This window comes from Limnobaculum eriocheiris, assembly GCF_021010575.1.
In the GTDB taxonomy this organism is placed as follows: Bacteria; Pseudomonadota; Gammaproteobacteria; order Enterobacterales; family Enterobacteriaceae; genus Limnobaculum; species Limnobaculum eriocheiris.
Genome location: NZ_JAJNAG010000007.1, coordinates 57,672 through 115,342 on the forward strand (window position 1 = coordinate 57,672; position 57,671 = coordinate 115,342).

At 46.6% G+C, this 57,671-nt stretch carries 34 protein-coding genes and 4 pseudogenes (1 of these 38 only partly in view); 24 read left to right on the forward strand and 14 right to left on the reverse strand.

The annotated features are described in order from the left end of the window. On the forward strand, nucleotides 1-2,135 hold the 3' portion of the coding sequence (locus tag LPW36_RS05395) for a S8 family serine peptidase (protein WP_230608409.1). 1,162 nt of this gene lie to the left of the window's left edge; the window shows 2,135 of its 3,297 coding nt (coding positions 1,163-3,297); its start codon lies off the left edge, out of view; the stop codon is at nucleotides 2,133-2,135. A 655-nt stretch (nucleotides 2,136-2,790) separates the two neighbouring features. Further along, entirely contained in the window at nucleotides 2,791-4,053 is a 1,263-nt protein-coding gene (locus LPW36_RS05400; protein ID WP_230608411.1) for a cytochrome P450, read from the forward strand. Nucleotides 4,054-4,168: 115 nt separating this feature from the next. Here the strand turns inward: LPW36_RS05400 and LPW36_RS05405 are convergent. Next, nucleotides 4,169-4,777 (reverse strand): annotated as a pseudogene (locus LPW36_RS05405) (aldo/keto reductase); the annotation flags it as partial. On the opposite strand from LPW36_RS05405, the pseudogene LPW36_RS05410 reads away from it, so the two are divergent. The 3 genes and pseudogenes from LPW36_RS05410 to LPW36_RS05420 form a co-directional block, all read left to right on the forward strand. Beyond that, nucleotides 4,773-4,991 (forward strand): annotated as a pseudogene (locus LPW36_RS05410) (LysR substrate-binding domain-containing protein); the annotation flags it as partial. The pseudogenes LPW36_RS05405 and LPW36_RS05410 sit on opposite strands and share 5 nt — an antisense overlap. Nucleotides 4,992-5,261: 270 nt before the next feature. Beyond that, nucleotides 5,262-5,654 carry a DUF6979 family protein gene (locus LPW36_RS05415; RefSeq protein ID WP_230608413.1) on the forward strand — a complete coding sequence of 131 codons (393 nt, stop codon included), beginning with the start codon at nucleotides 5,262-5,264 and terminating at the stop codon, nucleotides 5,652-5,654. Between the two features lie 90 nt (nucleotides 5,655-5,744). Next, nucleotides 5,745-6,203: a hypothetical protein gene (locus tag LPW36_RS05420; protein WP_230608415.1), complete on the forward strand. Its 459-nt coding sequence runs from the start codon at nucleotides 5,745-5,747 to the stop codon at nucleotides 6,201-6,203. 107 nt (nucleotides 6,204-6,310) lie between these two features. Here the strand turns inward: LPW36_RS05420 and narL are convergent, their stop codons facing one another. Beyond that, entirely contained in the window at nucleotides 6,311-6,958 is a 648-nt protein-coding gene (gene narL, locus LPW36_RS05425) for a two-component system response regulator NarL (RefSeq protein ID WP_230608417.1), read from the reverse strand. Then, nucleotides 6,951-8,753 carry a nitrate/nitrite two-component system sensor histidine kinase NarX gene (narX, locus tag LPW36_RS05430; protein ID WP_230608474.1) on the reverse strand — a complete coding sequence of 601 codons (1,803 nt, stop codon included), beginning with the start codon at nucleotides 8,751-8,753 and terminating at the stop codon, nucleotides 6,951-6,953. Before narX ends, narL begins: the two co-directional genes overlap by 8 nt. A 326-nt stretch (nucleotides 8,754-9,079) precedes the next feature. Here narX and LPW36_RS05435 point away from each other — a divergent pair, with 326 nt between their 5' ends. From LPW36_RS05435 to LPW36_RS05460, 6 genes are all read left to right on the forward strand, one after another. Then, entirely contained in the window at nucleotides 9,080-10,462 is a 1,383-nt protein-coding gene (locus LPW36_RS05435) for a NarK family nitrate/nitrite MFS transporter (protein WP_230608419.1), read from the forward strand. A 477-nt stretch (nucleotides 10,463-10,939) separates the two neighbouring features. Continuing rightward, nucleotides 10,940-14,704 (forward strand): nitrate reductase subunit alpha, encoded by a 3,765-nt coding sequence (locus LPW36_RS05440; protein ID WP_230608421.1) that lies wholly within the window; start codon nucleotides 10,940-10,942, stop codon nucleotides 14,702-14,704. Then, nucleotides 14,701-16,248, forward strand: coding sequence for a nitrate reductase subunit beta (gene narH, locus LPW36_RS05445; RefSeq protein WP_230608423.1), 1,548 nt, complete (start codon nucleotides 14,701-14,703; stop codon nucleotides 16,246-16,248). The genes LPW36_RS05440 and narH overlap by 4 nt, the downstream gene beginning before the upstream one ends. Beyond that, the gene (narJ, locus tag LPW36_RS05450; protein ID WP_230608425.1) at nucleotides 16,248-16,985 is read left to right on the forward strand and encodes a nitrate reductase molybdenum cofactor assembly chaperone; all 738 of its coding nucleotides are present in this window, start codon (nucleotides 16,248-16,250) and stop codon (nucleotides 16,983-16,985) included. The genes narH and narJ overlap by 1 nt, the downstream gene beginning before the upstream one ends. Next, a complete protein-coding gene (narI, locus tag LPW36_RS05455; protein WP_230608427.1) occupies nucleotides 16,982-17,659 on the forward strand; it encodes a respiratory nitrate reductase subunit gamma in 678 nt (225 codons plus the stop codon). Before narJ ends, narI begins: the two co-directional genes overlap by 4 nt. A gap of 113 nt (nucleotides 17,660-17,772) precedes the next feature. After that, on the forward strand, nucleotides 17,773-18,111 hold the full coding sequence (locus LPW36_RS05460; protein WP_230608429.1) for a hypothetical protein: 339 nt from the start codon (nucleotides 17,773-17,775) through the stop codon (nucleotides 18,109-18,111). A 140-nt stretch (nucleotides 18,112-18,251) separates the two neighbouring features. Here the strand turns inward: LPW36_RS05460 and LPW36_RS05465 are convergent, their stop codons facing one another. Beyond that, nucleotides 18,252-19,583, reverse strand: a complete 1,332-nt coding sequence (locus LPW36_RS05465) for a D-serine ammonia-lyase (protein ID WP_230608431.1) — start codon at nucleotides 19,581-19,583, stop codon at nucleotides 18,252-18,254. Between the two features lie 18 nt (nucleotides 19,584-19,601). Continuing rightward, the gene (dsdX, locus tag LPW36_RS05470; protein ID WP_230608433.1) at nucleotides 19,602-20,939 is read right to left on the reverse strand and encodes a D-serine transporter DsdX; all 1,338 of its coding nucleotides are present in this window, start codon (nucleotides 20,937-20,939) and stop codon (nucleotides 19,602-19,604) included. A gap of 231 nt (nucleotides 20,940-21,170) precedes the next feature. Between dsdX and dsdC the strand changes: the two genes are divergently transcribed. Both dsdC and LPW36_RS05480 read left to right on the forward strand, forming a co-directional pair. Next, nucleotides 21,171-22,103, forward strand: coding sequence for a DNA-binding transcriptional regulator DsdC (gene dsdC, locus LPW36_RS05475; protein ID WP_230608435.1), 933 nt, complete (start codon nucleotides 21,171-21,173; stop codon nucleotides 22,101-22,103). Between the two features lie 323 nt (nucleotides 22,104-22,426). Then, nucleotides 22,427-23,017: a hypothetical protein gene (locus LPW36_RS05480; protein WP_230608437.1), complete on the forward strand. Its 591-nt coding sequence runs from the start codon at nucleotides 22,427-22,429 to the stop codon at nucleotides 23,015-23,017. A gap of 112 nt (nucleotides 23,018-23,129) precedes the next feature. Here the strand turns inward: LPW36_RS05480 and LPW36_RS05485 are convergent, their stop codons facing one another. After that, complete coding sequence (locus LPW36_RS05485; RefSeq protein WP_230608439.1) at nucleotides 23,130-23,753, reverse strand: winged helix-turn-helix transcriptional regulator; 624 nt, start codon at nucleotides 23,751-23,753, stop codon at nucleotides 23,130-23,132. Between the two features lie 599 nt (nucleotides 23,754-24,352). After that, nucleotides 24,353-24,967 (reverse strand): TetR family transcriptional regulator, encoded by a 615-nt coding sequence (locus LPW36_RS05490; RefSeq protein WP_230608441.1) that lies wholly within the window; start codon nucleotides 24,965-24,967, stop codon nucleotides 24,353-24,355. Between the two features lie 47 nt (nucleotides 24,968-25,014). Here LPW36_RS05490 and LPW36_RS05495 point away from each other — a divergent pair, with 47 nt between their 5' ends. From LPW36_RS05495 to LPW36_RS05510, 4 genes and pseudogenes are all read left to right on the forward strand, one after another. After that, complete coding sequence (locus LPW36_RS05495) at nucleotides 25,015-26,163, forward strand: efflux RND transporter periplasmic adaptor subunit (protein WP_230608443.1); 1,149 nt, start codon at nucleotides 25,015-25,017, stop codon at nucleotides 26,161-26,163. A 45-nt stretch (nucleotides 26,164-26,208) separates the two neighbouring features. After that, complete coding sequence (locus LPW36_RS05500; protein ID WP_230608445.1) at nucleotides 26,209-29,286, forward strand: efflux RND transporter permease subunit; 3,078 nt, start codon at nucleotides 26,209-26,211, stop codon at nucleotides 29,284-29,286. Between the two features lie 1,252 nt (nucleotides 29,287-30,538). Then, complete coding sequence (locus tag LPW36_RS05505) at nucleotides 30,539-31,141, forward strand: helix-turn-helix transcriptional regulator (RefSeq protein ID WP_230608447.1); 603 nt, start codon at nucleotides 30,539-30,541, stop codon at nucleotides 31,139-31,141. Nucleotides 31,142-32,282: 1,141 nt separating this feature from the next. Continuing rightward, nucleotides 32,283-35,321, forward strand: a pseudogene (locus LPW36_RS05510) (Ig-like domain-containing protein); the annotation flags it as partial. A gap of 76 nt (nucleotides 35,322-35,397) precedes the next feature. Here LPW36_RS05510 and LPW36_RS05515 read toward each other — a convergent pair. Beyond that, nucleotides 35,398-36,225: pseudogene (locus LPW36_RS05515) on the reverse strand (PTS fructose transporter subunit EIIC); the annotation flags it as partial. 312 nt (nucleotides 36,226-36,537) lie between these two features. On the opposite strand from LPW36_RS05515, the gene ptsP reads away from it, so the two are divergent. From ptsP to LPW36_RS05530, 3 genes are all read left to right on the forward strand, one after another. Continuing rightward, complete coding sequence (gene ptsP / locus LPW36_RS05520; protein ID WP_230608476.1) at nucleotides 36,538-39,039, forward strand: phosphoenolpyruvate--protein phosphotransferase; 2,502 nt, start codon at nucleotides 36,538-36,540, stop codon at nucleotides 39,037-39,039. A 21-nt stretch (nucleotides 39,040-39,060) separates the two neighbouring features. Continuing rightward, complete coding sequence (gene fsa, locus LPW36_RS05525; protein WP_230608449.1) at nucleotides 39,061-39,723, forward strand: fructose-6-phosphate aldolase; 663 nt, start codon at nucleotides 39,061-39,063, stop codon at nucleotides 39,721-39,723. Nucleotides 39,724-39,831: 108 nt separating this feature from the next. Continuing rightward, nucleotides 39,832-40,929, forward strand: a complete 1,098-nt coding sequence (locus tag LPW36_RS05530; protein WP_230608451.1) for a glycerol dehydrogenase — start codon at nucleotides 39,832-39,834, stop codon at nucleotides 40,927-40,929. Between the two features lie 106 nt (nucleotides 40,930-41,035). On the opposite strand, the gene LPW36_RS05535 is transcribed toward LPW36_RS05530, so the two are convergent. The 6 genes from LPW36_RS05535 to LPW36_RS05560 all read right to left on the reverse strand — a co-directional run bounded on the left by LPW36_RS05535 (nucleotide 41,036) and on the right by LPW36_RS05560 (nucleotide 45,661). Further along, nucleotides 41,036-41,218: a hypothetical protein gene (locus LPW36_RS05535; RefSeq protein ID WP_230608453.1), complete on the reverse strand. Its 183-nt coding sequence runs from the start codon at nucleotides 41,216-41,218 to the stop codon at nucleotides 41,036-41,038. A 413-nt stretch (nucleotides 41,219-41,631) separates the two neighbouring features. Next, nucleotides 41,632-42,429 (reverse strand): MetQ/NlpA family ABC transporter substrate-binding protein, encoded by a 798-nt coding sequence (locus tag LPW36_RS05540; RefSeq protein WP_230608455.1) that lies wholly within the window; start codon nucleotides 42,427-42,429, stop codon nucleotides 41,632-41,634. A gap of 27 nt (nucleotides 42,430-42,456) precedes the next feature. Continuing rightward, nucleotides 42,457-43,299: a DUF169 domain-containing protein gene (locus LPW36_RS05545; RefSeq protein ID WP_230608457.1), complete on the reverse strand. Its 843-nt coding sequence runs from the start codon at nucleotides 43,297-43,299 to the stop codon at nucleotides 42,457-42,459. A 27-nt stretch (nucleotides 43,300-43,326) separates the two neighbouring features. After that, nucleotides 43,327-44,001, reverse strand: a complete 675-nt coding sequence (locus LPW36_RS05550) for a methionine ABC transporter permease (RefSeq protein ID WP_230608459.1) — start codon at nucleotides 43,999-44,001, stop codon at nucleotides 43,327-43,329. A gap of 29 nt (nucleotides 44,002-44,030) precedes the next feature. Beyond that, complete coding sequence (locus tag LPW36_RS05555) at nucleotides 44,031-45,014, reverse strand: methionine ABC transporter ATP-binding protein (protein WP_230608461.1); 984 nt, start codon at nucleotides 45,012-45,014, stop codon at nucleotides 44,031-44,033. Between the two features lie 176 nt (nucleotides 45,015-45,190). Then, complete coding sequence (locus LPW36_RS05560) at nucleotides 45,191-45,661, reverse strand: hypothetical protein (protein ID WP_230608463.1); 471 nt, start codon at nucleotides 45,659-45,661, stop codon at nucleotides 45,191-45,193. Nucleotides 45,662-45,900: 239 nt separating this feature from the next. Here LPW36_RS05560 and LPW36_RS05565 point away from each other — a divergent pair, with 239 nt between their 5' ends. Genes LPW36_RS05565 through LPW36_RS05580 form a run of 4 tightly spaced genes read left to right on the forward strand, consistent with a single transcriptional unit; the run spans nucleotide 45,901 to nucleotide 56,874 of the window. Continuing rightward, entirely contained in the window at nucleotides 45,901-47,625 is a 1,725-nt protein-coding gene (locus tag LPW36_RS05565) for a ShlB/FhaC/HecB family hemolysin secretion/activation protein (RefSeq protein ID WP_230608464.1), read from the forward strand. 11 nt (nucleotides 47,626-47,636) lie between these two features. After that, nucleotides 47,637-48,185 (forward strand): toxin-activating lysine-acyltransferase, encoded by a 549-nt coding sequence (locus LPW36_RS05570; RefSeq protein WP_230608466.1) that lies wholly within the window; start codon nucleotides 47,637-47,639, stop codon nucleotides 48,183-48,185. Nucleotides 48,186-48,241: 56 nt separating this feature from the next. Then, the gene (locus LPW36_RS05575) at nucleotides 48,242-56,563 is read left to right on the forward strand and encodes a hemagglutinin repeat-containing protein (RefSeq protein WP_230608468.1); all 8,322 of its coding nucleotides are present in this window, start codon (nucleotides 48,242-48,244) and stop codon (nucleotides 56,561-56,563) included. Beyond that, nucleotides 56,560-56,874: a hypothetical protein gene (locus tag LPW36_RS05580; RefSeq protein WP_230608470.1), complete on the forward strand. Its 315-nt coding sequence runs from the start codon at nucleotides 56,560-56,562 to the stop codon at nucleotides 56,872-56,874. Before LPW36_RS05575 ends, LPW36_RS05580 begins: the two co-directional genes overlap by 4 nt. The last annotated feature ends 797 nt before the right edge of the window (nucleotides 56,875-57,671 follow it).

The following is a 57,671-nucleotide window of genomic DNA, read 5'->3' on the forward strand; positions in this document are numbered from 1 at the left end:
ATGTTGCCGGGGCAATGGGGGTTCTGCTTTCCCGCTATCAGGACATGAGTGCGCTTCAGGTACGTGATGTGATGTTTACCACCGCTAATCATCTGAATCCGGACGGCAGTGTATTAAATGGCTGGACCGCAGCAGAGGGTGTACCTGATGTCCGTTACGGCTGGGGTATTCCGGATCTGGATAAGGGTATGTACGGTCCGGGTCAGTTCCTGAGTAAATTTGAGTACAACATGGCGACTACCCCGTTAGATGTCTGGAGTAACGACATTAGCCAAACCGGACTGGATGCTCGCCAGCAAGAGGATCTGGCGTGGCTGCAAGCCTATCAGGCCAACGGAATTGCTGCCGGTGGCGACTATGAGTTGGGGGATGATTTTGTTGTCAGCGACGGTAATAACGATCCAACGGATCACATTATCGATCTGGCGGATGCAGAAAAATGGCGTCAGGAGTACTACGATAAACGCGCCGCCGCGATTCAGGCCAAAATTGATGCGGGTTCCTATATTGCTTCACTGGTGAAACAGGGCTCAGGTACGCTGGTGATGACCGGTGATAATACCTATGCCGGTGGCACTACTGTCGAAGGTGGCTCATTGTATGGCTTCACCGAATCGTTTGGCGATGGCAAAGTGAGGGTAAATGGCGGCCAGTTTGGCGTTATTTCCAGCTATAACGACGCCTTTACGCTAAAAGGCGAGCTGGCGTCAACGGAGAGTCATAAAGCCAATATTGAAGTGAACGCCGGTGGTACCTATGTGGTCAGCGCCGGGGAAGATGTCAACGTAGGTGCACTGACCTTTAACGACGGCTCAATGATTACCGTGGGTTCCACCCGCAGAGACGTATTTAACGATGCATACCTGCATGGCATTACCGCAACGGGGAGCGTTACGGCGGATACCTTAACCGACGCGGATAAAGCGATAGTGACTCCGGACTATGCTTTCTTTAAAACCGATCTGGCGATTGCCGATAACACCATTACCGCCACCTTTGGCCGCAATAATGATGTTTCATTTGCCAGCTATGGTAATCACCGCAACGGTCGGGCCATTGCACGGGCTATTGAAGCCTCGGGCACTACGCCAGTGCTGGCGCGTTCGGTGAGTGCCGCAGCGCTGAGTTCCGGCGGCCTCTACGATAAACTGTTAACCGCCACCAAAGATGAAGTACGCAATACCTTTAACTCTCTTGGCAGCGATATGTACCTGAACACACGCAACGCCAGCATTGTTAACTCGATGACCACCACTCAGGTAGTTAAGGATCAGGCAGCAGGCTCAGGCAATGGCCGTAAGGTGGAGATGGCCGATGGTTCAGCTCGTCTGTGGATGGCCGGTATTGGCAGTTGGTCTGAAGTGGATTATGGCCAGTCCAATATGGATGTGGATTTTTATGCGGCTCTGGTTGGTGTGGAAGCAGATATTGCGGCCAGCACTAAGATGGGAATGTTCTTCGGCGCCGGTTCCACTAAGTTTAAGGGCGGTGTGCATGACAAAGTGGACAGTAACGATATGCACCTGGGCCTTTACGGTATAACCAATTTCGCCGAGGTAGCTTCACTGAGTTATGGTTTGATGTATACCCATCAGGATGCTGATGCCAAACGTAATCTGGTAGTGGTGAATGATATTGGCAGTAATTCAGTTTCTGCGGATGCCGATATTGCCCAGATCTTCACGGAAGCCGCTTATCTGGGGCTGAATACCAATAGTTACTCCATTGAGCCGCATCTGGGCTTTAGCTGGATGCATATTAAATCGGATGATTACACTGAAACCGTTAGCGATATGGCATTCAAAACCAAAGTTGACGATCAGAACCTGCTGGTAACGACCTTTGGTGTTCGCGGTGGCTTGCCGTTTACCGTTGGTGAACTGCCGATGACCGTGAAGGCAGATCTTTATGGAATGCACTTCGCCGGAGATAATACCGCCGAAGCAACCATGTATCTCGCGGATTCAGGTGTGGCTAACATCAAGGGCGGTAAGCTTTCCACTATGGCAGGAGCCGCTCTGGGTATTGAAGCGCAAGTGACCAAATCTGCATCATTTGGCGTGTCATATACCGGAGCCTACAACAGCGATATCACCTCAAATGGTGTTTACGCTAAGTTGAAAATTGACTTCTAAATCTTAACTAACCCGATTCACGTATAGAAAGCTAATTTCTGTACGTGAATCGAATAGATGAGCTTGTCAGACGTATCCGTCTTTAAATAGTGATGAATTACCGACCGTCGTGCGGTATGACAGATATCCGAATAAACAGAAACGAAATTGATTAAACCTGACCTGTGAATTACCGACGGTATTAATGGGGTTGATTAATTTTCACTACTGATTAATAGAAACTATATAGTAAATAAATACAGCGTTAAGTATTGGGTTGATATATATATTTTGAGAATATCCTTTGATTTAATGGTGTTTTTTCATATATTTTATTTTGATTATCTAATTGTATTTATTGGTTTTTTTAAATTATTTTTTGCTTATATTAAATTTTAGCCACAATTTTATTGCGATGATTTCATTTGGCGGTTATCAGAGTGATTAAAATGAGTGGATTTTTATCGTTAATCGAATTTTATTTGATCTGTTATAACTAAAATATCCCATGATTATGGTTTATTAATATGCAAACAGATTGAGTTATCATCCTTTTTCACTAATGAAGTGGGTGCTATTCTGTGATTAATAAAATCGTTATGACTCAATTCATCAGGTATCGCCAGTCGATATCCTTAATCCTGCATTTAATATGGTTATTGAAGAAAGAGGCAAGATGCATCACTTAAGTACGGATATTTGTCATTATTTATACTCGTTAGCCGATGAGCAGAATGGTAATAACGTTTCCCTTGAGCTCAATGGGGTATCCACTTTGATTGTACAAAACAGGGAGGATGCCGAGTATGTTTTACGCCGTAATTATGAGAACTATGAAAAGAACATGGCCTGGTTTAAGCAGGCTTTGGGTACATCACGCTTTTTTGAAAATGGTCAGATTTGGAAACTGCATAAAAATTTAACTCAGCCATTCTTAAATCGTTTTGACGACCAGCAAACGGTCAAACTCTCCATTCACCATGCACAGCAGGGGGTGGCACAGCTAATTGATGATAGTTGTGCTGGTCAGCCAACGCTGGATGACGGCATATTCCGTAAGATGGCTATGGCGGTATTTATTGAGAATTTCTTTCAGGTTTCGCTGGAAGAGTCCGGTATTAATATTGATAACATTGCAGAACTGATGGAGTTCAGTTCAGAGTTCTCTTTTATACCGGCGGGTATCTTGAACACTCAACACCGGAGAAGGTTGGTTAAGCTACGGGCACTGCGCCGTCAGGTTAACGCGGATCTAAAAATATTCAGAGATCCTGAACGTATCAACCCGTTACTGGCGCGCATTCTCAATGCGGAAGCCGAACCGGGCAGCCAGGTCGTGCTGGAAGAGGAACTGATGGCGTTTTTAGCTGCAGGCTCAGAATCAACGGCGGCAACCATGAGCTGGGTTTGCTATCTGTTAGCCAATCACCCTGAGCAGCAGGAGCGGCTTTATCAAGAAGTGATGATGCATCCTCATCCGACTAACTGGCAACAGCTTAGTCAAATGCCGGGGTTAATGACCTTTATTTCTGAAGCGTTACGTCTGTATCCCCCCATACCGATCATTATCCGACAGGCAATCGGTGCGGATAAGATAGGTAATGACGCAATCAGCGCGCGGCAAAATATCATTATTTCGTTTATTGGGATTATGCGTAATAAAAATGTCTACCCAAATCCGGCTGAATTGAACCTCAGAGATGAGGATTATTCACCTCTTAACGATAAAGAGAGCGGTATAGGCATCTCGTTTAGCCACGGGCCTCGCATATGCGGAGGCAAAGATTTCGCTTTAGTTGAGCTGGCGGGATTTGTTCATACCTTCCTGAAGCAGGCTTCGTTTACCCTGACTTCTGACTTACCTCCGCGTTTTTACTGGAAATCTCAGATGATAAATCAGGGCGGGCAACCGGTTAGGGTTACGCCACGTCTGGATTAGCGAATAGATAGCGTGCCATAAAAAACTGCACCTTACTCAGTTGGGTGTCCAACTTTTGGGGTGCAGTCCAATCTGCGGGGTTTTGTGTTTAATCAGGCACCAGGCCAGTCATGACATCGGGTCCTGTATTATGTATCAGCGCGATCAGCACCTGATTGGCCTTCAGTGCCTGAGGGGTAAAACGAGGCAGCGTATTGCGAAAATCGGTGCTATCAAACGGTGTGCTTTCATTGATTTTTCCAGTGAGATAGCCTTTGCCCAGCGGGCTGTATGGCACCAGTCCGATACCTAATTCTTCCAGCAGCGGCAGAATTTCCAGCTCCGGTTTTCTCCACCACAGCGAGTATTCACTCTGCAATGCAGCTACCGGTTGAACGGCATGGGCGCGGCGGATGGTGTCGGCGCCGGCTTCTGACAGGCCAAAGTGTTTCACTTTACCTTCTTTAATCAGGTCCTGAACCGCACCCGCAACATCTTCAATAGGGACATTCGGGTCAACCCGATGTTGATAGAACAGATCGATAACCTCGGTTTTCAGGCGGTTAAGCGAGGCTTCCGCCACTTTTTTAATGTGTTCAGGTCGGCTGTTAAGGCCTATCCATCGTGGTCCGCCGTTAGGGTCCGGCTGAAAACCGAATTTAGTTGCAATCACGACGTTGTTCCGCAGTGGTGACAGGGCTTCTCCTAATAGCTCTTCATTGGTATAGGGGCCGTATACCTCTGCCCTGCGTCAGCGTATTGAAGCGGCGGTTATTGGTTTGGGGATCTCTTTTGTACCGGAAGATTCCGTGAAATATGAAATTGCTAACGGCAGTCTGGTCAGGGTACTGGATGAATGGTGTGCGCCTTTCTCCGGTTATTATCTCTATTATCCCAGCCGTCGGCAGCATACTACTGCCTTTTCGCTGCTGATTGAGGCGCTGCGCTATAAGTCGTAGATTAGTCAGGAATCGTGGGGGCGTTCGCTTTTTTACTGCTCGTAAGTTTTCGGGTAGCAAAGGTACGGTATATTTGTACCGAGATAGGGTCAATGGGAGTATGAGATAATTATCGGGTTTATTTAGAATTTTTGGAGAAAGCTCGCAATACGGTTGAAAATGAAGAATAAGTTACATTAGAACAACAGTTGATATACATATCACAGAAAAGAATAATATTTAGAGTTGAAAATTTTATTTTGATATATTCGAAATTCAGGCATATCTAAAATGGAAATTTCAATAATGGGTAATTATGGAAAAACAGCAATTGATGTTGTTAACAATTATTTGAATGGACAGGATTTGTGTATAGCATGGAATAATCAGATTAGAAAATATACTTGTTCAGAAAGTAGTATCAAGAAACCATGTCCTAAACATGCATTTTTAGGATTGTGTGAAGCTGGTTTAGTTATCGGGATACCCAAAGGGACCTGCCCGAATTCAAATAATGAAAATAAGATTTATGCGCTTTCTTTATATCGTCTTCTTAAAGGAAACTTGACTTTATCTCCAAAGGAGCTTCATCGGCTATATGAAAAAGAGAGGGGTAAGTCCTTAACATATAATAGTCAGGCTGATGTAGTTATTTCTCTTTTTCGTGAAGGGTTACTGAATTAATATATTGGTTCTATAATTTGTTATTTTTATGGATTTTATTTTTATTAATCGTAATGATATGATTCAATTGATTATTTTACGGTTAAGGAGATGGCTGTGGATTTGAATAAAAGTGATATCTTATCTAGAGATATTGAAAATTACAGTAAACATATAAATGAGTTTAGATCTCAAGCGAATATTCAAGGAATTTGGTTATTCACTTCTACTTTGGGGTGTTGGAGCGTGAGCGTTCCTGTAATTCAGCTAATTGCAGCAGTTTTATTATTATTTATTTTTGTATTTCTTGTTAATAAAGATATTGGTGATAAAAGGGAATTTTATAAGATAAAAGAAGAAATAGAAAAGGACATTAATGATCATCTGACAGGGGATACCAGAATGGCCAGACTATATGAATTAGAACAGGTAGAAGGATATCGAAAGTCTATTAAGCCTGTATTAAAATCATCTCCTGTATTTATCGTGTGTTATATTTTTTATTCTATTAGCATTATGAGTTTTTTGGCTAATTTAATGCCGCAATACAAATTTTTACCTTTTTACTGATAGGCTTTTTATTTATTAAATATTGGACTGTTCTGGCTTTTAATATTAATTTTCTTAAAATCTCAGGGATAACTATTTTAGTTATCCCTGGGACTCAATCTATACAATCAAAACACCTTCTCCTGCAACACCCATACCGCTGCCTCAACCCGGGATTTAAACTTCATCTTTCTCAGCAGATGCTTCACATGTACTTTTACCGTACTTTCAGCAATATCCAGCTTACGGGCGATAAGTTTATTGGATAGCCCCTGAGCAATCAGTTTTAAAATTCCCTGCTCGCGAGGAGTCAACTGCTGTATGTCTCGCTCGCCGGAGGGCTGAGCCGTGCGCAGGCTGGCGGCCAGAATGGGCGTTAACTTTTCACTTAAAACCATCTGGCCGGTAGCCGCCTGACGTAGTGCCTCCAGCAGATCTTCGGGTTCCATATCTTTGAGCAAATAGCCATCAGCACCGCGTTTTAACGCGGAGACAATGTCATCTTCATGATTGGAGACGGTAAACACAACAATACGGCCGGATAACTCCCGTTTACGTAGCAAATCCAGCGTTTCCAGGCCATTTAAACCGGGCATATTTAAATCGAGCAGAATTAGGTCCGGATCGTACTGTTCCGCCAGCTCTACGCCTTGTTCACCATTATTGGCTTCTGCGATAACGTTCAGGGAAGTATCCATGCTAATCAGCTGTTTTACACCATTGCGGATCATTGGATGATCGTCAATTAATAGAATAGAGGCGGTCTGGTTAGTCATTAGTTGCTCCTGGTAATCTCATCCCGGCAGGCTGGGGGGTAAACTCAACGTTGACTTCAGTTCCACCCTGCGGTCGATTGTAAATTTCAAACTTGCCGTTCAGGCTTTTGGCCCGGTCACGCATGATAATTAACCCGTAATGATTCTGTCTTACGTGATCTTCCGGTAGCCCGCATCCATCATCACTGATAAGCATCCGAATATTGCCCTGATGCTGTTCAAGGCTAAGGTTGACCTGAGTGGCTTTGGCATGTTTATAGATATTATTGAGTGCTTCACGCGCTATCTGTATTAAATGAATTGCCTGATGGCTGGGAACCTGATGTAACGACAAACGGTAATTCAGGGCGATCGGAAAGTGTAATTTTTCACTGAATTCCTGAATCGTAGCCTGGAGTGCCGCCAGCAGCCCCGCTTCCGGTAGCTGCAAGCGGAAGGTGGTGAGTAATTCCCGCAACAGTTGATAAGCGCTGTTCAGTTCGTTGCGCATTTCCGTCAGACGTCTGGTGCTGCTCTCTTCCGGAAACGCGTTTTCCATTTGCAGGCAACTGACCTGAATTTTCAGGAAAGAGAGGGATTGGGCAATAGAGTCATGCAGTTCTCTGGCGATAGCTGAACGTTCCTCCATTAATAGTAGTTGCTGTCGTTGATGTGATTGCCGTTCCAGCGTCAGCGTACTGGTCAACTGGTCAATGAGCATATTGAGCAACTGCTGGTGTTCGTCAGTTAAGGCAATATCAATGGGGCGCTCCGCTAATATCAGCCCATACTGCCCATGTTGATCGGCTAAACGCCAACTGAGCGTCTGGCGAGGGCCATTATAGCGGGGATGTTTGGTCATACAGGCATAGCAACTTTCCTGCTGACAGTGCTCCGGACGAATAAGTTCATCATTACTAATCTGTTGAAAATAATTGAGATCGTTATTCTCATACAGTCGGATTTGCAGGTTATATAACGGTGTCATGTTCTGAAACTGGTTCAACACCGACAACAACCTTGAGCAGAGCGGCTGATTAGTATGTAGTTGCTGACTGGTGTGATAGAGAAATGACAGCGTTTGGTTTTTATTTTGCAGTTCGATGGTCTTCTCTTGAACGCGCGTTTCAAGGCTGGAATAGATCTGCGAAAGTTCGTCAGACATGGTATTCAGCGTTGCACCGAGCACTCCCATCTCATCGACACTGGTGGCATTAAAACGTTGGGTAAAATCGCCATGGCCGATAGACTCAGACATGGACAGTAGCTTGCTCCACGGCTGTAAAAAACGGTTACGCAAATAGTAAACGGCAATAGCCATCACCAGCAGCATAACAAGAATAAAGGCAATTTGTTGATGGCGAATCGCTATCAGGCTTTGTTCTGTTTTATGGTCAATGGCCAGCACTAATTCGTCTAACTGATGAACATACTGAATAACCTGAGCGGTGGCCTGTTCAGGGCCGGGAGCGCGTTCCAGTTGTGGGCGTAGCTGCTGATGCCAGTAGTTTTTAAGTGCGGTGAGTTGAGCGGTTAACTGTTCCTTTTCTACCGTTTGTTCGAGCATTGGGCTGTTTTGATCCTGCTCTAACTCATCCAGATAGCGTTTACTCTCACCGTTTAGCGGCACCATAGTCAGAATACGATAGCTCTGCATTCGTAGCGAGCCTGCTTTATTGATGGCGTGGGCATGCCCCTGAATAGCTTCCGCTCTCCAGCTGGAAATTGACATACTAACGATGCCCAGCAGGCCAAGCATTAGCAGCAGTAAAATAACCTGATTCACAATGGAAAAGGGAACAGGGCAACGTTTTATCACAAGGCAATCATTCCTTAATGGATCTCTACTGCTTCTTTTTAGACCAAATGTCCACCAAACCACATACCTATATGGGATTACCCCCAAATAGTCGGTTGGATGAAAATCGTATGAGCCATCACATGCTTAAGCGTTCAATGTATTGATAAATAACGGGTTTTATTTGAATGACAGTGTGCCCACTAAGGGGGTGCGGGGTTTTTCAGGCTTAAATATTACTGTCTCCCCTTTGATGTGCATCAAATATAACTGACAAATTGGTACTAGGGTAGCGGCTAAACAGCTTGCGAATTTTTGCATCAGATTCAACTAAAGAGGCCTATATGAATAACCAATCTGTCACTCAATCTCCCAGAAATCGGGCATTGATTCAGGACTGGAAACCGGAGGATCCGAAATTTTGGCGAACAACAGGTCAAAAAATTGCGCAACGCAACTTATGGATTTCCGTTCCCTGTTTGTTATTGGGGTTCTGTGTCTGGATGTTATTCAGTGCGGTAACCATTAATCTGAATAAAGTCGGGTTTCAGTTCAATACAGACCAGCTGTTTATGTTGACGGCGTTACCTTCTATTTCCGGAGCCATATTGCGGGTGCCTTACTCTTTTGTGATCCCTATTTTTGGTGGACGCCGTTGGACCGCTTTTAGCACGGTGATTTTGGTGATCCCCTGCATTTGGTTAGGGATTGCGGTGCAGGATCTGTCCACTTCCTATAATACCTTTGTGTTGATCTCTTTGCTGTGCGGCTTTGGTGGCGCTAATTTTGCTTCCAGTATGGCGAATATCAGCTTTTTCTTTCCCAAAGAGCGTCAGGGTGGTGCATTAGGAATTAACGGCGGTTTAGGTAATCTTGGGGTTAGCGTAATGCAACTGGTTGCTCCGTTAGTGGTTACCTTAGCGGTTTTTGGTGGTACTGGTCAGGCAATTGATGGTGGTGAAACGCTGTGGCTGCAAAATGCGGCATTTGTCTGGATCCCGTTACTGCTAATTTTTACGCTGGCGGCCTGGTTTGGTATGAACGATCTGTCGACCGCTAAGGCATCGTTAAAAGATCAACTGCCGGTCTTGAAGAGTGGCCATCTGTGGCTAATGAGCCTGTTATATCTGGCAACTTTTGGTTCATTTATCGGTTTTTCCGCCGGTTTTGCCATGTTGTCAAAAACTCAGTTTCCCGATGTGAATATTCTGCATTTTGCATTTTTTGGACCGCTGTTCGGTGCTCTGGCCCGTCCGGTTGGTGGTATGTTGTCTGACCGCTTTCGTGGTACCCGGGTTACGCTGATTAACTTTATCTTTATGGCGATCTTTGTGGCTTTACTGTTTACCACCTTACCGGGAGAAGGGAAATCAGGTTCGTTTATGGCTTTCTTTGCGGTGTTTATGGGACTGTTTCTGACCGCGGGTTTGGGCAGTGGCTCTACTTTTCAGATGATTTCGGTAATTTTCCGTTTGATTACGGTACAAAAGGTAAAGGCGCGCGGCGGTAGCGATCAGGAAGCACAGCGTGAAGCAGCGACAGATTCAGCGGCGGCGTTAGGGTTTATTTCTGCCATTGGTGCCGTGGGTGGTTTTTTTATTCCTAAAGCGTTTGGTACCTCACTGCATATGACGGGGTCGGCGGTTGGGGCTTTGGATCTGTTTTTGGTGTTTTATCTTGTTTGTGTGGTGATTACGTGGAGCGTGTACGGGAGACGTAAAGGGTAACGGGATTGAGTTCAGAAGGTGTTCCAACCAGACCCAACGCGCGCCCCGTAGCTGATTACCGATGATTTATCGACCGCTTCCGATGCTGATATTAGTACCGGGAGCGGTTGAATATTTACAGGGGCTGATGTTTTAGATTTGTCAGCAGTCTGTCTGACAGCGATTTTCTATTTTTGGCGTTAACGATGCCTCTCCTTTCCCCTTCTACCCACAAATAGTTCACTGTGAAATTAAGCATCTTGTTTTTGTTAATGAGTGTTTAATTTTGATTAAATATCAATATATTAGCTTTATAATCCTCCGTGCCACTTTGGTGGTAGTTGCGCTTTTTTCAGCGTTTTAAGTGTCAGGCAGGATTGATTAAAGTCAATTTTACTCAAATCGACACGGATAAGATGGGCTCATTCCATAAGTAATGCGTTCTGCATTTTTATTATAACGGCAGCGACTTCAGGCTGTGTTGCAGGAGAGTCCCGGATGAGTAAATTTCTCGATAGGTTCCGCTATTTTAAGCAATTGGGTGATACCTTCGCCGATGGGCATGGTCAGGCGTTAAATGTTAATCGCGATTGGGAAGATGGTTATCGTTCACGCTGGCAGCATGACAAGATTGTTCGTTCTACCCACGGTGTTAACTGCACGGGTTCCTGTAGCTGGAAGATCTATGTCAAAAATGGTCTGGTTACTTGGGAAACTCAGCAAACCGACTATCCTCGTACCCGCCCCGACCTGCCTAACCATGAACCTCGAGGTTGCCCACGGGGTGCCAGCTATTCATGGTATCTGTATAGCGCTAACCGCCTGAAATACCCTTTGATGCGTAAGCGCCTGATTACGCTGTGGCGTGAAGCGAAAAAACAATACAGCGATCCGGTAGAAGCCTGGAGTTCAATTGTTGAAGATGCGGAAAAAACTAAAAACTATAAGCAGATTCGCGGTCGCGGTGGCTTTGTTCGTTCTGACTGGCAGGAAGTGAATGAGCTGATTGCTGCCGCTAACGTTTATACCGCCAAAAAATATGGTCCGGACCGGATTGTTGGTTTCTCACCCATTCCCGCTATGTCGATGGTCTCTTATGCCGCAGGAACGCGCTATCTGGCGCTGATTGGCGGTATTAATCTGAGCTTTTACGACTGGTATTGCGATTTACCTCCGGCTTCACCGATGACCTGGGGAGAGCAGACCGACGTTCCTGAGTCTGCCGACTGGTATAACTCCTCTTATATTATTGCCTGGGGTTCAAACGTACCCCAAACCCGAACGCCGGACGCGCACTTTTTTACCGAGGTTCGTTACAAAGGTACCAAAACTATTGCCATTACCCCGGACTATTCTGAAATCGCCAAACTGTGCGACCAGTGGTTGAGTCCGAAGCAGGGTACTGACAGCGCTATTTCACTGGCGATGGGTCATGTGATTTTGAAAGAGTTCCATCTGGATAAGCCAAGTGACTATTTCACGGACTATGTACGTCGTTACACCGACTTACCCATGCTGGTGATGTTAGAACCTCGCGAAGATGGTAACTACGCCGCCGGGCGCTTGTTGCGTGCTGACGATCTGGTTGGAAAACTGGGTCAGGACAATAACCCTGAATGGAAAACCGTTGCCATCAATCAAACTACCGGTGAACTGACAGCGCCGCAGGGCTCTATTGGTTTTCGCTGGGGCGAGAAAGGCAAATGGAATCTGGAACAGAAAGACGGTAAAGATCAGCAGGAGATAGCACTACAGCTCAGCCTGCTGGGACAGCATGATGAAGTGGCGACCGTTGGTTTCCCTTACTTTGGCGGTATTGAAAACGAAAACTTTAACCGCGTTGAGCTACAGGAAGTGCTTCATCATCAATTGCCGGTTAAACGCCTGCAACTGGCGGACGGCAGCAGTGTATTAGTGACCAGCGTTTATGATTTGATGATGGCTAACTACGGCATCGAACGCGGCCTGAAAGATGAAAATTGCGCTAAAGATTATGACGATATTAAAGCCTATACCCCGGCGTGGGCAGAGCAAATCACCGGTGTTAATCGTCAGGACATCATCCGCATCGCCCGTGAATTTGCTGATAATGCGGATAAGACTCACGGTCGCTCAATGGTTATTGTGGGTGCCGGTTTAAACCACTGGTACCACATGGATATGCAGTATCGCGGCTTAATCAATATGCTGATTTTCTGCGGCTGTATCGGTAAGAGCGGCGGTGGCTGGGCTCACTATGTAGGGCAAGAGAAGCTGCGTCCACAAACCGGCTGGTTGCCGCTGGCGTTTGCCCTCGACTGGCAGCGTCCACCGCGCCATATGAATACCACATCATTTATTTATAACCATTCCAGCCAGTGGCGTTATGAAACGCTGGCAACGGAAGAGCTGTTGTCTCCGCTGGCGGATAAATCCCGCTTTAGCGGTAATCTGATCGACTTTAACGTGCGGGCTGAACGTATGGGCTGGTTGCCTTCAGCACCTCAGCTTAATACTAACCCGTTAAACATTGCAGAGATGGCCCGCGCCGCAGGCCAGAGCCCGCTGGATTATACGGTAGACAGCCTGAAAAACGGCAACCTGAGTTTCGCCGCTGAAGATCCGGATAACCCGCAGAACTTCCCGCGTAACCTGTTTATCTGGCGTTCTAACTTACTGGGTTCTTCCGGCAAGGGGCATGAGTATATGCTGAAATATCTGCTGGGTACCGAACATGGTATTCAGGGGATGGACCTGGGGCAGCAAGGCGCTGAGAAACCTGAAGAGGTGCAGTGGCGTGACGATGCCGGAGAGGGCAAGCTGGACTTAGTGGTAACGCTGGATTTCCGTATGTCCAGCACCTGTCTCTATTCCGATATCGTGTTACCAACCGCCACCTGGTACGAAAAAGACGATATGAATACCTCGGATATGCATCCGTTTATCCATCCGCTATCTGCGGCGGTAGACCCTGCCTGGGAGTCGAAAAGCGACTGGGAGATTTATAAAGGTATCGCTAAAAAGTTCTCCGAAGTGGCGGTTGGTCATCTGGGAGTGGAAACCGATGTGGTGACGCTGCCGATTCAACACGATTCTGCTGCCGAGCTGGCGCAGCCTTATGGGGTGAAGGACTGGAAAAAAGGCGAGTGCGACCTGATCCCGGGAAAAACGGCACCGCATATTATGGTGGTAGAACGCGACTATCCAAATACTTATGCCCGTTATACCGCACTGGGGCCGTTAATGGACAAGCTGGGCAACGGCGGTAAAGGCATTAGCTGGAATACCCAAACCGAAGTGGAATTCCTGAAAAAGCTTAACTACGTTCAGACTGATGGCGTAGCCGCAGGGCGGCCTAAAATTGAAACCGCGATTGATGCAGCAGAAGTGGTGCTGTCTCTGGCGCCGGAAACCAACGGTCAGGTGGCGGTTAAAGCCTGGGAAGCGCTGGGCCACATCACCGGTCGTGACCACCGGCATCTGGCGCTGAATAAAGAAGATGAAAAGATCCATTTTCGCGATATTCAGGCGCAGCCGCGCAAAATTATCTCCAGCCCAACCTGGTCGGGCCTGGAAGATGAACACGTCTCCTATAGTGCAGGCTATACCAACGTTCATGAACTGATCCCATGGCGCACCATTAGTGGTCGTCAGCAGTTGTATCAGGATCATGAATGGATGCGTGCCTTTGGTGAAAGTTTGCTGGTGTATCGCCCACCCATCGATACCCGAGCGGCTAAACCATTACTGAATGCCAAACCTAATGGCTATCCGGAAAAGGCGCTGAATTTCCTGACGCCGCACCAGAAATGGGGAATTCACTCCACCTATAGCGATAACCTGCTGATGCTGACCCTGTCCCGCGGTGGTCCGATTGTTTGGATTAGCGAAGAGGATGCCAAATCGCTTGGCATTGAAGATAACGACTGGATTGAAGCCTTTAACAGCAATGGTTCACTTAGCGCCAGAGCGGTAGTGAGCCAGCGGATTCCATCAGGGATGACCATGATGTACCACGCTCAGGAGCGCATTGTTAATCTACCGGGTTCAGAAATTACCGGACAACGAGCCGGTATTCATAACTCAGTTACTCGGGTTAGCCCAAAACCAACCCATATGATTGGCGGCTATGCCCAACTGGCATACGGATTTAACTACTACGGCACCGTGGGCTCTAACCGCGATGAGTTTGTGGTGGTTCGTAAAATGAAAAACATTAACTGGTTGGATGACGAAGGCCACGATCAGGTTCAACAGGATACTAAACGGGAGAAAGCCCAATGAAAATTCGTTCACAAGTCGGGATGGTGCTGAATCTGGACAAGTGTATCGGCTGTCATACCTGTTCAGTAACCTGTAAAAACGTCTGGACCAGCCGGGAAGGCATCGAGTATGGCTGGTTTAATAATGTGGAGACTCGCCCGGGAATCGGTTATCCCAACGACTGGGAAGATCAGGAAAAATGGAAAGGCGGCTGGATCCGTAAGATCAACGGCAAGCTGGTGCCGCGCATGGGGGGAAAAGTCGGTCTGTTAGCCAAGATCTTTGCTAACCCTCATCTGCCTCAGTTAGATGAGTATTACGAGCCGTTTGATTATGACTACCAGCATTTGCAAACCGCAAAAGAGGGAAAAGCACAGCCGATTGCCCGTCCACGCTCGTTGATCACCGGTCAACGCATGGACAAAATCGAAGGCAGCGCCAACTGGGGTGAACTGCTGGGCGGTGAGTTTGAAAAACGGGCCAAAGATCAAAACTTCGAAAACATGCAGAAGGAGATGTACGGCCAGTTTGAAAATACCTTCATGATGTATTTACCACGGCTGTGCGAACACTGTCTGAACCCTGCCTGTGGTGCAACCTGTCCAAGCGGTGCTATTTATAAACGTGCGGAAGACGGTATCGTGTTGATCGATCAGGATAAGTGCCGGGGATGGCGTATGTGCGTCACTGGCTGCCCGTACAAAAAAATCTATTTTAACTGGAAGAGCGGTAAGTCAGAAAAATGTACTTTCTGCTACCCGCGTATTGAGAGTGGTCAACCAACGGTCTGTTCAGAAACCTGCGTAGGACGTATTCGCTACCTCGGCGTACTGCTGTATGACGCCGATATGATCGAGAAAGCGGCATCGGTAGAAGATGAGAAAGATCTGTACCAAAGTCAGTTGGATGTGTTTCTCGATCCTAACGATCCTGAAGTGATAGAGCAGGCGCTAAAAGACGGTATTCCTTTAAGCGTCATTGAAGCGGCTCAACAATCACCGGTATATAAAATGGCGGTGGACTGGAAGCTGGCGCTGCCGCTGCATCCGGAATACCGAACCTTACCGATGGTGTGGTATGTACCGCCATTATCACCCATTCAGTCCGTTGCTGATGCGGGCTACCTGCCGCACACCGGTATCTTGCCGGACGTTGAAAGCCTGCGTATCCCGGTGGAATATCTGGCAAATCTGTTGACCGCCGGAGATACCAAACCGGTGCTGTTGGCGCTGAAACGCATGATGGCAATGCGTCACTATAAGCGCGCCGAAACGGTAGAAGGCGAAAAAGATCTGCGGGCGCTGGAAGAAGTCGGGCTGACAGAAGCTCAGGCACAGGAGATGTATCGTTATCTGGCTATTGCCAACTACGAAGATCGATTTGTGATCCCATCCAGCCATCGGGAAATTGCCCGTGAAGCTTTTCCGGAAGCCAAAGGCTGTGGTTTCAGTTTTGGTGATGGTTGCCACGGCAGCGACAGCAAATTCAATCTGTTTAATACCAAACGAATTGCTTCTATTGATGTAACCGCGAAAACGCCAAAAGATGTGGGAGGACAGGAGTGATGATTAGCCTAAAAATACTCTCTTATCTGCTGGAGTATCCGGATCCGGCACTGTGGCAAGCAGCCGATGAGCTGCTGGCCGCAACGGCCGAAGCAGATGAACTGACGGCAGAGCAGAAAAGCGCGCTCACGGCACTTATCCACTGGCGCTGTCAGGGTAATTTGCTGGATGCTCAGGAAGAGTACAGTAGCCTGTTCGATCGAGGCAGAGCAACGTCACTATTACTGTTTGAACATGTGCACGGCGAATCACGGGATCGCGGTCAGGCCATGGTGGATCTACTGGATCAGTACAAGCAGGCGGGTTTACAAATTGACAGCTGTGAACTGCCAGACCATTTACCACTGTTTCTCGAGTTTTTGTCGGTTTTAGATGAGTCTCAGGCGCGAGGTTGGTTACAGGATATTGCGGCTATTCTTGCGCTGTTAGGGGCTCGCCTGCATCAACGTGAGAGTGGCTATGGGGCACTGTTTGATCTGTTAACCGATATTTCCGGTAGCGAAGCTCGCAGCGCAAACCTGAAAGAAACCGTTTCGGCAGAAGCCCGGGACGATACCCCACAAGCGCTTGATGCGGTATGGGAAGAGGAGCAGGTGAAGTTTATTGATGCACAAAGCCAAAATGAGTGCGGCAATTCTGCACAGCAGGCTCATCAGCGGCGTTTTGCCGGCGCCGTTGCTCCGCAATATCTGAGTGTTGAATCAGCCTCGGCACGTACCGGAGGAAACCCTGTATGAATTACGTAAACATGTTCTTTTTTGATATTTATCCCTACATGGCAGGGACCATTTTTCTGATCGGTAGTTGGATCCGCTATGACTATGGACAGTACAGTTGGCGTGCCGGTTCCAGCCAGATGCTGGATAAGAAAAACATGCTTTGGGCATCGAACCTGTTTCATCTCGGTATTCTGGGGATTTTTGCCGGTCACTTTCTCGGTATGTTAACGCCACACTGGATGTATGAGTCATTTCTGCCGCTGGAAGTAAAACAGAAGATGGCGATGATTGGCGGCGGAACCAGTGGTCTGCTAATGCTGATTGGCGGCGTGGCACTGCTAAAACGTCGTTTAACTAACCCTCGCATTCGCGCTACGACCACCACCATGGATATTCTGGTGCTGACCCTGCTGCTGGTGCAGGTGACATTAGGTTTACTGACCATCCCATTCTCCGCTCAACATATGGACGGCAGTGAAATGATGAAACTGGTGGGATGGGCACAAAGCGTCGTTACTTTCCACGGTGGTGCATCGGCCCATCTGGAAGGGGTTGCTCTGGTGTTTAAGGTCCATCTGGTTTTGGGAATGACACTCTTTGTCTTGTTCCCGTTCAGCCGTCTGGTTCATATCTGGAGTGTTCCGGTGGAATACCTGACCCGCCGCTACCAATTAGTAAGAAATCGCCACTAAGAAAAAAGATGTTGGGCAATTGTCTCTATCTTGTTGGTAATTGATTTAGTCATAATATCGCATCTTAAAAACCCGGCTATCTGCCGGGTTATTTATTCCATATGCACCATACAATGAATACAAACCCATTTGTCGCCCGCTGGGGGCGCTCCGGTAATTTATTGTGCCACGGCGAGTGGCACATTACCTATCTTGAAAGACCATTTATGCTGCCGGAAAACCGGAGGGATAAGGATATGGGAACCTACGGGATCTATTACATTATCGATCCGGAAAACGAGCTGTTTGCCGAGGGGCGGGATGAAGATGACTGGATCCTGGAAAACATTGACTGGCTGGCAGACTGTTTAGTGGATAATGGTCTGCCCATTGATGAAGCGCATATTCGGTTTTTCTATCAGGCGGTTAACCCGCAGGACTGGCGCTGCGGTAGCTGCGCCGGATGTATGTAAGGCTATTAACGGGCAGAGGCTCGCTTGTTGGCATGACATACCAGCCGGAAAAAGTGAGTAAGCTTTTGCGCCAATTTAAAAAATAAATATCCTCCGGCTATGCCGGAGAATATTTACTTATCTTGCGGTTAACTAATCGTTTATATTTTGGCTGTCGCCAGATATTTCGCCATTTCGACTTCCGGTACCATGCCGCCGCCGGTGGCCCATACCAGATGGGTAGCGTTACGCATCTTATCAGCGGTCAGTTGCTGGCTTGCCAGATAATCTTTATCGGCGGTGACGCGGGATGGGCCCGGTATGCCTGCCAGTGCGGAAGGTTCCAGTTGAATGCCTTCATCGCGATTCATCAGCCCTAGCAGGTCATACATTTCCTGATCGCTCAGGGTGTAGTAACCGTCCAGCAGGTGCTCCATTGCCCGACCAACAAAACCGGAGGCGCGACCTACCGCCAGGCCGTCTGCGGCAGTGACGTTATCAATACCAATATCCTGTACTGAAATGCCATCGTGCAAACCGGTATGTACGCCCAACAGCATACAAGGGGAGTGGGTTGGTTCAGCAAAGATACAGTGAACGTTATCACCAAAAGCCAGTTTCAGACCAAAGGCAACACCACCGGGGCCGCCGCCTACGCCGCAGGGCAGGTAGACAAAGAGCGGATGATTTTCATCTACCACAATATTCATCTGCTCGAACTGAGCCTTTAATCGGCCTCCCGCCACGGAATAACCGAGGAACAGGGTTTGAGAGTTTTCATCATCAATAAAGAAACAGTTAGGATCGGACTCCGCCTCTTTACGTCCCTGTTCTACCGCCACACCATAGTCCTGCTCGTATTCCACCACGTTCACACCGTGGGAGCGAAGCTTCTGTTTTTTCCATTCGCGGGCATCGGCGGACATATGAACGCTGACGCTAAAGCCCAGTTTGGCGCTCATGATGCCAATCGACATACCGAGATTGCCCGTTGATCCCACTGCAATGCTGTATTGACTGAAAAACTGCTTAAACGCTTCGGAGAACAACTTGCTGTAGTCGTCGCTCTCTTTTAGTAGTCCTGCCTGCATTGCCAGTTTCTCGGCGTGAGTCAGCACTTCATAAATACCACCGCGTGCTTTAATTGAGCCGGAAATAGGTAAGTGACTGTCTTTTTTCAGCAGCATTTTCCCCGTAACTTCAACGCCATAGCGCTGGTTCAGAGTTTTCTGCATGGCGGGGATTGCCATCACTTCCGATTCAATAATGCCGTTAGTTACCTGAGTTTCCGGAAAGGCTTTGCATAAATAAGGGGCAAAGCGCTTCAGGCGGGCTTCTGCCTGCTGTACATCGCTGGTATTTAATCCAACGTATGGCAGACCTTCTTTCAGCGTAGTGGCTCGTGGGTTAAACCAGCTTACTTCCTCTAAATCAATCAGGCGTTTAACCAGAGGAAACTCGTTGATTAATTGTTGAATATCTGTGCTTTTCATAATGTATCTCTTTTTCAATTAAACCACGTAAGAAAGGAGGAATGTGCCAGCCAGGGCAATCAGCGAGGCGATAAAGGTCGCTGTGGTGTAATACTTGAAGGTTTCATTTAAGGTTGCGCCGCAATACTGTTTCACCAACCAGAACAGAGAGTCGGTAACAATGGTACAGCCGATAGCACCAGAACCGATTGCTAACGTTATGATTTCAGGGCTGATATCCGGATACATTGGCAGTAATGGTGAAACAATTGCCGTTGCGCCCATCATGGCCACGGTAGCAGAACCTACCGCCGCATGCAGGATGATGGCGACCAGCCAGGCCAGCAGAATTGGATGCATATCCAGATTCGACAGAATAATTGCCAGCGTATCGCTCAGGCCGCTGCCTTTCAAAATACCGTTAAACGCACCGCCAGCACCGATGATTAACAGGATGTTAGCAATGGAACCAAAGCACTCTTCGGTTTTCACCAGTAGGGTACTCATACCCATATTGCGTTTAATCCCCAGAATGTAATAAGCCACGAACGCCGCAATAAACATGGCGGTAATAGGGTTACCAACAAACTCCAGTACGGTGTACAGGGTGGTGCCCTTGGTCATATTCAGTTCTGCGGCGGTTTTTATCAGCATCAGTACGATAGGCAGCAAAACGGTAAATAAGGTGGCGCCCAGCGAAGGTAAATCTTCCTCTTTACGCACTTCGATATCGGAGAACTCAGCCGGAACCGGTTTAAACGGCAGGCGATTGCCCAAAAATTTCAGGAACAGCGGACCACCAATCAGCGAAGCAAACAGACCAACAATCAGGCCGTATACAATCACCGAGCCAATATCGGCACCCAGTTTATTGGTAACATACAGCGCCGCCGGATGTGGAGGAACAATACAGTGCACCGCCATCAGCGCGGTACACAGAGGAATAGCCAGTTTTAATAAAGAAGTATTGGTCTTTTTAGCAATAGAGAACGCCAGAGGAATAAGCAATACCACACCGACTTCCACAAACAGCGTGATACCACAAACCAGACCAACCAGCACCATGATGACATCGGGTGAAAGCCAGCGGCACCGTTGCAGCGTGATACCAATGCGTTCTGCCGCACCGGATATTTCCATCATCTTACCCAGAATGGTTCCCAGACCAATCACTGCTGCCAGAAAACCCAGCGTGCCGCCGATACCACCTTCAATGGCGTTAACCATGTCCAGCGGGTTCATACCCATTAGTGCGCCGACATAGAAGCTTGCCAATAGCAGCGCCAGGAACGGGTGAATCTTTAATTTTACAATGGTAAAAACAATCAAAATGATACTTGTCAGTAAAGTACCGATAACCCAGAGATGTGAGTCCATATCCGACCTCGTTTTATAATAATAAATCCCGCTTATATTGGATAAGAACCGGCGTTTCCTGACAAACGATAAAAATAACGCTTTAGATGAATTCAATTGAATCAAACAGGTGATATTCATCAAAAAAACATTGTCGTTTGTGCTTTGAATCACATAAATTCATGCTAAAAGCCTGTTAAGGCTCGCCCTTGGGTATACTGATTTAACGCGTTACTATCAGGTTTGAGACTTATGTACACCGAAGATAGCTACCTTGCCAGAAATCGACTGTTAAACAGTTACCAGTTATCAAAACTTCACACCTTTGAAGCTGCGGCGCGTCACAGTTCTTTCGCCATGGCAGCAGATGAACTCAGCCTTAGCCCCAGTGCGGTTAGCCATCGGATTAATGGCCTGGAAGAAGAGCTGGGCATTAAGCTGTTTCAACGTTTCCACCGTAAAATTGAGCTGACGGCAGAAGGTCAGCGGGTTTACTGGGCGTTAAAGTCATCGCTGGAGTATCTGAATCAGGAGATTCTGGAGATTAAAAATCAGGAGCTATCGGGTAACCTGACGGTTTACTCTCGTCCCTCCATCGCCCAGTGCTGGCTGGTGCCTAAGCTAGCGGATTTTGGCCGCCAGTATCCTTCTATCAGTTTAAATATTCTGACTGGTAACGAAAACGTCAATTTCCGCGGTTACGGTATCGATCTGGCGATCTATTTTGATGATAAAACGCCAGAAAAGCTGGCCTGTCAGCATCTGATGGATGAGTCTATGGTACCGGTATGCAGCCCGGAGTATGCCCGGCAGCATCAGCTACAGGGAAATATTCATAATCTGAAACATTGTACGCTGCTGCACGACCGGCAGGCATGGAGTTATGATTCAGATACCGATGAATGGAGCTTCTGGGCTCAACATTTTAACCTGACGTTAGAAGCCGATCGACACAGTATGGGGTTTGATCGTTCTGATTTGGCAATTATCGCGGCGATTAACCATGCGGGTGTGGCAATGGGCAGAAAGAAGCTGGTGAATAAGCGTCTGGCTAATAATGAGCTGGTAACGCCGTTTCCGGAGATGGAAGTGATGTGCGAACAGCGTTATTACATTGCAACATTGCCGGAACGTCGGGATCCCAAAATTGATGCATTTATTGGCTGGTTAAAAGACGTGGTATGAAGTGATGATATTTTGCTTTGAGGCGATTTTATTTATCACACCACGTCTGCCGCATTCATTCTGTATAACCCGGGTTGGCTAGCTGGCTGGCTCTATTCTATAAGATGAGTGAAAACGGTAAACTTTCTGAAATCAGTAAAAAGAAGCTCAGTTTCTGATATCCCACAACCACAACCTGAATCATTTAGGAAGTGTGCTAATAATCTCATCAGTGATTGTGATGCTGCGATCGTTAAGTATAAATTGATGAATCTAAGCAGATAGATTGTTTAGCGTAATTGAATTTTTATTACTTATTGTGAACCACATGGAGATGAAGAATCATGACGTTACTTAGTAAATTGATCAAAACGACCGCTGCGCTTTCCTTCTTAACTGCCACTATTTTTTCGGCTCAGGCCGATACCATTCCTTTATCCAGAAATGTACAAACAGAACTTCTTGTTGCTGAGGTGGTTTCAGTAGACCAGAGCAATCATGTTGTTGTACTGGCGGGTAAAGATGGCGAAAACATCAGCTTTCAACTGACCGATCGGGCAAAAGATCTGGAGCATTTAAAAGCCGGTGACATGATTAAAGCAACCGTAAAACGTTCCATTGCTGTTGCGCTGGAAACCGACGTAAATAAGGCTGCGCCAACCATGCTGACTAAAGAAGAAGTCAGTAAGGCGACCAAAGATAATCCAACTCCAAATGCAAACGCATTACGTCAGGTGAACTTATCGTTGAAAATTAACCATATCGATCTGAAGAAACATCGAATTACCTTTGAAGGTCCAACTGGCCGCAATAAAGTTGTATCCGTTAAAGATCCTAATATTCAGGCTCGTATGAAAGATCTGAAAGTCGGTGAAAGTGTACAGGTAACCTATACCGACCTGGTGAAGATTACCGCCGACCACGGTAAGAAATAATTTGATATAGTCATTACGGCTTGTATAAGAGAAAGGAAAATTATTTGAGCCAAATAATTTTCCTTATTTTTTATAGTGAGTTACTCACTATCTTTTCTGCCGGGAGATAACGTTAATAACGCAACGGTATCTTATTGATTTTAATCAAACATCCCTTATTTAGCTCAATGTAGTTTCCCGTTTTTAATTGTGACAACATCTTCATTACGCCACTGCGTGATAACCTTGTATGGTCCTGAATATACTGAACAGCCGTAATATTATTTCTGATCTCCTCAGGTTCATTAATCAGATTAATCAATTGATTTCTCGTGATTTCATAGGCACTGAGTGCAGTTATCTTTGAGTTAGTTTCATGCATACGACGTATGACATATGACTGAAAAATGGATACATTTTCCCACAGGTTTTCGCACTCGATAATTTGAGTAGCCTTAGCGGTGGGAAGGGTTGAGAGGGTTACGGTCGTTTGGGTCGTAAAGAAAAAGTTTTCTGCTCCCGGAATTAAACTACTGCTTAAACCTAAAATTGTTGGTGCACTTGCCGAATACATAACCAGACCATCCTGAACCCGGTGTAGTTGTACATAACCATCCTGAATCAAATAGCATTGTTCAATATAACAAAACTTTTTATGTGGCGGGCTAACTTGTTGAAGTGCGTGGGGGTGTAGTGCGTCAAGTAATTGTTGAATGGCATCTATTGGTTTATTTACGCTACTTAATGGCAAATCCATTCTCGTTCTCCATTCGAGTATGCTTAAATTTTTACTATTTCTTATTTTGAATATTTCATTGGTTTTTTCCGCAAGCGGGTATTAAGTAAGTTTAAACATCCTGTTATAGGTTCTTCAACCATGCTTAATATCTCTGTTTTGATATTAATTTTGTTGTGAAATGGAAATAATTACATGTTTGACTATGGTATATAAACAGGTGATAAATTTAAGTACAAAAAATGTGTTGTTTTTATCATCCCCGTCAAACAGTCATTATTGTGTTGCTTATTTATTATTTCAAATTCTATTTTGTCTATTTTTAGATTTTTTATTTCAGGCTAATTATGTTTTTTTTGAGTGTGTTATACAGTGAAGTGAAGGGGGTATAATCCAGGCGTTAATTTATTAATCTGAATAGCGAATAAAACTATTGAAATACTCTTCAGAATATCAATTTAAGTTATCGGCATACACATAATAAGATGATGTGTTAGTGTATTTTTACACCGTTACTTTTCTGTTTGTTACTGTATATTGTCAAGATTGTGGGTGGCAGGAAGGCTGTAGCTCTTTATAAAATCAGGGAAGAATTGAACACATAATAGAAATGTTTTTGCCTATATTATTGGGGTGGTATCAAGAAATCTGGCGATAGCCTTTTCACCGTCCTGGAACAGATTGAACTTATCAGGTTCGGTTAGCCAGCACTCAATAATACCAATAACAAATATTCTGATCATGGTTGCATTCTTTTGTATATCAAAGCTTTCCTGATAAATTCCTGATTCTTTGCATTTGGTGAGTGCGGACTCAATATCACCATCATTAAATAGGATGTTTTTACGAATATTCCTGACGGAGTTATTTTTGTACGCCAGTTCGCGATCGAAAAATATTAACGACATAATCTTTGCCTGTTTTTTATCATGATAAATGATATCTAATGTTTTAATCAGAGCTTCCTTTAGAGCAATAAGCGGATTTGTGTTTAGCATTACATGAAAAGGTTTTATATGTTCAGATTTCATCACCTCAAAATCGCAGAAGATTTCATGAAGAATGTCGTCTTTATTTTCGAAGTGCCAATAGATAGCGCCTCTGGTCACATTTGCCAATGTGGAAATATCAGAAAGAGAAGTTGATGTGAATCCCTTGCTGGAAAATATCTCCAGTGCGGCATTCAGAATTCTTTGTCGCGTAATTAAAGCTTCTATTTTTGTTTTTCTGGCCATAAGACTGCCGAATATATTTTAGTTAAGATGTTTTCTTTGAGGATATAATGAAAAGTCAAAATAAATCTGCTTTATTCCTGTGTATTATTGGATTGACAATAGCACTTGCTATTACCGGCTGTAATGATGAAAAAAATACAGGTGCTAAAGAGGTGGTGCTTCCCGTTGATGTTGTTACGGTAAAAGGAGTATCGCTTCCTGTTACAACTGAGCTACCCGGACGTATCTCCGCTTATCGTACTGCTGAAGTTCGTCCTCAGGTTGGTGGTATTTTGCTTCATCGCTATTTTGCTGAAGGCAGGGATGTTAAAGCGGGAGAGTCGCTTTACCAGATTGACCCGGCGACTTATCAGGCGGATCTCGATCAGGCAAAAGCCGATTTAGCTAAATCAGTTGCTGCGGCAGAGTTGGCGCGTTTAACGGTAAAACGCTATACCCCTCTGAAGAAAAATCATTATGTCAGCCAGCAAGACTATGACAGTGCTGTCGCTACCGCGAGCCAGGCCGATGCTCAGGTGCAGGTTTCCCGTGCGGCGGTCGACACTGCTAACATTAAGCTGAACTATACCAAAGTTATCTCTCCTATCAGTGGTCGGGCCGGTAAATCGTCGGTAACGGTTGGTGCACTTCTGACAACCAACCAGCAGGATGCCATGGTCACGGTACAGCAGCTTGATCCTATTTATGTTGATGTCACCCAATCCAGCGATAGCTATCTGAGTTTAAAACGGGCTATATCCAATGGGGAAATGCAGAGCTCACAGCAGAACGATGATGTGGCTCTACTGATGGATGATGGAACCCGCTATAGCCTGAAAGGCCACCTCGAATTTTCTGATATTACCGTAGATAAAGACACCGGCTCCATCACGTTGAGAGCCATATTCCCTAATCCAAATTATGAGTTACTTCCTGGCATGTACACTCGGGCGATTATCGATGAAGGCACGCTTAAGAGTGCCATATTGGTACCGCAGGAAGGGGTAATGCGCGATCCAAAAGGCATGGCGACCGTCATGATCGTTGACGGAACCAACAAGCTTGAAATTAAACAAGTGAACGCAACCCGGGCCATTGGGGAACAGTGGTTGATTTCCGATGGATTAAAAGAGGGCGACAAAGTGGTCGTCAGTAATCTTCAAAAAATCAGACCAGGAATGACGGTATCTGCCACAGAACGCTCTCTTCACAAATAGTTTAAGTGAGACGGATTTCATTATTATGATTAAGGCAAAATAAGTATGTCTAATTTCTTTATTGAACGGCCAATATTTGCCTGGGTTTTGGCAATTATCGTGATTTTGGGTGGTGCCTTAGCAGTTCTGAAGCTTCCCATTGCGCAATACCCGACGGTTGCCCCTCCCGCCATTGCCGTTTCTGCCACTTATCCCGGTGCTGATGCTCAAACCGTGCAGGATTCGGTAACCCAGGTTATCGAGCAAAATATGAACGGAGTGGATAACTTAATGTATATGTCCTCAACCAGTGATTCCGCTGGCGGAGTGACCATCACATTAACTTTTAGCTCTGAAACCGATCCGGATATTGCGCAGGTGCAGGTGCAAAATAAGTTACAGGGAGCCATGCCGTTACTGCCTCAGGAAGTTCAGCAACAGGGGATTAGCGTAGAGAAGTCCAGCAGTAGCTATTTGCTGGTTGCCGGATTCGTTTCAGATAATATCAACCTGACGGACGCCGATCTGTCTGACTATGTTTCTTCAAATATTAAAGATGAACTCAGCCGGACCAGCGGTGTAGGAAGCGTTCAGCTGTTTGGTGCTCAATATGCGATGCGTATTTGGCTGGACCCAAATAAGTTGAATAAATTTCAGTTAACGCCCATTGATATTGTTAATGCTTTAAAAGAGCAGAATGCACAGATTGCCGCAGGGCAGCTTGGTGGTACACCATTGGTAGATAATCAAAAGCTGAACGTTTCGATTATTGCCCAAACCCGACTGACTTCTCCGGATGAATTTTCTAAGATTCTGATAAAGGTGAATTCCGATGGTTCACAGGTCTTATTGAAAGACGTTGCCAAAATCGAGCTGGGTAGTGAAAACTATAACACTCTGGGGAAAATTAATGGTAAACCAGCCGCTGGTTTGGGTATTAAGCTTGCAACCGGTGCTAACGCGCTGAATACCGCAGCGGCAGTAAAAACGCGGCTGGCCGAACTACAGCCCTTTTTTCCGGTCGGAATGAAAACCGTCTACCCTTATGACACTACGCCATTTGTTAAGATATCTATTTTTGAGGTAATTAAAACGCTATTTGAAGCCATCGTTCTGGTATTTTTGGTGATGTATATTTTTCTGCAAAACATCAGAGCGACGTTTATTCCAACCATTGCGGTACCTGTAGTGCTATTAGGTACTTTTGCTGTACTGGCCGCCTTCAATTATTCTATTAACACCTTAACTATGTTTGCGATGGTGCTGGCGATTGGATTGTTGGTGGATGATGCTATCGTGGTGGTTGAAAACGTCGAACGGGTGATGGAGGAAGAAGGGCTGCCGCCTAAAGAAGCCACGCGCAAATCGATGGGACAAATTCAGGGTGCATTGGTGGGTATTGCCCTGGTGTTGTCTGCGGTATTTTTCCCCATGGCCTTCTTTAGTGGTTCAACCGGGGCGATTTACCGTCAATTTTCCGTCACTATTATTTCCGCCATGGTACTATCCGTATTTGTCGCTTTAATACTGACCCCGGCGTTATGTGCCACATTACTAAAAAGCCACGATGAGAAGCATAAAGAACATGCTTTTTTTACCTGGTTTAACCGGCTATTTGAAAAGAGTGCTGACCATTATACCGACAGCGTTGGTCGGGTTTTAAACCGTTCAGGGCGCTTTATCCTTATTTATCTGTTCATTTTTATTGGTATGGTGACGCTATTTATTAAATTACCAACCTCCTTTCTTCCTGATGAAGATCAGGGCGTCTTTATGACCATGGTACAGTTGCCGGTTGGTCAGACCCAGCCACAAACTCAGGTGGTTCTCGATCAGTTAACCGATTACTTTCTTACTAATGAAAAAGATAACGTTGAGTCGGTGTTCACCGTTAATGGCTTTAGCTTTAGTGGTCAGGGGCAGAATGCGGGGATAGCGTTTATTAGTCTGAAGTCCTGGGATGAGCGACGTGGATCGGAAAACAGCGCTCAGGCCATTATTGGGCGGGCATTTCTTGAATTCAGAAAAATTAAAAGTGCCATTGTGATTCCTTTTAACCTACCGGCGATTATCGAACTGGGTACCGCAACCGGGTTTGACTTTGAGTTAACGGATAAGGGTAACCTTGGGCATGAAAAACTGATGCAGGCCCGTAACCAGCTATTGGGTATGGTGGCGAAACATCCTGAAATCTTGAAAAACGTTCGGCCTAACGGTTTGGAAGATACACCTCAATATAAAATTGTGATCGATCAGAGTAAAGCACGTGCGCTGGGGGTATCTATCTCCAATATTAACCAGACCATAAGTACAGCCCTGGGGGGAAGTTATGTTAACGACTTTGTCGATCGTGGAAGGGTAAAAAAGGTTTATGTTCAAGCTGATGCTCCCTATAGGATGCTGCCAGAGGATATAACCAACTGGTATGTCCGCAGTAACAATGGCGAGATGGTGCCTTTCTCTTCTTTTGCATCCTCAATCTGGACTTACGGTTCACCTCGTCTGGAACGTTATAATGGGCTTCCTTCCCTTGAAATCCAGGGCGAGGCCGCAGAGGGAAAAAGTACCGGTGAAGCGATGACGTTAATGGAAGAGCTGGCCGGAAAACTCTCACCGGGTATCGGCTATGACTGGACAGGAATGTCCTATCAGGAACGTCTTTCTGGCAATCAGGCTCCCGCGCTTTATGCGATATCTCTGGTGATCGTTTTTTTATGTCTGGCGGCACTGTATGAAAGCTGGTCGATACCAATCTCCGTTATGCTGGTGGTTCCTCTGGGGGTTGTTGGTGCACTATTGGCGGCATCAATGCGTGGATTAAACAACGATGTTTATTTCCAAGTGGGGTTACTGACCACAATTGGATTATCGGCGAAAAACGCGATTCTAATCGTCGAGTTTGCCAAAGACCTGATTCAGGCGACGCTCGAAGCGGTAAGAATGCGCTTAAGGCCAATATTGATGACATCACTGGCCTTTATTCTGGGGGTATTACCTCTGGTGGTCAGCCACGGAGCAGGGTCAGGTGCACAAAATGCTGTTGGTACAGGGGTTATGGGAGGAATGATTGCCGCAACGCTTCTTGCTATATTCCTGGTCCCTGTATTCTTTGTGGTGGTTAGACGTAGATTTTCTAAGAAATAATAAGTTAATACCCGTTGGGTAAATCATAACGAAGAAGGCGCGTGTAAACGCGCTTTTTTGTTGTTTTATATAATATAACCAGTTGATGTTGTTGTAGTTGTTTGTTTTTTGATTATTCCATCTGTTGGGTGTCTCATTTAAAGATTAATTGACTGAATTATTACTTCTTGGCGTGGCTGTTTTCATTAAACTGCTATCAAATCAATCGTTAAATACAAAATTAATCCGATAAATTGTGGGTGAATTTTTGTATTATGGATAACGGTAATTTGTTGTTAGTGACAGGGAGAGGGTTACAGGACAAGCTTAATTTGCGGAGGGGTCGGTTAGCTATTCATTATTCCGGTTATCAGGCTCTTTACGAGCGTTTATCACTCTTGATGATTTAATGGTGCTGGCGAGATAATGTAAAATCGTGTGGAGTTTAATCTATGTTGCTCTGTTGCAATTTTGTTGGTTGATGGATTGTAGAGCGTTATACATTTAGCATAAATAGTCTGATTTTTTATAGTGGGTACTAACTTACATTGAATGTGCTGGTAAATGGAGTGAGTGTGATAATTCTTACTCTGAACATTGTTCGTAATGTAAAAATGAAAATATGTGATCAAATTGTCTGAATGTGTATTTACTTTCTTTTTGTGCTATTCTTTTTTAATTGTCATAATAAATAACTTATTTTATATTAGCATTAACAATTCATTTTCATTCTGTTAAACCACCCCTATGTAAATTAAATAATATTAAGTTACAATGATAAGATATTCGTAACTTCACATGTTAAAATTTACTTCAATATAATTCCTTTCATTATTATCTTTATTATTTCTGCTTAATGTTATTTCTTTATCTGTCATTTTAGTTTTGAAAGTGATAAAAACAACGCGTTTGATATCTACATTTTTAGTGTGATTATTTTTGCTTTATTTAGAAGGTACGCTTTGGGTTTTATATTGTTTGAAATTTTTTCTCTGAATTTATAAATTATAGGCTATAACTTGCCGTCAATAGCATTTGAGGGAACGTCTGGGATTGCTATTGTCAGGAAGAAGATTGATGAGTAACCATTATGTATTTTTTCTTTATACCTTTGGTTTTCATCATTTTTCAACAAAATATCAAATGGTTATAGCGTAAGGTTGGTTTAATAATAAAGGTTAGTGTTTTTGCTTATCTTTCCACAGGTTGTTAACCATGTGTAAATATTGGCATTTGAACACGCTTATAGGAAATAATAATAGAAGGGGACCGTATGAATGTTTTGTATCTGGGTGATAAAAGCATTGGTAGTTTAGGTATTATTCGAATTCTTGAAACTAGCTATTCACAAGTAACTATTATATTGAAAAATATGGAAGAAATGATGAAGGAGGAGTTTTGTGAATCTTATGATATCGGTATTATCGATGCTAAGATATTGAGTATTGTTCAAACTCATAATATTAAAAAAATCTCACGATTATTGAATTTCCCTCTACTCATTTTGGCAAAGAACGAACAGCCCTGGCATCAGTACCTTAATCAAATGGAGAACGTACGCGGTGTTATCGATTGTGAAAGCGATGTAGCCTTCTTTTTGAATGCCATTAACGTCATTAGTCATGGAGGATATTGCTATTCATGGAATATGTCTTCAGTGAATAATTCCATGTTATTTAACGAAGAGTATTATTCATCTGCAGGGCTGACAAGCCGTGAAATGGAGATACTGAAAATGTACCTTAAAGGCAGTACCAATAAAGAAATTTCAGTCAAGTTATCCCGTAGTGAAAAGACCATCAGCGCACATAAATCGAATATATTACGTAAAATTGGTGTTAAACGTCTTCCTGAACTGTCATTCAGAAATGGCTAAAGTCTTGTTGAGCAACAGCATAATTAGTTAGTACAGTGTTGATATCATCGGGCTGTATACATATAAAAGAGTCTTGGATCTCAACGAAATGCCAATGTAAAGAGTCAGTCATACTAATCTCATCCTGTCAGGGATGTTATTCGGCTGATATTCTTTAGTTGGCATATTCGTCCCACCTTCTTATACATTATTCCCCCGCTTACATATAAATCCCTCACTGATGCATAATTTCTATTTAAAATCAGGAAATACTTATTTTTACTTACTAAAATTAAGTCAATTCCTTGGCAACATATTCTAATTTATTCTTATCCATAAAAATTACAGGTAAAACATATGATTGCACCATCTGTTTTTCTGTTTTTATCGGGTGTTTCCTATATCGCTTTATTAATGGTTTTTCAACGCTTTTGCTTCATATATTTTGAGTGAATATTTAGTGTTAACGTAAGGTAGCCCTTACGAGAAACGGTTTTCCTGTAAGGAATTCGATGATGGATAAAGTGAAGACAGGATGCTACCAAATAGCATGATGCTTGGAGTTATACACATGATGGATAAAGCAATAGTTTTAGCAGTTAATAGCGGAGAAGGCAGTACTCGCCTTTTAACTGCTGACTCAAATAAAGCAGTTAAAGTAAAGCTTATTAAAGGTAATAAATACGTATTAAAAAATGTAGATGATGATTTTGCACCTGAAAATATTACCTTGAAACGCGTTGGTAATGAGCTGCATGTCATTCAGGAAGGAGAGACAAATCCTGGCATTATTATCGAAGACTATTTTAATAATGGTGAAGATAATCCAGTCCTGTTAGGGATGGCAGAAGACGGACAATTATATAGCTATGTCCCTTTGTCCGGGGAGGGTTATGAAACCGGTTATATTATCGCAGAGGGTGAGTTATCTCCCGTTGCATTAGGCGGTGAACCGCTGGGTTTGGGAAGCGATATTTTTGCTGCTGCTGATGACGATAATGATTCGTTGTTTGGTCTTCTTGGCTGGTTATTTGGTGCCGCTGCTATTGGTACCGGTGCTGTAATTGCATACAATAACCGCGGTCATGATGATCATGATACCCCTCCGGCTCCGACACCTGAGCCAAAGCAAGCTCCAGCGATACCAACGATTGAACACGTGATGGATAAAATCGGTAGCATTACCGGCACTATCCATAACGGCGATAAAACGGATGATGCTCATCCTGAACTCACCGGCACCGGTCAGGCCGGTTGTAAAATTACTCTCTATGACAATGGCGTTGTTATTGGTCAAACCGAAGTTAATGAAGATGGTCGCTGGTTCTTCAAACCAGAAACCGCACTGGCTGATGGCGCGCATAGCATCACTGTCATTCAAACGGATAGCGAAGGCCTCGTCAGTGATTCATCTGATATTCGTAATTTTATTGTGGATACCGTTGCACCTGTTCAACAAGGTATCGATCAGATATTAGATAATATCGGTAGTGTTACTGGCCCATTGAAAGATGGTGACACCACGGATGATACTCAACCTGAGTTGAACGGTAAGGGTGAACCGGGTAATACCATTATTATTGAAGACAATGGTGAAGTTATTGGTTCTACCGTGGTTAATGACAATGGCACCTGGACATTCACGCCAGAAACCCCACTGGATGAAGGCAAACATGAACTGGCTGTTAAAGAGAAAGATCCAGCCGGCAATGAGAGCGAACCCTCCAAACCAATTGTGATTGTAGTTGATATTACGCCTCCAGCGTCAGCAACCAATATTGTTATCACCGATAATGAGGGTGATAAAACTGGTCCGGTCAACAGCGGTGAAAAGACCGATGACGCTACACCAACTATCGATGGTAAGGCTGAACCAGGAAGTACCGTCAATATCATTGATAATGGTGAAGTGATTGGTACCGCCAAAGTGGACGATAAAGGTAACTGGAGCTACACCCCGGAAACACCACTGATCGACGGTCCACATGAAATCAGCACCACAGTCACCGACCCCGCGGGTAACACCAGCGAACCTACTACTCCGGTAGTGATTGTGGTGGATACTACACCTGTCGCACCAGCGACTGATATCGTTATCACCGATAACGTAGGCGATAAAACCGGTCCGATAGCCAACGGTGAAAACACTGATGATGCGTCACCAACCATCGATGGCAAGGCTGAATCAGGCAGCACCGTTAATATTATTGATAACGGTGAAGTGATTGGCACTGCTAAGGTCGATGAAAAGGGTAACTGGAGCTACACTCCTGAAACGCCGTTTATTGACGGTCCACATGAAATCAGCACCACGGTCATCGATCCAACCGGCAATACCAGTGCACCATCAACACCCATTGTTATTAACGTTGATACTGTAGCGCCAGCTAAACCGGTAATTAATACAGTCTATGACGATGTAGGCGATAAGCGCGGTGATTTAATATCGGGTAGCGTAACGGATGATGCTAACCCTACGCTAAAAGGAACCGCTGAGAAAAATAGCATTGTCACTATCTATGATAATGGTGTTTTACTGGGTTCAGTAAAAACCGATAGCCATGGTGCCTGGGAATTTACTCCAACTACTGCGTTGAGTGAAAGTGAACACAAATTTACTGCTAAGGCGACTGATGCAGCCGGTAACACCAGCAGTGCATCGGATGAGTTTGTACTGACCACCGACTATACCTCACCATTAGTTGATCCTGAGCATTTGGCTATTACCGGCGTAGAAGATCGGGTAGGTGGCCTTACTGGAAATATCACATCAGGTGGTATTACTGACGACAGCCAGCCGGTTATCAGCGGTATCGCGGAAGCGGGCAGTGTTGTATACGTTTACAGCAAAGACACTTCAGGCAATCATCTGATTGGCAGTGCCACCACCGGTGCCAATGGCAAGTGGAGCATGACGCCAGCGAGCGCATTACTGGAAGGTAGTAATAAGCTGACGATTGTGGCTGAAGATGCCGCCGGTAATAAAACGGTACCAACCACTCCGTCTTATGATGTTTCCGTGTTTATTCCGGTGGGTACAACGCCATCAATCATCAGCATAATAGATAACGTTGCACCAATTGCCGGACCGCTGCAGAAAGGGGATGTTACCGATGACAGCACACCGACCCTGAACGGTACTGCCGCACCGGGTGATGTGGTCACCATTCTGGATAATGGCAAGGCCATTGGCAGTACTACCGCTGATAGCAAGGGGCGTTGGGAATTTACGCCAGCCACACCACTGAGCGATGCCAGCCACACTCTGAAAGTGATTGCCACCGATGCAGCCGGCAACAGCAGCCAGCCAAGCGGTGAGTTTGTGATTGTGGTGGATACCACCCCTCCGGCACCGGCTACCAATATCAGCATTACCGATAACGTCGGTGATAAAACCGGTCCGGTAAACAGCGGTGACACGACCGATGATGCTTCACCAACGCTGGATGGTAAAGCCGAGCCGGGCAGCACGGTTAATATCATCGATAACGGTGAAGTGATTGGTACTGCCAAAGTGGACGATAAAGGTAACTGGAGCTACACCCCGGAAACCCCTCTGACCGACGGTCCACATGAAATCAGCACCACGGTAACCGATCCGGCAGGCAATACCAGCGCGCCAACTGCGCCGGTGGTGATCAATGTCGATACCTCACCGGTAGAAGTCAGTATTGGCTCGGTCATTGATGACCAGGGTTCCATCACCGGCAATATGCAAAATGGCACGGTGACCGATGATGCACAGCCGGAAATCACCGGTGAAGGTAAACCGGGCAGCACCGTGACCATCAAATATGGTGATAAAGTGCTGGGCACCACCACGGTAAATCCGGACGGTAGCTGGAGCTTTACACCGAGTGCACCGCTGGGTGAAGGTGAACACAGCATTACCGCCACGGCAACCGATGCCGCGGGCAATGCAACTACGTCACCGGCGGTTGAGTTTACCGTAGATACCATTGCACCGGCCAAACCGGTGATTAGCTCTGTCTATGACGATGTGGGCGATAAGCGCGGGGATTTAGCTAACCACAGTATCACTGATGATGCTAATCCGACGCTGAAAGGAACCGCAGAAAAAGACAGTCTGATCAGTATCTATGATGACGGCAAGCTGCTGGGTAGCGTTCTGGCTGACGGCAACGGCGCCTGGACATTTACACCAACCACCCCGCTGACCGAAGGTGAACATAAGTTTACTGCTAAAGCGACCGATGTAGCCGGTAACACCGGCAGTGCATCGGATGAGTTCGTACTGACCACCGACTATACCTCACCATTACCCGCAGAGGGTCTGCGGCAGCAAAAGGAATGGCTCCTTCCGTTACGCCTACACAGCCCATTAAGAGTGAGGCTTTACCGGCTTCACGCTCTTCTGCCGTGTAGTATTTACGACCAATCAGGGTAGCAAGCCCCATACCGGTGGCCGGTGTGGCGATACCTACGGCGGCAATGGCGACCACGGTATACACTCCCTGAGCAACGCAGATAAGCATAAAGGCATAAGCTACTTTGTTTACCGGCCCGCCCATATCAAAGGCCAGCATTAGTCCGATAATAATGGCCAGCACAATAATGCTCCCTTGCTGCATACCCTGAAGCCAGGTGGTTAGTGCCGTGGTCAGAATTCCGATCGGTTCACCGAGCCCCCACATCATAATGCCGGCGGTTAAGATGGTTCCAATCACCGGGATAACAAAGATTGGCATCACCGAACGTAATATTTTAGGAACGGGGATTTTCTTGAGGTAAAACACGATGATGCCACCGATTAGCCCGGCAATAATGGCCCCAAAAAAGCCCGCGCCATATGAGTTACCTATCCAGGCCCCAATAGCACAGGGGGCGAGGGCAGAACGGTCCGCGATGGAATAACCAATATAGGCAGCCAGAAAGGGCACCATCAGCGTCAGGCCAGCAACACCAATATCAAATAGCTTTTTTAAATTAGGGTCGGTGAGGGCATCCGGCACTGCGCCTTTACCATATAGCATGATAGAAACGGCAAGCAGGACGCCTCCCGAAACCACAAAAGGAATCATATGCGATACACCGGTCATTAAGTGCTGTCGGGTATGCTTAAGTATTTGAACCAGCTCTTTCATTAAGAACTCCTGCCCCATAACGGGTTACCTGAGTATGGATTTCGCACCACAATAAGGAATTCATTACCGCACAGACAGGAGAGAAAAATGCCATTTACTGGATTTTTGTAAGTCCCATCTCAAAATGCGATCCGCCTCAAAATTCTTCACCAAACTCAGAAATCACCGACCTTCAGGCTATTTGTGAGCAGTGTCTCATTTTCCTTAGCAGGCTACATTTATCCAGTTTTTGGTAGTTTTATCTTATAGTCGCCGCTATCGACATACTTTTATTCTTTAACCAATAAAGGCTTTGGTTCAGGAGAAGGTGTGATGCCACAAATTGTGAAGTTTTGCTGTGAATTGCCGAATGGTGTACATGCTCGCCCCGCGAGTCTGGTCGAAGCATTATGCAATCAGTTTTCTGCTCATATTGAATGGCATAACTTGCGTACCAATCGCCGTGGTGATGCTAAAAGTGCGTTAGCCATCATAGGCACTGATACCCTGATGGGAGATGAATGCCATATCTCTATTTTGGGGAGTGATTCTCAGACAGCATTCGACCGTTTATCCACATTTATTACTCAAGAGTTCCCCCATTGTGATGCCCCTTTGCCAAAGGTTGAGGCTGATACTGTAGTGGAACTACCGGTTTCCCTGACTAATTTGCATCCGCATCTTATTCGTGCCCGCGCGGTAAGCCCGGGCATTGCGCAAGGAGCGTTGATCCACCTGAAGGCGTTTGATTTCGCCCATCCCGGCGAGCTGCCGGAGGCGGGGAATGTTAAAATCGAGCAACAGTTATTGGAAAAAGGGCTGAGTAATTTATTGAAATCAATCAATATTCAGCTGCTGGAAAATAGTGGGACAACCACTGCGGTACTGGAAGCCCATCGCTCTCTGGTTACTGATGTCTCCCTGCATAATGAGATTAATCAGCATATTTCATCGGGTATTGGCTGTGCGCAAGCCATCATCAACGGGGCTAACCATTTTTGTCAGCAGTTTGCTCATTCTTCCAGTGACTACCTGCGGGAACGGGCGCTGGATGTGCGCGATGTCAGTTTTCAGCTGTTACAGCAGATTTACGGCACGACCCGATTTCCATCACAGGGGCAGCTTGAGCATGACAGCATTTGTATGGCGGATGAGCTAACCCCCAGCCAGTTTCTTGAGTTGGATAAAAAACGGCTTAAAGGGTTATTGTTAAGCAGTGGCGGAAGCACTTCTCACACCGTGATTCTGGCCCGCTCCTTTAATATTCCTACGTTGGTTGGCGTCGATGTCAGTCAACTGACAGCTTATCTTAAACAGCAGGTACAAATCGATGGCGATTTGGGGCTGGTGGTGGTTGAACTTAGCGGGCTGGTACAACGTTATTACCGACAGGAAGCGGCGGTACAACAACGTATAAGGGAGCAACAGCAGGCCTATCTTGATCGACCGGGGTGCAGCGCAGACGGGATTCGGCTGGAAATTGCCGCCAACATTGCCCATTCCGTGGAAGCCGCTCCGGCTTTTGCCAACGGTGCTGAAGCGGTTGGGTTGTTTCGTACCGAAATGCTGTATATGGATCGCTCCCATGCCCCATCGGAAGAAGAACTTTATAATATATACTGCCAGGCGTTAGAGCACGCGGACGGGCGCACTATTATTGTACGCACCATGGATATTGGCGGAGATAAACCCGTCGAATATCTGAAGATTCCGGCGGAAAATAACCCGTTCCTTGGCTATCGTGCGGTACGTATTTATCAGGAGTTTTTATCCCTTTTCCACACTCAACTTCGCTCTATTCTGCGGGCGTCCGCCCACGGTGCGTTAAAAATCATGGTTCCCATGATCTCCTCGATGGAAGAGATTCTGTGGGTCAAAGATCAATTAGCGGAAGTGAAACAAAAACTGCGTTCAGAGCAGGTGCCTTTTAATGAAAAGATCCAGCTTGGCATCATGCTGGAAGTGCCTTCGGTGATGTTTATTATTGATCAGTGCTGTGAAGAGATTGATTTCTTTAGCATTGGAAGTAACGACCTGACGCAATACCTATTAGCGGTGGATCGCGATAACGCTAAAGTGACCAAACATTACAACAGCCTGAATCCGGCGTTTTTACGCGCTCTGGATTATGCAGTTCAAATGGTACATCGTCAGGGGAAATGGATTGGTTTATGCGGCGAATTAGGGGCTAAAGGGTCAGTTCTGCCTCTTTTAGTTGGCATGGGGTTGGATGAGCTCAGTATGAGTGCGCCTTCCATTCCGGCAACCAAAGCGCGGTTGGCACAGTTGGATACCAAAGCATGCCGTCAGCTATTAAATAAGGCGATGAACTGCCGAACCTCTCTGGAAGTGGAGCATCTGCTGGCGCAATTCAGAATGACGCAGCAGGATGCCCCGCTGATTAACGAGGGATGCATCTCTATTTGCAACGACTGGCAGAGCAAAGAGGAAGTTATTAAAGGAATGACAGATAACCTGCTGTTAACCGGGCGCTGTCGTTATCCTCGCAAATTAGAAGCGGATATATGGGCGCGTGAAGCGGTATTCGCCACCAGCCTGGGTTTTGGGTTCGCTATTCCACACACCAAATCTGAACATATAGAACAATCAACCATCAGCGTCGCCCGTCTGCCTCAGGCGGTGGCATGGGGGGATGAAGAGGTACAGTTCGTGATTATGCTAACTCTGAATAAACACGCGGCCGGGGATCAGCATATGCGTATATTCTCTCGTCTGGCCCGACGCATTATGCACGAAGAATTCCGGGCATCCCTGATGAATGCCAAAGCGGCAAACGAGATTGTTACCCTATTAACTCGCGAACTTGAACTTTAATCTTTAACAGAGGAAATCGACATGGAGCTTTATTTAGATACGGCGGATGTGGCTGAAGTTAAGCGCCTTGTACGTATATATCCCGTGCAGGGGGTAACAACCAATCCCAGTATCATAGCCAAAGGGGGAGTACCCGTATGGGAGGTTCTTACTCAGTTACGTGCCGTGTTGGGAGAAAGCAGTACCCTGTTTGCCCAAGTGATGGCGCGCAGCGCTGATGAGATGGTTGCCGAAGCGCAGCGGCTGTCGGCACATACTCCCGGTATTGTGGTTAAGGTTCCGGTTACAGTGGAAGGTTTAGCCGCGATTAAACAGTTAAAGGTTTTAGGTATTCCAACTTTAGGCACAGCGGTATACAGCGCAGCGCAGGGGCTGTTGGCGGCATTAGCCGGTGCGGTCTATGTTGCGCCTTATGTTAACCGGTTAGACGCTCAGGGGGGGGATGGCATTCAGATGGTGAATGAGCTTCAAACCTTGTTGCAGCTTCATGCTCCTCATGCAAAAGTATTAGCCGCCAGTTTTAAAACGCCACGTCAGGCGCTCGACTGTATGCTAATTGGCTGTGGGGCTATTACGCTGCCGCTGGATGTTGTTCAGCAGTTCCTTGCGGCACCAGCGGTAGACGCGGCAATCGACAAATTTGAACAGGACTGGCTTGGTTCATTTAGTTCACTTTCACTCTGATAGTGAGAGTATCAAAAAGTATCAATCTCTCAATCAGATAACAGGGCTATGGCCATAAAATTCTTATGACCGGCCGCCGGGATACATTGATGTAAATGGAGCTGAATCATGAGTAAATTTGTTTTCTCTTCACCACGCAAATATGTGCAGGGTATGGGGGTGATGAAAGAGCTGGGTAGCTATATTGCGGAGCTTGGACAGAACGCCTTTTTAGTGGCAGATGATATTGTCTGGGGGCTTATTGGTACTGAAGTTAAATCCTCTTTAGATTCCGCAAAAATTACCTTTCATTATGAGCGTTTTAACGGTGAGTCCTCCGGTACTGAAATTCGTCGGCTGACAGATTTAGCCCGCAAAGCCGGAACCGGGCTGGTCGTTGGTCTGGGCGGTGGAAAAACCCTTGATACAGTAAAGGCGGTTGCCGATGAGCTTAAGCAGCCGGTAGTTATTGTACCAACCGTGGCATCAACGGACGCGCCTTGCAGCGCGTTATCGGTTATTTATACCGATGACGGTGTATTTGATAGCTACCGCTTCTACACTAAAAATCCGGATTTGGTGCTGGTGGATACCGGTGTTTGTGTACAGGCTCCGGTTCGTCTGTTTGCTTCCGGTATTGCAGATGGTTTAGCGACTTATGCAGAAGCCCTTGCAGTTAAACGTTCTCATGCCAAATCGATGGTCGGTGGCGATCCTACGGTGGCGGCAATGGCTATTGCGGAAGCCTGTGAAAAAACCTTATTAACCTATGGCTATAGTGCTTATCTGTCGGTTGCTCAAAAAGTAGTGACGCCAGCGGTTGAGGCGGTGGTGGAAGCCTGTACTTTACTTTCGGGGCTGGGTTTTGAAAACGCTGGTCTGGCGGGAGCTCATGCCATCCATAATGGGTTTACCGCCATTCAGGGGGATATTCACCATTTAAGCCATGGTGAAAAGGTGGCTTATGGTACCCTGACCCATATGGTGTTAGAGCAGCGTTCGGATGAGGAAATTGCCAAATATATTCGCTTCTATCGCTCAATTAAAATGCCAACCACGCTCAAAGATCTGCATCTTGAAAATGAAAGTTGGGATAATTTAGTGAAAGTAGGCACGTTGGCGAACAGTGATGGCGATACTTTAAAGAATCTTAACCCCAATTTAACCGGTGAAGATGTGGCTAATGCCATACTGGCGGTTGATGCGTTTAGTCATAGCCTGATTTGAAAATCGACCTGTCGGTATTCAATGGCGAAACCCTTCGGGACAACATAAAACGTGGTCCCGAAGGATTGGCTCTTCCTCTAATTGATGCTATTTACCTGCCGAACAATTAAACCGATCCTTCTGCGTTATAAAGCGCATGGAACAGGGATTCCATTTTTTCATGCAGAATAAACTGCAATGACTCTTTTACCGCTGCTTCATTGATTTTGAGTACCGCAGTAGCCAGAGCAAGGCACTGTTCTGCCAGCTCCAGCGGATCGCCGGGGGTTGAGTCGATAAGATTAAGCATGACGGGACCCCAAAATTCTCAGGTAACTTGCTGAAACAGGGGATCGTTTTTTCGATCCTGATCTGAAAATGGATCCCGGGTGATATATAAAATTGGGGCGAGTTTGGGTATGCTTCACGACAGCCATGATGTTACTCCTAATAACGTTGTGGTCAGAGACCCCGTTAGTGTTAGCGCACTGCGGGGTTTCGCTTTTTTAATTACCCGCAAAATTACGGGTAATCACCACACGGTATAGTTGTACAGGGAAGGGGTCAATGGAGGTGGGAGGGGATATTTGGAAATGTCGGGGAGGATCGCAAAAGTTTGAGAATGGGGTAATTATTATTACAGTGCCTGCGGGCCGTCGAAATAAAAAATGATGCTGAAGTAAAAAACTACCCAGCACCATTCTTAACTGACTGATGATCGTATTAATCTAAATATTCAAACACGCCGTCAAAATTTTGTTTAATGCCCTGTCGAACCGCTTCCGATCTCAAGGCTTCAGCCAGCGTGCCTGCCCAAGGCTGTTTGGCATTGTCCTGACGAACTACTAACCCCATTGGGAACTCGTCGGCATTCTTGTCACGAATAAGATATGAACGGAAATCTTTGTTTGCATTACGCATATGGGTAAAGAAAACAACCGCACCATCAACGTCCTGCAGCGAACGCACGGTTTGGGTTTGATCCATATCGATAAATTCAATATTTTTCGGGTTTTTGGTGATATCTAACAGGCTGTAGCTATCATTATTTTTTTGATTCAGCTCTATCAACCCTGCGCTTTGCAGCATGCGTAAACCACGATCCATATTCATGGCATCATTCATAATTGCAATTTTAGCGTGTTCCGGAAGAGCATCTAAAGAGTTATAACGTTCAGAATAGAGGCCAATACCCGTAGTAAATGGATAGGGGGTAACCATGACTAATTTACCATTATTCTTTTTATTAAAGCTTTCCATAAACTTGCTGTGAACACCGACTCCGGCATCAACGCTGCCGTCGTTAACCGATTTGATAATATTGACGTTATTGTCCATCATCACCAACTCGACGTTTAGTCCATGTTTCGCAATCCAGCTCAGTCCCGGCTCAATAATTTTGCAAGAGACTTCGTTACAGGCGATTTTTAATTTAGCCCCGGATGCCTTATCTGCGTTATCGCACGCGGTTAAACCCAATATAATCAAAAAACAAGACAGACCTGCCCATAGTTTTTTCATACTACTTCCTTAATGGAACCTAAAAATTTATGTATTTGACTGCGCTTTTTTACGTTTATGATAGTCAATCGTGCCATAACCACCGGTATAGTAATTACTGCTCATTTCGATTCCAGCCTGCTCTTCAACGCCCATCGCTTTGGCTTTATCTAAAATAGCTTTTTTGGTTTTATTGCTATCCATCGGGTTGGATGTTTTGCGAATACCATCAACGATCTTATCCAATTGATTAAATGGAATACCAATTCCCATTTCATCGGCTTCCCATTTCGCCACCTGGCGAGTTCCGGCACAAAGAAGGGATAGATTGACCTGATTCATCTCAAAGGGGTAAGAGGTACACTCCTGGCAAACAGCCTGATTACCGGTGACTTTCACATTTTTTAACTGACCAAAGTGGTAGGAGTACCCCTGTATAACCCGCATTGCGTTTGTGGCATCGGCCATAATAATCACTAAATCGGGGTTATAGTCGGTATATAAGGCCAGTTCCGCAATCTCAATGCCATAGACCTGATGGGTACAATAAACCATATCTTTGGCGATTTGGCGGCTGACGGAATAGTCGGCGTATAGCCCCATTTTATGATGGCGCTGACCTGAAATAATCTCATTGGGATCAACAATATCATCCTGAGGTTTTAGTAATCCTAAAGCACGGGCACCGGAAAGGCAGGCGGTGTTTTTGAGATTTAATTTACAGGGGGTACCGGCAGAGGCGTTTTTGACCGCTGCACAATAAGGTAAGGGTGCCTTTATTTCAGGTGTGGGGCAGGCGTTATAATCCTGTTCACTAAATAAGAATCGTATACCAACGGGTGAGCGTTTTAAATCCAGCATAACGCTTAACCACAAATTATCATTTCTCAATTTTTTCCTCTGCTGACAGTGAGTGACTTACTTAAGACTGCGATAAATGCTCCGGCCTAAAAACTGTAGGGCAAGAACCATGATTGACAGAATAAAGACGATGGCATACATCATGGCATCATCGAATCTTTGATAGCCGTAGGTTAATGCAACAGCCCCCAATCCTCCGGCGCCAACCGCTCCTGCCAGCGTGGTATTGGCTAACAGTTGAATGGACGCGAAAGTCATATTTGACACGATTGAGGGGGTGGCTTCAACAAACATAACCTTAAAAATAATCTGTCCATTGCTCGCTCCGAACGACTTTGCCGCTAAAATGACATTCTTATCAACCTCTAACAGTGAATGTTCAATTAAGCGGGCAATGGCGGGAAATGCCGCAATCGTCAGCGGAACAACGGCGGCAACCCAACCAACGGAGGTGCCAATGATAAAACGAGTTAGCGGAGTGAGAGCAACAATTAGGATAATGGCGGGAAATGAGCGAATGGCATCCACAATACCGTTTAAACAGCGGTAGATAAACTTATTCGGTGACAGGCCGGATGGATTGGTGAGCACCAGAATAATGGCTATAATCAGGCCCACCAACGCACCAATAATCAGGGATGCCGACAACATTTTTAACGTTGCGACTATAGCTGGCCAGATAATTCTGGGCAGATATTCAAACAGACGAGTCATGGACAGATCGAGAAACATGCGTACCCTTTGATAGTTTTTTAGTTATGCTACATGGCGCTTATTGGTGAGGCTAATTCCTGAAAGGTGACTGAATTACTATTCAGGTAGGCGATAATCTGCTGGTGGTATTGATGTTCAGTCGTAATGTAGTAATGAACGATAGCGCCGGTTTTGCAATAGTCGGTTTGCGTATAGAAAATAGTAAATGCCTGATTAACCACGGTGGCCAGGCCTAACAGAATCGATGTGCTCTGCTCAATGGAAGGTAATGTGATCTTAAAGCCAACCTGCCCCGGCATAGTGCTCATGGCAATATCTCCGGTGATCCTTTGCAGGGCCGGTGGTTTTTCAATAAAAATTTGGTCGACACTATTGGTGGCAATCAGCTCTCCATCCTCAATAATAGAAAGCCTGTCGCAGGTGGCTTTTACCACCTCCATTTGATGAGTAACTATCACAATAGTGATATTTAGCCGTTGGTTAATTTCTTTTAATAAATCCAGTATTGATTTGGTGGTTACCGGGTCGAGCGCCGAGGTTGCTTCATCACACAGCAGAACTTGCGGTTCCAGCGCCAGTGCTCTGGCGATAGCTACCCGCTGCTTTTGTCCGCCCGATAGCTGTTGTGGGCGAAAGTCGGCTTTATCTTCAATGCCAACCAGCTTTAGCAATGCTTTGGCTTGTTGGGGGATATTCCGCATATCCTGTCGCCAGCACTGCATTGGCAGCATCACATTCTCAATGACGGTCTTTCTCTGTAACAATGCAAAGTCTTGAAAAATCATGCCGATCTTCTTTCTGAACTCACGCAGCTTTTGAGCCGGTAATTGGTTTATCTCTACGCCATTAATAACCAAACTGCCGTTATCATCAAATGACTCAAGACCGTTGATACAGCGCAACAGCGTCGACTTGCCCGCGCCACTGACGCCTAAAAGCCCATGAATTTCACCCCGAGCAATATCCAGATTGATATCCCGCAATATTTGCCGGTGGGCATAATGTTTATTCAGGTTACGTATGTGAATCAAAGGGGCTGCCGTTATAAGAGTAAATGGTGCGTATTCGGCGATTTTAACTTATTTGGGGGGTGTGGGCGAGGTATGGGGATTGTAACGGTTTAAAATAGGTATAAGGGGCTTTAAATGTCACCCTAAGACGGGCAACATCATACAGGTTTAAAGTTTTAAATTGCACTCACGAAATATCACAAATTAAGCTGTTGTAGCTTTGTTTTTTGAACGTCCCATGCAGATCTTATGTTATTAATATCTGGTTTAAATCGGGACATATGCCTGATTCCGACAACGGGTACATGCAAATCACCAATTTTGGCGATAAAGCTATAGGTGGTTTTGTAACGTGATGAGTCCTGTTGATAAAAAGTTTCTTCCAGACCGAAAGTATCAAGGAAGATCTTTGCGGCTGAGGGTGAAGTATTTCCATTGCTGTAAGCAATAATCAGCTCTGGTTGAGACAACGGAATGGTGACTTCAGCGAAGAACTCCATTGAACACTTAATGAGTTCTTTTATATTGTTAAAACCTTTCTTTTTAAGTGCTGCGTTAATTGAACTGGCATCGGCTGAACAGAGTAGTAGGGCGTTTGTATAAATGGTTTCTTCTCTATTAAAGCCTAATTTTTTAGTCGTACAGACTAATCGTTTAGCTAATGTCACTGGGCTCCAACCGCTCAGCTCAGTGAAATTTAAAGCCTTAACGCAAAGATACAAAAACTGGTATTTTTGACAGGTAGAGAGACTGTGGTTACATCTTGTATAATTGAACAGTTTATAAGTAAAAAAATCATAACAATAACCAACTGTAACTATCCAGCTGTAATATTGTAATAAATGAAGTTATCTAACTTCATTTATTATTTGGCTTCTCATAACGGATAAATTACCACGGATAAGGTATGCCTTTTAAAACCAATCTCAGTTTCGCTCATCGGAAACGAATTTTTCTGCGTGTCTGGGGGCCAGCGGCGCTACTGCCATTTGCCTTTTATGCCCATTCAGCGCCTGAGTTGAACAGCATTAATAACCAGCAAATCATCAATCAGCAAGAGCGTCAAAAGGCGCTGGAAGAACAGCTTGCGCCAGAGCAGCCTGATGTGCGTATAAAACTGCCTGCCGGTAGCTCAGCGATTGCCCAATTCCCACAGGAAGCGAACTGCATCACCATCAATCAGGTGACGTTAAGCGGCAGCGACTACTTAACTAACTGGTTGCTGCTACAGCGGGTAGCCGATCAGGCCAAAGGGCAATGTATCGGTGGCAACGGCATCAATTTGCTGATGAGTGCCATTCAAAATCGGTTAGTGGATCGTGGCTATATCACCAGTCGGGTATTAGCGCCACCGCAGGATGTGAACAGCGGTGAGTTGAAACTGCAAATACTGGAAGGTAAAGTCAGTCATATTCTGTTTACCCCTGAAAGCGGCGGCTATATTCAGTCGTTTAATACCCTACCGGTATCTGAAGGGGATTTACTCAACCTGCGGGATATTGAACAGGGAATAGAGAACCTGCGACGGGTTCCCACTGCGCAGGCGGATGTCAATATGCTGCCGGGCGCCGAGCCGGGAGAAACCGATTTAGCCATCAGTTGGAAACAGGATCGCCACTGGCGGCTGGGCGCATCACTGGACGATTCCGGCACCACCAGTACCGGTCGCTATCAGGGGGGATTGACGCTGTATGTGGATAACCCACTTTCCCTTAGCGATACTTTCTATATTTCCGGCGGTCATGACCTGCAATGGAAGAATGATCGGGGTAGCCATAACTATACCGCTCACTATTCCGTGCCTTATGGCTACTGGGGATTCAATGTCACTACCAGTGCTTACAGCTACAACCAAAAAGTAGCGGGCCTGATTGAGAATTACGACTACAGCGGTGACAGCAATAACCTGACCTTTGGACTGAGTCGTTTGCTGCATCGCGATGCCTCACAAAAAACTACTCTGACTTACGATGTGCTGCTGAAATCGACCCGTAACTATATTAATGATACGGAAGTAGAGGTTCAGCGCCGCAATACTTCAGCCTGGCGTCTGGGTTTACAGCATCGCCACTATATTTACGCCGCCACTCTGGATGCCGGAATAAGCTATCAGCAGGGTACCCGCTGGTTTGGTGCCCAGCCTGCACCGGAAGAGTATACCGGTCTGGCAACGGCCCTGAGTAAAATAGCTCAGATTTCCGCCAATCTGGACGTGCCTTTCAGCCTGTTTGAACAGAAATTCAGCTTTCGCAGCCAGTACCAGCGCCAGCTTCCTTCATCCACCAGCCTGACTTCACAGGACCGCTTCTCCATTGGCGGCCGCTATACGGTGAGAGGTTATGACGGTGAACTGAGCCTGTCAGCGGATCGGGGTTGGTTCACCCGCAATGAACTGGCATGGCAAACGCCGCTACCGTCTCAGGAGCTCTATGTCGGGTTGGACTACGGCGAAGTGGGTGGTCGGGGTAGTGAGTACCTGCTGGGGAAACATCTGGCGGGTGCAGTTCTGGGATTAAGAGGTTATGCCTACAATACCAGCTATGACCTGTTTGCCGGTATTCCTACCTCAAAACCGGATGGCTTTAAAACCGATCCGGTAACGTTAGGCTTTAACCTGAACTGGCAGTATTAAGGCGGCGCGAGATGAAATACGGAAACTTTCATATCACCGCCCCGTTGATGCTGGGTGGTGAGATAAACGAAGCGGAGGTTCTGGGGGCATCGGTCTGGTTATGGATGCACTCCCCGCAGCACAATACCGCCTCATTGAATACGCTACCGACCCTGTTGCTGCCCATTATTAAAAACCAGCAGTTTGTTTTAGTCAGTGAAGGTAATCAGCCTGTGTTTTTTCTGTCATGGGCGTGGATGAATGAGCAGGCTGAATGCCGCTACTTTACTGAAGATGCCTTAATGTTCCGGGAAGAGGACTGGACCAGTGGTGAACGTTTATGGATCCACGACTGGATAGCGCCATTTGGCCATTCGATAGCGATGAAGCGAATTGTCACCGACATTATTTTCCCTGAACACTTTGGCCGCATGATTTATCACAAAACCAAAAATTATCAGACCAAAACCTGGTATGGCAAGAATACCCGACGACAGGAACGAGAACAGTGGTACAGGGAGCATCCGGTTATTAAAGACGAGATGGCACTGGCTCTGTTAGCTCAAAAGTTAAATCAGTAACCCTGTCTCTGGCAGATGTGAATAACTAAAAAAAGAACAGTAAAAGGATTTCACTCATGAACAAGAATTTATACCGGGTTATTTTTAACCGGGCCCGTGGTCAGTTAATGGTGGTGCCGGAGATTGCCGGTGCACATTCTGCTGGAGGAAGTACCCGAGCTTCATCCGGAGCCGGACATACCTTAAGCCAGCTGATTGCTGGCCTTAATCCCCTGACGTTGTTGACCAGTATGGCGTTGGGGTTATTGGCTATCAGCCTGCCGGTACAGGCGGATATCGTGGCAGACCACAGCGCACCGGGCAACCAGCAGCCAACGGTTATCAGCAGTGCTAATGGCACGCCGCAGGTGAATATCCAGACACCGAGCGCCGCAGGCGTATCGCGCAATACCTACAGCCAGTTTGATGTGGATAACCGTGGTGCCATTCTTAATAACTCAGCCGCACCGGTACAAACTCAACTGGGGGGTTATGTTGACGGCAACCCGCAGGTTATACGCGGCGGGGCTAAAATCATTCTTAATGAAGTTAATTCCCGTAATCCGAGTCAGCTAAACGGCTATGTGGAAGTGGCCGGGCAGAAAGCTCAAGTGGTCATCGCCAACCCATCGGGTATTACCTGTGATGGCTGTGGTTTTATTAACGCCAATCGCGCCACCCTGACGACCGGCACGCCAAATCTGGTGAATGGTCAACTGGAGGGCTACAACGTCCAGCAGGGCAATGTGACCATTCAGGGCAAAGGAATGGACAGTAGTCAGCAGAGCTATACCGATATTATCGCCCAGTCAGTGAATGTGAATGCCGGAGTGTGGGCCAATGAGCTTAATGTGGTTACAGGCAAGAACAAGGTCAGCGTCGATGCCAGCCAGATTGAAAAGCAGGGTAGTAATGATGCAGCCAGCCCGCAGTTTTCGGTGGATGTGGCGGCACTGGGTGGCATGTACGCCAATACTATTCGCATGGTGGGAACAGAAAACGGTGTAGGTGTTCGCAATGCCGGACATATTGGTACGCAGGCCGGTTCGGTAGTGCTGACCGCCGATGGCCGTATCGAAAATAGCGGTACGATAAGCAGCGGACAAAACCTGACGATGACCACTCAGCAAGGGCTGACCAACAGCGGTACGCTGTTTGGTAAAAATCAGGTTCAGCTCAGCGCTCAGGGAGATATGGTTAACACCGGCTCCGGGCAAATAGGGGCCAACGGGCAACTTGATGTTACCACTCAGGGCAACCTGACCAACCAGGGTGTGATGGCGGCAGACGGTAACACCACGGTGAGCAGTCGTCGTAAACTGAATAACGGCGGTACGCTCTCTTCCGGTCAGTCACTTCAGGTATCGGCCAGCAGTATTGATAACAGCGGTACTTTGCAGGGCAAAGGGCGCACAACCATCAGCACACCGGGATATATCAATCAGACTGCCAGCGGAAAAATTAGCAGCGGCGGCTTTTTAAGTATCGATAGCGGCGACTGGATGACCAGTTACGGCAGCATTTATTCCGCAGACGCTGCTTCCCTTGGTATTCAAAATGCGCTGTTAAACGGTGGAACTATTGATACCGGACTGGGACTGACCCTGTCCGCCAGCCATATCAATAACAGCGGGGCGATTTACGCCGGTGGCGATATACAGGCACAAAGTCGCAGTAGCCTGCTCAATAGTGGAACTCTGGGCGCTGACCGGGATATCACCCTGAATGCGGCGGGTGAGTTCTCCAGTAACAATACGATTTATGCCAAAGGCAATGCCAGCTTAACCGCGGGTAGCACAGTCAGTAATAACGGCACACTGGCAGCAGACGGTTTTCTGACGCTGACTACGCCGGGTGCGTTGTACAACAACGGCACGATGTACAGTAAAGGTAATCTGTCATTAACCGCAGACCAGTCGGTGAGCAGCTATGGCTCTATCGGTGCCGACGGTGAACTGAATCTGAATACTCACGGGGCGCTGTTTAATAATCAGATGCTGTACGGTAAAGGTCAGACAATCCTTAATACCGGTGGTGATGTCACCAACCATGGCGTGATAGGTTCTGACAGCCGTTTGTCTCTGACTACTCCGGGCTGGCTACTCAATACCGGCACTCTGTACAGCGGTGGAGCGATGGCGCTAGCCGCCAGCGGCCAGGTCACCAATAGCGGTACCATCAATAGCAGCAGCGATTTATCCCTGACTACCCAAAATGCGCTGTATAACGGCAATACGATTTATGCCAAAGGTCATGCCTCCCTTAATGTTGCCGGGGCAATGACCAATGACGGCACACTGGGCGCTGACCGTAACCTGACGCTTAGCGCCGGTGGCGATATCCTTAATAACGGTACGTTGTACAGTCAGGGCATGGGGAAATACCTTACCTATGGCAACTTTACCAACAACCGCCTGCTGCGCAGCGAAGATACCCTGTCAGTGGATGCCAGCGGAAATATTCTCAATGAAGCGGATATCTATGCCTTTGCCGGGCTTGATTTCAGTGCAGGACAGCGCATTGATAATCATGCCCAGCTTTACAGCGGTGGATCACTTAACCTGCATGCCATCGGAGATATCAGCAATACCTCAACGCTGGCAGCGCTAAACGATATTGTCCTTTCCACCCATTATTTCAGCAACGGCAGCAATGCCCTGTTGGCAGCTGGCGTACAAAGCAGTGGTCAACTGGCCAATGCCGGAGATATCACCCTCCTCAGTACACAGTCTGTGGATTTACAGGGACAAACGCTGGCTTCCGGCGCCCTGAATGTGGATGCTGGCGGCATTAATCTGGCTGATGGTCTGGTGAGTGCCGGGGCGGCGAATTTGCAGGGGCATAGCGGTGAGATAAACACCGATCGTGCCCAGCTTTACATTAACAATGCCTTCAATGCACAAACCACCGGTCACTGGAGCAACCTTGGCGGTCAGCTGTACGCCGGTGAACTGCATCTTAATGCCGGATCGCTGACCAACGATGCGGCAGGGGTTATTAGTGCCCAATCCACCAACCTCACGTTGAATGGGCTTTTAAGCAACAGAGGGCTGATTGACGGGCTGTTGACCCGTTTACAGGCCAGTCAAATTGATAACTACGGCACCGGTCGTATTTACGGAACCTGGCTGGGCTTACAGGCCGATGTGATTAATAACCGGGAAGAGGACGGCACCGCCGCCACCATCGCCGGGCGTGAAACGCTGGATATGGGGGTGGGTACCTTAAACAACTACACCCATTCGCTGATATTCAGCGGTGGCAATATGTCCATCGGTCGATTACTGGATGAGAACGGCAATGCTACCGGTATGGGCGGCGTGTTGAATAACCACAGTGCGACGATTGAAGCGCTGGGGGATTTACGGCTGTCGATGGGGCAGGTGAATAACGTTAATGATAACTTCAAAACCGAAGTTCAGCGTATTTCTACCGAGAGCATCTATCAATACCGGGTCGAGGGAGGTGTAAATTACTACCGTCCTGATGAGGTTTCTTTTTATAAAGATGAAATCCCCCACATCATTACACCGGAAAATGCCAAAGGTAAAGATACCTATTACTCCTATGACTATATCCGCACTATCGATGAAACGGTGATTACGGAAACCGACCCGGCTAAAATTTTAGCGGGTGGGAACCTGTTGATTACCGCAGATACCGTAACTAATGATAAAAGTCAGATAGTAGCGGGTAATGTTCTGAATATTGAGGCGAATACGCTGAATAATATAGAGGTTATTGGAGAGCGCTTTATTAATGATGTGGGTACAGAGATAAAGTATTCCCGCAAGAAAGAAAAAGGCACTGATTCTCAAAAAACGAGCGAGTCGGATTATGAGCCGCCAACGCAAATTCAGTCGATTACCCTCAAACCGTCTGAAACGCTCAGTTATGTTCAACCAGAAGGTAGCGGGGTACTGATTAATGCTCGTCAGGAGGGTAACGCACCGAGTAGCGCTATCAATGGTATCAATATTGAACGGGTGAATATTCAGGTGGCTGGTGTGGATGGCATGCAGGATGTCAGCGTGGTGACGCGCCCACCGAGCCTGAACCTGACATTACCCAACGCCAGCCTGTATAAAATTAATCCGGTAGTCGGTGGTCGTTATTTAATCGAAACCGATCCGAAATTCACCCAATATAAAACCTGGCTGGGTTCGGACTATATGTACAGCCGCTTACAGGCCGACCCAAATAATGTGCATAAGCGCCTGGGCGATGGCTACTATGAGCAGACGCTGATTCGCGAACAGGTGATTAACCTGACGGGTATGCGTTTTTTAAATGGCTACGCCAATGATGAAGAGCAATATATGGCGCTGATGAACAGCGGCGTTGAATTTGCTCAGAAATATCACCTGTCATTAGGTGTTGCCCTGACGCCAGAGCAAATGGCTAACCTGACCTCCGATATTGTCTGGCTGGTTAGCCGCGATGTGACGCTGCCGGATGGCTCCGTTCAGACGGTTCTGGTGCCGCAAGTGTATGCCATGGTCAGGCCGCAGGATATTGACGGCAGCGGTGCTTTATTGTCCGGAAAACAGGTAAATCTACAACTGACCAGCGATTTAGTGAATCAGGGCAGAATTCTGGCCGGCGATAAGCTGAACGTGCTGGCGCAGAATATTCAGAATATGGGCGGTAGCATCAGCGGTAATAACGTGGCGCTGCTGGCCAATAATGATATCAATAATATCGGCGGTCTGATGCAAGGCAATGACCGCCTGAGGCTTCAGGCCGGTAATGATATCAACCTGCTGACCACCACCCGTAGTAACGTCAGTGGGACGATAATTAATCAGGTTGCCGGTGCGGTAGTACACAATGATGGCGGTCTTCTGACCATGAAGGCCGGTAATGATATTAATCTGACCGCGGCTCAGGTGATTAATAACGGTCAGGACGGACAAACGGTTATCAGTGCCGGACATGACCTGAATCTCAATACGGTTAACGTATCTGACAGCCGCAGTGCCCGGTTTGATGGTGATAACGACTATACCCTCACCCATGCTCAGGATGTTGGTACTCAGATTTCCGCAGCAGGAAACGTCACCCTTTTGGCCGATAACGATATCGTGGCAAAAGCGGCTAACGTTGAAGCCGGAGGACATCTTCAGGTCAGTGCCGGACATGACATTCAGATTTTAGCCGGTGAGTCTACCGTGAGTCTGGATGAAAAAACCAAGATCAGCGGTACCAGCGGCAGCGGTATGGCGAAAGTGACAGAGGTGAGGGAGATTACCCTCAACCATCACAACGCAGAGTCCAGTAGCCTGAGTGGTGATTCCGTCAGTCTGAAAGCGGGAAATGACCTGCTGGTATCCGGTAGCCAGGTGGTTGGTACCCATGATGTGGCTCTGGCGGCAGGGAATAATCTGACGGTGACGGCTGCTCAGGAAACCGAAGACGACCGGTATTTCAGTCAGAAAACCAAGTCTGGCGTTATGGGCTCTGGCGGGATCGGCGTTACGGTAGGGACTATTGATGAAAAATCCACTCAGACCACTCATCGGACTAGTCATCTCGGCAGCACCGTCGGCAGTACTGAGGGCAGCGTATCGTTAGTTGCCGGTAATGACTTATCCATCAAAGGCTCTGACGTTATTGCCCAACAGGATATCAGCCTGACGGGTAAAAACGTGACCGTTGAGTCAGTGGAAAACCAGACCAGCATTCATGACAAATATGAGCGTACCCAATCAGGTATGACAGTTGCGTTATCCGGCGCAGCCGGTAGCGCCCTGAATGCAGCGGTAACCGAAGCCAAACAGGCGCAGGACACTCAGGACAGTAAAATCAAAGCGCTACAGGAAATCAAAGCGGCGTTGTCGGCGGTACAAGCTGTGCAGGCCGGTATGATGGACTTGCCTGACAGCAGTGAAGGGTTTGTGGGTATCAGTATTTCCGGCGGTACTCAGCATACCGAGTCCACCACCGATACCAAAATTCGGGCGGCTCAGGGTTCTACCATTGCGGCAGGGAATAATCTGTCCATTACCGCCACCGGTAACGGTGAGAAGGGCGTTGATGGCGATATCACCATTAAAGGCTCTGCCATTAATGCCGGTAATAACATGATTCTGGACGCCAACCGGGACGTTAACCTGCTGGCGGCAGCGAATACACAAAAGACCGACAGTGAGAATAAGAGCTATGGCGGCAATGCCGGAGTCAGCTTTGGCATCGGTGGCGGTAAAACCGGTTTGCGTTTCTTTGCTGATGCTAACTTCTCGCAAGGGAATATGCATGCAGACGGTCTGTACTGGACTGAGAGCCAGTTAGAGGCGGGTAACAACCTGACCATCATCAGCGGCCGGGATACCAACCTGATTGGTGCACTGGCGAAAGGTGATTCCGTGCTGATGGACGTAGGTCGTGACCTGACCGTGCGTTCGTTGCAGGATACCGATGATTACAGCTATGAGCAGTACTCACTTAATATTGCGGGCAGCTACGGCACCGGCTTTGACGGCAGTCTGGGTTTCACCATGGACAAGATGGACAGCACCTGGGCCAGCGTGAATGAGCAGAGCGGGATTTATGCAGGTCTTGGCGGTTATGACATTACTGTCGGTAAGCATACGCAGTTAGACGGTGCGGTGATTGCGTCTGAAGCTACGCCGGATAAAAACAGTCTGGACACCGGTACGTTAGGCTGGAGTGATATTAAGAATAAGGCAGAGTATGACGTCAGCCATGTATCGATGAGTATCGGCTCGGGCGGCGGTGCGCCGTTTGGGTTCCCGGGGGTACCGGGAACACCGATTGTGGTGGCCTATGGTGACAGCGCCAGTAGCACCACCCATGCGGCGATAGCGGATGGGGCGATTACTATTCGGGATAAGGATGGTCAGCAGCAGGATATTGCTAAACTCAGTAATGACACGGCGAATGCGGCGAATCCGCTGGATAAAATCTTCAATGCTGAAGAGGAGATGCGCAATCTGGAGGCGATTGGTCTGGCGGGGCAGATAGTGCAGCAGGTGACGACGATTGCCACCAATATTGGGGTGAAGGCGGCGCAGGATGAGGCGCATGCTAAAGCGGATGCACAAAAGGATGCGGCGGCGAATGACCCGGCTATTTTGGCAGAAGCGAGAGCTAATCTGAAAAAGGCGGGTAACGAAAACCCAACTCAGGAAGACCTCAACAAAGCCACCTATGATGTGGTGTATCAACGAGAGTTTACGATTGCCAATGAAAAGCAGATGAAGGAGTTCGGTACTGGCAGTGATGTACAACGAGCTATTCAGGCAGCGGGTGCAGCGCTGACGGTAGCGATGGGTGGTGGTAGTGCGGGGAATGCAGCGGCAGCGGCTTCGGCACCTTATCTGGCTCAGGGCGTGAAAGTACTGACCGAAGGGCCGGAGATGAAGGACAAGGCCATTAACGCCATCGCACACGCCATTGTTGGTGCCGCTGTGGCACAGGCCAGCGGTAACAGTGCCGCTTCCGGGGCTATTGGTGCTGCCAGCGGTGAGCTGATGGCGCAGTTGATTACCGAGAAGTTGTACGATGGTAGAAAGCCGAAAGACTTGACGGAAGCGGAACGCCAGACGGTGGCTGCATTGTCGATGATAGCGGCGGGCGCGGTTGGTGGTGTGGCTGGAGATAGTACTGAATCGGCTGTCACTTCTGCTAATGCTGGGTACAACGCGGCGGTCAATAACTATCTGAGTACAGAAGATATCACCACGTTTACTGAAAAATATGCGAATGCTAAGACAGATGAAGAAAGAGAACAGCTTAAAGCTGAACTCAGTCAGCTAGATAAAGATCGGCAGCGCCAAGCCCTAGCAACGGGTATTCCGTTGAATGAACAAAGAGCGGAATTAGATAAACTGAAGCAGCTTGCAGCTTTGGCAGACTGTGTGGGGCAATGCCAAGAGCTGGTTAATTACTCTATCTCTGAACTAGAGCCAGTGGTTAATAATCCAGAGTTACACCAAAATAATATTTTCAAAGGTGTTTTGGCCGGTGTTATCTATGGATTAACGGTTGAAAAACCTTCAAGTGGAAATGCTAATGCTTCGCCATTAACTAGAGAACAGGAACAGTTAATCAAGAATGCTGAATATATAACGACAGCTAAAGGTATACAAAATCCATTCCCAAGGGATTTGAATGAGAAGGTATTATGGAATCAAGTTAAAGCCAATCCAGCCAGTGGAACAAAATTAGATTTAAACAATGATCCTAGGTTCCCTACATCAGCCGGATTCCAGAAAATGGAAGTGGTACATAAATTACCAGATAAATCAGCAATAACAATACATTATCAGTATAACTCATATACGGGTAAGGCTTATGATATGAAAATTACTACGCCTCAAAGAAATATCAATGACCCATCTAAAGTGGTTGATTCTATTAAGGATGTTATTAAATGAAAATAAGAGAGGAAGATCAGGATATAGCGGATATTTACGCTATTTATTGGTTTGGCAAAGAACAATTCTTTCTCGGATTACCAAGGAATTATGGTGGCCTGAGAGCTTATAAGGCTGAAGAAGTAAAGGTTATTGATACTAATATAAATTTTATGACAGTATATTTTCATAATAATGCATATGGTATTTATCATTGGGCGTTAATTAAAGAAAATTTATTAGCTGATTTGTTAGAACTTGACGAAACCGCTTATAAACGCTTCCTTGAGATCCTGAAAGCAGAAGGTCAAATAGATTCAGATTTCTATTAACCATGCCGATTATGACGTCAGCCATGTGTCGATAAGTATCGGCTCGGGCGGCGGTGCGCCGTTTGGGTTCCCGGGGGTACCGGGAACACCGATTGTGGTGGCCTATGGTGACAGTGCCAGTAGTACCTCGCATGCGGCAATAGCGGATGGCAGTATTACCATTCGTGACCAAAGCAATCAGCAGCAGGATATTGCCAAACTCAGCAACGATACCCAGAACGCGGCGAATCCGCTGGATAAAATCTTCAATGCTGAAGAAGAGATGCGCAATCTGGAAGCCATCAATCTGGCGGGGCAGATTGTTTCGCAGGTGACGACCATTGCGACTAATTATGGCACGATGAAAGCGCAGGATGAGGCGAGAGCTAAGGCGGATGCTCAAAAAGAATCAGCGGCGAATGACCCGGCTATTTTGGCAGAAGCGAGAGCCAATCTGAAAAAGGCGGGTAACGAAAACCCAACTCAGGAAGACCTCAACAAAGCCACCTATGATGTGGTGTATCAGGCTGAGTTTAAAATTGCCAATGAAAAGCAGATGAAGGAGTTCGGTACTGGCAGTGATGTACAACGAGCTATTCAGGCTGCGGGTGCAGCGCTGACGATAGTGATGGGCGGAGGTAGTGCAGGGAATGCAGCGGCGGCGGCTTCAGCGCCTTATCTGGCTCAGGGCGTGAAAGCGCTGACCGAAGGGCCGGAAATGAAGGACAAGGCCATTAACGCGATAGCGCATGCGATTATTGGTGCGGCAGTGGCTCAGGCCAGCGGTAACAGTGCCGCTTCCGGGGCTATTGGTGCTG

Coding starts and splice junctions, on each gene's coding strand:
- LPW36_RS05400 (WP_230608411.1), top strand. CDS start 2,791: ATGCATCACTTAAGTACGGATATTTGTCATTATTTATACTCGTTAGCC.
- LPW36_RS05415 (WP_230608413.1), top strand. CDS start 5,262: ATGGAAATTTCAATAATGGGTAATTATGGAAAAACAGCAATTGATGTT.
- LPW36_RS05420 (WP_230608415.1), top strand. CDS start 5,745: ATGGCTGTGGATTTGAATAAAAGTGATATCTTATCTAGAGATATTGAA.
- narL (WP_230608417.1), bottom strand. CDS start 6,958: ATGACTAACCAGACCGCCTCTATTCTATTAATTGACGATCATCCAATG.
- LPW36_RS05435 (WP_230608419.1), top strand. CDS start 9,080: ATGAATAACCAATCTGTCACTCAATCTCCCAGAAATCGGGCATTGATT.
- LPW36_RS05440 (WP_230608421.1), top strand. CDS start 10,940: ATGAGTAAATTTCTCGATAGGTTCCGCTATTTTAAGCAATTGGGTGAT.
- narH (WP_230608423.1), top strand. CDS start 14,701: ATGAAAATTCGTTCACAAGTCGGGATGGTGCTGAATCTGGACAAGTGT.
- narJ (WP_230608425.1), top strand. CDS start 16,248: ATGATTAGCCTAAAAATACTCTCTTATCTGCTGGAGTATCCGGATCCG.
- narI (WP_230608427.1), top strand. CDS start 16,982: ATGAATTACGTAAACATGTTCTTTTTTGATATTTATCCCTACATGGCA.
- LPW36_RS05460 (WP_230608429.1), top strand. CDS start 17,773: ATGAATACAAACCCATTTGTCGCCCGCTGGGGGCGCTCCGGTAATTTA.
- LPW36_RS05465 (WP_230608431.1), bottom strand. CDS start 19,583: ATGAAAAGCACAGATATTCAACAATTAATCAACGAGTTTCCTCTGGTT.
- dsdX (WP_230608433.1), bottom strand. CDS start 20,939: ATGGACTCACATCTCTGGGTTATCGGTACTTTACTGACAAGTATCATT.
- dsdC (WP_230608435.1), top strand. CDS start 21,171: ATGTACACCGAAGATAGCTACCTTGCCAGAAATCGACTGTTAAACAGT.
- LPW36_RS05480 (WP_230608437.1), top strand. CDS start 22,427: ATGACGTTACTTAGTAAATTGATCAAAACGACCGCTGCGCTTTCCTTC.
- LPW36_RS05485 (WP_230608439.1), bottom strand. CDS start 23,753: ATGGATTTGCCATTAAGTAGCGTAAATAAACCAATAGATGCCATTCAA.
- LPW36_RS05490 (WP_230608441.1), bottom strand. CDS start 24,967: ATGGCCAGAAAAACAAAAATAGAAGCTTTAATTACGCGACAAAGAATT.
- LPW36_RS05495 (WP_230608443.1), top strand. CDS start 25,015: ATGAAAAGTCAAAATAAATCTGCTTTATTCCTGTGTATTATTGGATTG.
- LPW36_RS05500 (WP_230608445.1), top strand. CDS start 26,209: ATGTCTAATTTCTTTATTGAACGGCCAATATTTGCCTGGGTTTTGGCA.
- LPW36_RS05505 (WP_230608447.1), top strand. CDS start 30,539: ATGAATGTTTTGTATCTGGGTGATAAAAGCATTGGTAGTTTAGGTATT.
- ptsP (WP_230608476.1), top strand. CDS start 36,538: ATGCCACAAATTGTGAAGTTTTGCTGTGAATTGCCGAATGGTGTACAT.
- fsa (WP_230608449.1), top strand. CDS start 39,061: ATGGAGCTTTATTTAGATACGGCGGATGTGGCTGAAGTTAAGCGCCTT.
- LPW36_RS05530 (WP_230608451.1), top strand. CDS start 39,832: ATGAGTAAATTTGTTTTCTCTTCACCACGCAAATATGTGCAGGGTATG.
- LPW36_RS05535 (WP_230608453.1), bottom strand. CDS start 41,218: ATGCTTAATCTTATCGACTCAACCCCCGGCGATCCGCTGGAGCTGGCA.
- LPW36_RS05540 (WP_230608455.1), bottom strand. CDS start 42,429: ATGAAAAAACTATGGGCAGGTCTGTCTTGTTTTTTGATTATATTGGGT.
- LPW36_RS05550 (WP_230608459.1), bottom strand. CDS start 44,001: ATGTTTCTCGATCTGTCCATGACTCGTCTGTTTGAATATCTGCCCAGA.
- LPW36_RS05565 (WP_230608464.1), top strand. CDS start 45,901: ATGCCTTTTAAAACCAATCTCAGTTTCGCTCATCGGAAACGAATTTTT.
- LPW36_RS05570 (WP_230608466.1), top strand. CDS start 47,637: ATGAAATACGGAAACTTTCATATCACCGCCCCGTTGATGCTGGGTGGT.
- LPW36_RS05575 (WP_230608468.1), top strand. CDS start 48,242: ATGAACAAGAATTTATACCGGGTTATTTTTAACCGGGCCCGTGGTCAG.
- LPW36_RS05580 (WP_230608470.1), top strand. CDS start 56,560: ATGAAAATAAGAGAGGAAGATCAGGATATAGCGGATATTTACGCTATT.